This is a genomic window from Pantoea sp. EKM10T, assembly GCF_011800685.1.
GTDB lineage: Bacteria > Pseudomonadota > Gammaproteobacteria > Enterobacterales > Enterobacteriaceae > Pantoea > Pantoea agglomerans.
In genome coordinates this window covers 170,519-228,189 of record NZ_JAALEU010000003.1, presented here as the reverse complement: position 1 = coordinate 228,189, position 57,671 = coordinate 170,519, and the positions used below count along the sequence as shown (strand labels likewise).

Here is a 57,671-nt window from a genome sequence, read left to right as displayed (position 1 = left end):
GCCGACCGGGAAGCCTGCATAGTTTTCCGCTTCCGGAATGCCGGTTTTCTGCAGTAATTTCAGCGCGCCGCCGCCAGCACCAATAAAGACATATTTCGCGTCAACTGCACGCTCGTTGCCGTTTTTGGCATCTTTAATGGTGACGTGCCATGAGTTATCACCGTTACGTTTGAAATCGGTGACTTCAGACGAGGTTTCCAGACGGAAGTTGTCATTCTTCTTCAGGCTGCCGATTAGCTGACGGGTAATTTCACCGTAGTTTACGTCGGTGCCAACTGGCGTCCAGGTTGCGGCCACTTTCTGCTGTGGATCACGACCTTCCATCACCAGCGGTGCCCACTGCTCGATCTGCTTGTGATCGGTAGAGAACTTCATGCCCTGGAACAGCGCGGTTTTCTGTAACGCCGCATAGCGTTTAGTCAGGAAGTCGACGTTGTCGCCCCAGACGAAGCTCATGTGTGGCGTTGAGTTGATGAAAGAGCGCGGATCGTGCATCACGCCCTCTTTGATCTGCGAACTCCAGAACTGGCGTGAAACCATGAAGGCTTCGTTGATTTCCAGCGCTTTCGTCACGTCGATCGAGCCGTCTTTACGCTCAGGCGTATAGTTCAGCTCCATATTGGCAGAGTGACCGGTACCGGCGTTGTTCCAGCCGTTAGAGGATTCCAGTGCCACACCATCCAGCTTCTCAACCATGATCTGTTTCCAGCCAGGCTGCAGCTCTTCCAGCATGGTGCCCATTGAGGCGCTCATGATGCCGCCACCAATTAACAGGACGTCGGTTTTTTCTGGTGAAGTTTCAGCATGCAGTGCTGAAGAAACTAACAAGGCCGCGAGGGAAAGAGTGGGGATAACTTTCTTTGAATTCATCATTTTAATCTACAGCTCAGACGGTACTGGTTAAAAAAAGTCCTTAAAGTTTAAAATAATGTTATTTGTGAGTTAATGTGAAAATAGTTATAAAATTAAAAATAGCAATTTAGCCTTAATTTAATTACAAAAGGCTTACCGAATTGCTCACATATTTTAACCACACATTAAGGGTGTCCTTTGAATTATACAATCCCCTAACACAAATATTGTTCTCCGGCGATTGCCCGCGCGCAGACCGCTAAAACTGTACTGATGCGGTCAGTTAGCGTATGTTTCCGGGCGATCTCCCACCCGTGCTGAACGCCAATGACAAGCCAACCACAGAACCGACATGCCGTGACTAAACGACCCATGAAACTCAGTACCCTGACCACCCTGATGATGACCGCGGTTATCGTCACCGTGCTGCTTGCTGTCCATCTGCTCTATTTTGTGCAGATCGATAACTTTGCTCAGTCGCATCTTAAAGATAAGGCGATGGCGGTGGCACGCACTCTGGCAGACAGCCCTGAATTGCAGCGTGGGTTGCTGTTACCGGATGGCAGCAGCCAGATTCAGCCACTGGCTGAAGCCGCGCGCAAACGCAACGGCCTGCTGTTTGTGGTGGTGACGGATATGCGTGGCATTCGCTTTTCACACCCAAACGCGGCGGTGATTGGCAAACATTTTGTCGGCAACGATATCTATCCGGCACTCAGCGGGCGGGAAAATGTGGCGGTAAATCACGGCGTGCTGGTAGAGGCACTGCGGGTATTTACCCCGGTTTATAACGCAGAGCATCAGCAGATTGGTGTGGTGGCGATCGGCATCGCACTAAATGATGTGGCGGCGCAGATTGCTAAAAGCCGCTGGAACATCGTCTGGACTGTCTTATTTGGCGGCCTGGTGGGTCTGCTGGGGATTCTTATTCTGGTCAGGCGCCTGAAGAGCATTTTGCTCGGGCTGGAGCCGCATGAAATCTCCAGCCTGTTCGAGCAGCGTCAGGCGATCCTCAATTCAATTAAAGAGGGTGTGATTGCGGTCGACGATGAGTCACGCGTCAGCCTGATTAACCACGCGGCGCAGCAGCTGCTGCATGAGACCACCCGCAAGATGCCATTAAGCGGCGATCTGATTGCTGAAGAGAGCGTAATGCACCGCCATCAGCAGGATGCGCTGCATGCGGGCAAAGCCTGGCACGATCAGGAGCTGACGCTGGGTAATCGCATCCTGATCAGCAATACCGTGCCGGTTCGCAGTCGTGACCGCATTATCGGCGCGGTGACCACCTTCAGGGACAAGACCGAGATCAGCCAGCTGATGCAGCGTCTGGACGGCATGGTAAACTATGTAGACGCGTTACGTGAACGTTCCCATGAGTTCATGAACAAGCTGCATGTCATTCTGGGCCTGCTGCATATGAAAAACTATGCGCAGATGGAAGAGTACATCCTGAAAACCGCCAACGCCTATCAGACGGAGATTGGTTCGCTGCTGCAAAAGATCAAATCGCCCATCATTGCGGGTTTCCTGCTCAGCAAAATCAACCGGGTGACCGATGAAGGCCATCAGCTGATTATCGATGAGGCGAGTTTTCTGCCCGACTGCGGCAGCGAGGAGCAGAGCGCGGTACTGATTACGGTGCTGGGCAATTTAATTGAAAATGCGCTTGAGGCGCTGGACCCGGAAACCGAAGGGGAGATCCACCTCATGCTGCATTATCAGAATGGCTGGTTAGCCTGTGAAGTGAGTGATGACGGACCCGGGATCGACGGTACGCAGCTCAGCGCCATTTTTGAGCGTGGCGTCTCGTCAAAAGGCGAAGATCGCGGTGTCGGATTGTTTCTGGTTAAGCAGCAGACCGAAAGCCTGGGCGGCAGTGTCAGTGTCGAGTCGGAACCGGGTGTATTCACCCAATTCTTAGTACAACTTCCGTGGGAGAGAGGAATGATTACCCAATGATCAATGTGTTAGTTGTCGATGATGACGCCATGGTAGCCGAGCTGAATCGCTGTTATATCGGGCAGATCCCAGGCTTTACCTGCTGCGGCACCGCCTCAACCTTACAGCAGGCCAAAGAGCGGCTGGCGCAGGCCGAACCTCAGGTTGATCTGATCCTGCTGGATATCTATATGCAGCAGGAGAACGGTCTCGACCTGTTGCCGGAACTGCGCAGCGCAGGACGTCCGGTTGACGTGATTATTATCTCGTCAGCAGCAGATGCCGCCACCATCAAAACCTCACTCAACTACGGTGTGGTGGATTATCTGATCAAGCCTTTCCAGTTTGCCCGCTTTGAAGAGGCTCTGACTGGCTGGCGACAGAAAAAATCGCTGATGGATAATCATCAGTTCTATCAGCAGTCGGACGTTGATCAGTTGTTGCATGGCAATCCGCCGGGGGCCAGCGAGCAGAAGCGACTGCCGAAAGGATTAACACCGCAGACGCTGCGCACGCTGTGTCTGTGGATCGACGCCCATCCGGGTACCGAGTTCTCCACCGACGAACTGGCAACCGAGGTGAATATCTCTCGCGTCTCCTGCCGCAAGTATCTGATCTGGCTGGCGCAGATTAATATCCTGTTCACCAGCATTCATTATGGGGTCACGGGCCGTCCGGTTTATCGCTATCGCCTGCAGCCGGAGTATCACACTTTACTCAAACAATATTGTCAGTGAACCAGCCGGTAATCGGTGTCCAGTAACTGAAAAGAAAAGTGACGTTGTGACGAGCAGATCACCTGCCTGTCACGGGTCACAAATATCGCTTCAATGCCCGGTTGCTCCGCCAGGCAGGCAATGCCCTGCTCAACGCCAAGGCCGTAAAGCAGCGTGGTGTAGATGTCGCCATCCAGTGAACGGTCAGAGATCACGGTGACGCTCAGCAGGTCGTTATCCAGCGGATAACCGCTACGCGGGTCGAGGATGTGGTGATAACAGACGCCATCCAGCTCGAAATAACGCTCATAGATACCGGATGTCACCACCGAGCGATTATTCACCCCGATCACCCCGATCAGCTCATCGGCCTCACCAAATGGTTTTTTCAGGCCGATTGCCCAGCCCGCCTCTTCTGGCGGCGCACCCACCGTCTGCACATTTCCGCCCAGATTAATCAGCGCACTGCTGACCTGCTGCTGGCGCAAGAATGCCTGCACAACATCGGCGATATAGCCTTTGGCGATGGCGCCCAGGTCAATTTCCATCCCCGGCCGGGCCAGCATGACACTGCGGCTTGCGTTATCAAGAATAACGTCATGCGGATTCGTCAGCGCTATGCGCGCCTGAAGTTCTGTCTCTGATGGAACACGGTGGCCCTGAAAGCCGATTTTCCAGCACTTCACCAGCGGGCCGATTGCCAGATTAAACAGGCTGTCGGGCAGCAGGCTCACCGCATGCGCGCAGGCGATCAGGTCAAACACCGGCTGACTCACGACCACCGGATGCTGCCCTGCCGCGTGATTAATCGCCATCACCTCAGACGCCGCGCGGTTAACCGTGAAGAGATTCTCCTGCTGTTTAATCAGGCGGAAGACCTGTCCGGCCAGGGTCTGATTATCGTTGAAGAGTTTGAGCAGGATGGGTGAACCCATTAAGACAGCGGAGTAAGCATAGACACGCGCATCAGTTAACATAGGCGACTCTGCTTTAAAGAGAAAAGAACGGCATCCGCAGAGCGCGGATGCCGGAGACGACCCTTAACGTCGGGCGTAAGCGGCGGCGTTACCACCGGCCAGAATGCCGAAGATAATGATATCGGCGACTGCGTTACCGCCGATGCGGTTCGCGCCGTGAATGCCGCCAACCACTTCGCCACAGGCCCAGGCGCCGTTAATCACCTGTTTCTGGCTGTCCAGCACCGCGGTGGTGGTGTCGATGGTGACGCCGCCCATGGTGTGGTGTACGCCCGGTGCAACACGAATCGCGTAGAACGGCGCTTCACTCAGAGGATGACGCAGCGCGGTCTGGCGACCGAAGTCTTCATCTTTCTGCATGATAACGAAGTTGTTGTAACGGGCCAGCGTGGCTTCCAGCGTATGATGCTCACTCATGTTGAGCTTCACCGCCAGTTCCGCCACGGTTGGCGCGCTGACCACAAAGCCTTTGGCGATATATTCGTCAGCCGCTTTGTTATTCATCCGCACCTGCTCGTCAAACACAATCCAGGCACTCTTCTCTGGCAAGGCGATAATCTGCGCCGAGACTTTATCGCGGGTTTCCATTTCGTTGTAGAAGCGCTCACCCGCCTGACTGACCAGGATAGCACCGCCGCCACGAATGGATTCGGAGACCAGATAAGAGGTGGTCTGTTCAACCGTTGGATGAATCTGGATTTCGCCCATATCCACGGTACCGGCACCAATTTTTTCCAGCATGGCAATACCGCTGCCGGTGGCGCCTTTGTGGTTGGTGGTGACAAAGCCATCGAGTTCAGGGCGATATTTCACTACCAGTTCACGGTTCGCACTGAATCCGCCGGTCGCCACAATCACGCTTTTCGCGTTCAGGATACGGCTGTCGTTGTACTCATCGACCACTCTCACACCCGCTACTGCGCCTTTCTCATAAAGGATTTCTGAGACTGAGGTTTCAAGCAGGACTTCGATGTTGCGGCTGTTGATGTTTTTAACCAGACCGCTGATCAGGAAGCCACCCACCGCTGAACGATCCGCCGGACGGTGGGTACGATCGATGCTCATCCCGCCGGTAATGGTGATGTCGTTAAGCTCAATGCCGTGATTCGCCAGCCACTCAATCGCCTCCGGCGCCAGCTCTACAAACTCACGCAGCAGCACCGGATTATTTTTAAACTGACCGCCTTTCAGCGTCTCCTCGTAGAACAGCTCTTTGCTGTCTTCGATGCCTTTGAGTTTCTGGAAACGGGTTTCCGCGGCGTTCATGCCCACTGAGGCTTTAATGGTGTTACCGCCGATGGTCGGCATCTTCTCGATGATGACCACGCGCGCCCCTTCATCGTGCGCCTGAATCGCCGCCGCAAGACCGGCGCCGCCGCTGCCCACAATCACCACATCGTAATTCTGCGGTGCGTTAGGGTTGCCGCCCTCTTCAATCACATGCTCTTTGCTGGAGGTGGTCAGCGCGCGTGAAACCGCTTTTTTCAGCGCCTCACTCTGGGTAGTCGCACCGGTAATCGCATCGACGTGCGGGCTGTTAGCCACCAGGATGCGGCTACGCAGGCTTTCAAAGGTGGTGGTGAAGTCCACATCCAGGGTGTCATCCGGCACCAGCGAGATGTCGGTGATACGGTCAGTATCCAGCGTAACGTTGATTTTCAGTTTCAGCGCTTCGGCTTCGACTTTTTCCTGATAGACGCCCGCTTTGTATTTACGGCCCGATTCACTCATGTCGCGGATCATCGCATCGACCAGGGAGAAGCGCCACAGCGGTTCCGGGATCTGCAGCTCTTCGCGTTTGTTGCTGTCGATGTAGAGATCAAGGTGTTCGTTATTGATGATGCGGTCAGCCCAGTTCGGGTAAGCGATGCAGGCTTTACCAATCGCCACCAGATCGTAGCCTTTCTCCAGCGCCAGCTCGGCATCGGCTTTATTGACGACGCCGCCAACACCAATCACCGGTACTTTTGCCAGCACAGGCGAACGCATCGCGACGAATTTCTCAATCAGCGGCGTCGGATCCTGAGTATCGACAATTGACGGACGCAGCAGCTGACCTACCGAGAAATGGACGTAATCGAGTCCACGCGCCGCCAGTTTTTCCAGCAGATAGAGTGTGTCGTCAAAGCGAATGCCGGGCACTTCGATCTCTTCCGGGGAGAAGCGATAGCCGATGATGAAAGAGTTATGGGCGAAGCGCTCAGCCATCTTGTGGGTGATTTCCAGCACTTCCAGCGGGAAGCGTGCGCGGTTATCGCGGCTGCCGCCCCACTTGTCATCGCGCTGGTTAGAGTTCGGCGAATAGAACTGCTGAATCAGGTAGGTGTTAGCACCATGAATTTCGACGCCATCGAAACCGGCCTTGATAGCGCGGTTCACCGCATCACCAAATTTGGTGATCATGGTTTCGACTTCTTCGGCGCTCAGCGCCAGGGGTTTAGTTGCACCTTCACGCGGTGCCGCGATGGCGCTTGGCGCAACCGGCGTTTTGCCACCAATCAGCTCCGGTTCCACCATACGGCCGCCGTGATAGATCTGCAAAATGGCCGTAGAGCCTTCAGATTTAATCGCGTCCGCAATGCGTTTCAGACCAGGGATTTTGTTGTCGCTGTCGATAGCAATGGCACCCGGAAATGCCGGGCCACGGTTGTCAATGAAGCAGCATTCAACGATCACGGTTCCGATGCTGCCTGCACGTGCGCGATAGTACTCGACCAGCTCACTGGTGACCGTACCGTCATAAAAGCCGGTACAGGTGGTCATCGGTGCCATTACCAGTCGGTTTTTCAACACAGCGCCATTAGGCAGGGTCAGTGGATTAAGAATAGGGGTGAGAGATTTCATTGCGATAAACTCCAAGATTTAAAAGTCTGGAAATTTTTTAGCGGACGCAAATTATCGCTTAATTAAGTGGTCCGATGTCATGAGACTAATATACCCTTTTCTTTGCTTTCATAAGCGATAAATTTACTTTTTTAACTTTTAAATGATTTAGAGTTTTTATTTGCCGAATGCATAAAGTGAAGTTATATTAATTGTTAACCATGGGTAACCAAAAATCAACCATTCGTTTACATAAAAAATAAATCGTTTATCATCATGCAGTTAAAGCAAGGCATTCAGTTTGCGTGAGCTGGTGATTTGTCGACCAGCTTCACAGAACTGTCAAAATGTCGATGCCGTAAATATAAATAAAAAATAAATGTTAAAAATGGGGAATAATGAATTAATTTCTTTGATCTGGATCAAAATCTATATTTGCAAAAATCGCATCATATTTACATGGATTTAAAAATGCAGCTCAATAGCTAAGCAGTCGATTAAAAAATCAGTGCATCGCGGTTTATTCACACTATTAAGAATAAGAAAGAAAGTCATCAGTGAAGGTCCGGGGCGCAAATCGCATTCTTCTTAACTTGCAGATAAAATACTATGAAACCACTCTCAGCTGTAACTGAACCCCCAAAAGTCGCACCTGCGGCGCCGGGTAAAAAGAAAGCTATCATGCTTGCTCTGCCGGTGCTCGTTGCCGTGTTGCTGTTGCTGGTGCCCACACCAGCCGGACTCGAACCCTACGCCTGGCACTTCTTCGCCATCTTCGTCGGCGTGATTGTCGGATTGATCTTTGAACCCCTGCCAGGCGCGGTGATCGGCCTGACCGGCGTGGTAGTCATCGCGCTGTTCAGCCAGTTTCTGCTCTTCAGCCCGGCTGAACTGGCTAACCCGAAATTCAAAGTCGCCAGTGAGTCGTTCAAATGGGCGGTAAGTGGGTTCGGCAACTCCACGGTCTGGCTGATCTTCGGTGCCTTTATGTTCGCCGCAGGTTATGACAAAACGCAGTTTGGTCGCCGCCTGGCCCTGATTCTGGTGAAGTATCTGGGTCGCCGCAGTCTGACGCTGGGTTATGCCATTACCTTTGCTGACCTGCTTCTTGCGCCCTTTACGCCGTCAAACACCGCGCGCAGTGGCGGTACCATCTACCCGATTATTGCCAACCTGCCGCCGCTTTACGGCTCTAAACCTAACGACCCGAGCGCCCGTAAAATCGGTTCCTATCTGATGTGGGTGGCGATTACCGCGGCCTGTATTACCAGCTCCATGTTCCTCTCTGCGCTGGCACCCAACCTGCTGGCACTGGCACTGGTAAAAAGCATCGTCGGTTTTGATATCTCATGGGGCATGTGGTTCCTGGCCTTCCTGCCGCTGGGTGTGCTGCTGATTCTGACCATGCCGCTGCTGGCTTACTGGTTCTACCCACCTGAAGTTAAAATCAATGATGAAGTGCCGAAATGGGCCATCGCTGAACTGGAAAAACTGGGCAGACTGACCCGCAATGAAATCCTGCTGCTGGTGTTTGTCGTCTGTGCACTGCTGATGTGGATTTTCGCCACCTCGTGGATCGAACCTGCCATGGCGGCGCTGTTGGTGGTCGTTCTGATGTTGTGGACCGGCGTACTGACCTGGAATGACATCACCAGTAATAAACCGGCCTGGAACACCTTTGCCTGGTTCGCCACCCTGGTGGCACTGGCCGATGGTCTGGCCCGCGTTGGCTTTATTACCTGGTTAGGTAAAGAGGGTGGCATGCTGCTGCAGGGTTATGACCCACAGGTTTCGGCCGTGGTGCTGTTAATCGCCTTCTTCCTGCTGCACTACTTGTTTGCCAGTACCACCGCACACACCACCGCGCTGTTACCGGCCATGCTGACCATTGCAGCCTCCATTCCGGGTATCAATATGCCGGTCTTCTGCCTGATGTTGTGTACCTCTCTGGGTGTGATGGGCATCATCACGCCATACGGCACCGGCCCAAGCCCGATTTACTACGGCAGCGGTTATCTGCCTACCAAAGACTATTGGCGTCTGGGAACCATCTTCGGTGCCATCTTCTTAGGCTCCATGATGCTGATTGCCTATCCGTGGATGGTGTGGTTGTTCTGACGGATACAACATGCAGATCAACGCGTTATAAGATACCATTCCTGCACTTCCCCACCGCACCCGCGGTGGGGAAGCATAATAAACAATTAATTCGCCTATGATGTTGCGCCCCGCAGCCTGTCCGCGGAGGTTCAGCCGGTCATTAAGTGAGAAAAAATGTCGAACAAGCCTTTTGTCTATCAGAACCCTTTCCCGCTGTCCCACGAAGATACCGAATACTATCTGCTGAGTCGTGAGCATGTCTCCGTCTCCGAGTTTGAGGGTCAGGAGATCCTTAAAGTCGATCCTCAGGCGCTGACGTTACTGAGCCAGCAGGCGTTCCACGACGCCTCTTTTATGCTGCGTCCGGCCCACCAGCAGCAGGTCGCCTCCATCCTTGATGACCCGGAAGCCAGCGACAATGATAAATATGTCGCCCTGCAGTTTTTAAGAAACTCTGAAATTGCCGCCAAAGGCGTGCTGCCAACCTGTCAGGATACCGGCACCGCGATCATCATGGGCAAAAAGGGCCAGCGCGTCTGGACCGGCGGCGGTGATGAAGCTGCGCTGTCACAGGGTATCTACAACACCTATATCGAAGATAACCTGCGCTATTCGCAGAATGCCGCTCTGGATATGTATAAAGAGGTGAATACCGGCACTAACCTGCCAGCGCAGATCGACCTCTACAGCGTGGATGGCGATGAGTACAAGTTCCTCTGTATCGCTAAAGGTGGTGGTTCCGCCAATAAAACCTATCTCTATCAGGAAACCAAAGCGCTGCTGAGCCCGGGCAAGCTGAAAAATTACCTGGTAGATAAGATGCGTACCCTCGGCACCGCAGCCTGTCCGCCCTACCATATTGCGTTTGTCATCGGCGGCACCTCGGCAGAAAGCACCCTGAAAACCGTGAAGCTCGCCTCAACTCACTATTACGACGGGCTGCCCACTGAAGGCAACGAGCACGGTCAGGCGTTCCGCGACGTTCAACTGGAGCAGGAACTACTGGAAGCGGCGCAGCAGCTCGGTCTGGGTGCGCAGTTTGGCGGCAAATATTTTGCGCACGATATCCGCGTGGTGCGTCTGCCACGTCACGGCGCCTCCTGCCCGATCGGCATGGGCGTCTCCTGCTCGGCTGACCGTAACATCAAAGCGAAGATTAACCGTGAAGGTATCTGGATTGAGAAACTGGAAGCCAACCCAGGCCGCCTGATCCCGGAAGCACTGCGTCAGCAGGGCGAAGGTGAAGCGTTGCAGGTTGATCTCAACCGCCCAATGGAAGAGATTCTGGCGCAACTGTCTGCTTATCCGGTTTCAACCCGCCTGTCACTGACCGGCACTATTATCGTGGCGCGCGATATTGCACATGCAAAACTCAAAGAGCGCATCGATAACGGCGAAGGATTACCGCAGTACATCAAAGATCATCCGGTCTATTACGCTGGCCCGGCGAAGACGCCTGAAGGTTATGCTTCTGGTTCACTCGGCCCGACCACTGCCGGTCGTATGGATTCCTACGTGGATCTGCTGCAGGCGCACGGCGGAAGTAAGATCATGCTGGCCAAGGGCAATCGCAGCCAGCAGGTGACGGATGCCTGTCATAAACATGGCGGCTTCTATCTCGGCAGCATTGGTGGTCCGGCAGCGGTGCTGGCGCAGCAGAGCATTAAAAGTCTGGAATGCGTGGAGTATCCCGAGCTGGGAATGGAAGCGATCTGGAAAATCGAGGTGGAGAACTTCCCTGCCTTTATCCTGGTTGATGACAAAGGTAACGATTTCTTCCAGCACATTGAGCGCGCGCACTGCGCGAAATGCGTTAAGTAACGAAAAAGACCTTTAATCGAACAGCCTCCGAAAGGCAGGACGCAGGAGATTTTAAAAATTTCCCCGGCTAATCAATTTCAGGTTGGCCGGGGAACTCAACATAAATTCGCAACTCTTTTATCTGACAACTTTTCCCGGGATAGCTAACCCCCCTTCAGAACTCACGGGAAAGTGTCAAATATCCGTTGAATCGGACAGAGCACTCATCGTTATTTAGTATACTGGAGACAATATATACATTTTTTGCGCCTTTCACGTTGGTATAGGTGTATTTAACCGTCAGGTTCATTGCGCCGTTATTGTGGTAAATATCGAAGTAATCTTTGAGCAAGAGACCTTTACCTGTTTTAGCGTCTTTCTGCGCAAACTGATGCGCTAACGCATCGGAAACGAGGGAAAGATTTAGCACTTCAACTGTTGTTTTATCTCGCTCAATCCCATTAACACCTTCTTTGGTTATAGCAGATAAGAGCATCTCCTCGGCATAATGACCCCGAGCGGCGCATTCACTGCCAGATGTATCTGCTGTGTAACCAGCGAACGGTAACAGGGCCAGGGCCAGACTCAGCACATAATGATTAATCACCGCACCACCTCCAGAATTGCGCCGTAATCTTTACTAACCAGTAAGCGTGTTGATGGTCCCATAATTATGCAGCCAGCAGAGGCAAAACCTCTGATGCCGTGGCGTTTGTCTCCGTGCATCCTGAATGTACCCATATCACGCTCATAAGCGTTGACGCTGAGCGGAACCAGGGTAATTGTGAGCGGGCCTTTGCTGGTTCCGGTACTGCCGATTCTCCAGGTTCCTCGCGGGATTGGACCCATACCACGAACCTGCTCGCGATCAGGATTATTTTTGTTTGTAAGAATACCAGAGTAGCCTGTTTCAATTAACTTGCCATCGCGATATAACTCACCCGTACTTTGTTTATAAATCCATTTAGCCATTGTGATTTCCTTATGCTGTTTTCTGCTCTTCCAGGCTATCGGTGTGTTTAATATTGCCGTCAGTATAATGCCAGTCTATTTGTTCATAACGCAGCCCGACATGCTCTACGTGACCGTGCCTTTCAAAATCCGGGTCTTTGGTATCGAACATAACCGTCACGACGTGACAAACCTTCACATTCTCGAGTTTCGTTACGAAATACTCCTCTTCCTGACCGTTGTAATTGATGCGGTAGAAGCTGAACACCGCTTTTGCTAGCGTTTCCCCTGTTGTTAGCGCTTTATACAATTGCGGCGATGCGCTATCAATAGTTTTTTCAAAAGTATAAGCCTCATGTTGCCGCGTGCCTGTCACTGCACCTGTTGTGTCGTCCGTTGGAATAAATAAATTATGCTGCATCCCAGTTACCTCAATGCTTCCTTCGCGTTCAGTGACATCGACAGAGCCTTTTATTAACTTCCCTTCTTCATCGTAAAGCCACAGATATACTGGTATAGCCATTTAACACACTCCTTTGTCATATGAAGAGTGATAGTATCCTCCGCCTGCACTCCCATTATGAAATGCTGAATGATATTTAATTAATGGCAATCAATAAAAACGCATATATTTCTCCCTTTTCGGTCTGCTCACGCATCCTATCTTTGCCCTCAGGACACCCTCTTTTACTGTAATCTGAACTTAACCGGGCTGAAGCTATTGAGACGCAGGCTGATGCGTTCAGAGTTATAGTGGGGATCCCAGTGTCTATGACCTTTCTCTGCACAACTAATTCTATCTGACTCCTCCAGAATGAAGTCCTGGGATTGAAGCGTGACGAAAAATCTTTTAGCTATCGCGTTATTAAAGCAGTTTCACTTACCCTAAGGACTCTGCACCACATCTGCTGCCCGAAGCTTTTAATGATAATTTGTGATCTGGATCTGCAACCGCAGATTGATATGAAGCACGGGTGAATCAGCCGCTGATAGCCGCGTAAATGCCTTGACTGACATTTATTAACTCGCGCCGTGGCGGGATTTTCTGAACGACATTCGGACATGACTTCAGTACTGAAGGGGTAAATTATCGGAGAGAGTTAACGCTTTTCGCCGCAAACATAAAATACAGCAACCTCATTGCCCTCTTTTGATTAACGCTGCCACCGGTGCAGTCACGCTGTAAAATACTTACGACCGGCCATTTTCATGAGCGATATTTTCAGACGGGATAACTACATGGCGTATCATCGGCGTTCAGCCTTCAATTTGGTATTTGGCAGTTTTTCAGATAAATAATTGATGAGTAACGGCGTGGGTTTAACAGGCTAATTAATAATGAGCAGAGATTCGGCGACCAACAACCTTGCGCCAACGCCATAACGGGCAGCAGTTTTACGGTAGCCATCCCTCTTATTCCGGGTAATGTCTGACTACCGTAAACTGTAATACAGGAAAAGAGCCTGGACTCTTCCCTGAACTGCGTCTGATTAAGTTGAGTTTCCAACTTTTTGAGGCGGTTTTTTAGCCCCGCTGCAACCGCTGCAACGCCACATCAATCTGCACATCACCTTTGGTGAGTTCGATGATCTGATACTTAATTGCCGGATTTTCGATCAGGCCGACCAGTGTCGCCGCCACATCTTCGCGCGGGATCTCACCATACGGAATCGCCAGATCGGCATGAACCCGACCGGTACCGGCTTCATCGGTCAGCGTACCCGGTCGCAGGATTACCCACTCCAGCTTACTCGCTACCAGCTCCACATCTGCCAGACGCTTCACCCGCATGTAATTCTCAAATCCCTCTGAGGGTGTTTTACCGCGACCCGCATCCGGGAAAGCGGAAACCAGCATAAAGCGTGATACTCCCGCCTGCTCTGCTGCGGCAATCGCCAGCTTCAGTCCTTCTCCGTCGATGGCATTGGTCAGCTCGATCCCGGCACCGCCCGCACCCGCCGTGAAGACAGCCACATCGTGACCGGTCATCAGATCTGCCAGTGCCGTCACGCTCAGCTGCTGAATATCGCCAGCCACCGGTTTAGCACCAGCGGCCTGCAGCGTCTCTGCCTGCTCCGGTTTGCGGTGCAGCGCCGTCACTGTATGGCCTTTACTGCTCAGCTGACGGGTCAGCTTTTGGCCCACTTTGCCCGCTGCGCCGATAATGAAACATGTCGCCATAGGATCCAATCCTCCATTTACTGATTGAGTGCCAGAGTATAGCTATCAGTCAGAAACAAAACAGGCGCCTGATGCGGCGCCTGCTGGGTTATTGCGGGATCACTTTTTCCGCTTTCAGCTTATCAAACAGCTGAGTAAAGGAGTCGAGCGTGCTGCGATAGCCGATGAAGCCCGCTTTGCGGCTCTTACTCATATCGGTAAAGGCTTCCATCGGACGTCCCAGGTCGGCATCGGTATGCCACCAGGAAGCCAGTCTGGTGACATCCGATTCACGCAACTGATGCTGCTCTGCAATCGTCTGCCATGCACTGGCGGCTTCCTGCATGCGATCTTCCAGCGGCATCATCTGCGCCGGGTATTCTGCTGCTTCAATGCCGAAATAGTCAGCCAGTTTTGGCCACATCCAGTTCCAGCGGAACACATCGCCGTTTACCGCATTGAAATCCTGATTAGCGGCATTAGGTGAGGTCGCCGCCCAGTGCAGCTGCTCAGCCAGCAGGCCCGCATCGGTCATATCAACGACACCGTTCCACTGCTCAGGTGAGCCAGGGAAGATAAACGGCCAGCCTTTCTCTTTACACAGCGTTGCGTAGACCGCCAGTGTCTGCCCCATATTCATCGCATTGCCTACGGCATAACCGATGATGGTGTGTGGGCGATGCACACTCCAGCGGTAGTCATACTTCTCTGCACCAGCAAACACTTCATCTTCCTGCGCGTAGTAGAAGTTATCGACCGGCTGACGGCCCTGCTCTTCACGGAACGGCGTGACTGGCACAGCACCTTTGCCGTAAGCTTCAAACGGACCCAGGTAGTGCTTCAGTCCGGTTACCAGCGCCACGTGCGAACCCTGTAAACGGTCGCCGAGTGCTTCAATCACATTCCGCACCATGCCGCCGTTAACGCGGATATTCTCTTTTTCATTTTCCTGACGCGCCCAGACGCTAAAGAACAGCGCATCCGGTTTCACTGTTTTCAGCGCGTCACGGACGGCATCCGCATCGGTCAGATCGGCCGTCAGGCTGGTGACACCTTCAGGTACCGCGCCACGTCCGCGTGACAGACCGCTGACCTGCCAGCCTTCTTTCTGTAATTTATCTGCCAGTCCGCGACCAATAACGCCACTGATGCCCACAATCAAAGCATGCTTTTTCATTTGATTTCTCCTCGTTTTGCGTAATGCTAAGCCTAATAGAGAATTCAGTTCTTATCTCTGGCATTTATTCACAGCATTCTCAACCTGAGTTCATTAATCGATGCACGATCATCGCCTCAAAGATATTCTGCCGTTTGTTGCCAGCGTAGAGTGTGGCAGTTTTACCGCCGCTGCGGAGCGTCTGCACGTGACCGGATCGGCGATCAGTAAAAGCGTCAGCCGCCTGGAGACACGATTAGGCTCGCGACTGCTGGAGCGCACCACACGGAGCCTGCACCTCACCGACGCGGGCAGCGCCTATTACCAGACCTGCCTGCGTATTCTGGAGGATCTGGCCGAAGCCGAAGCGGTGCTGGCGGCACAGCGAACGATTCCTTCCGGTCGCCTGCGCCTGGCGGTGCCCACCACCTATGGCCGCCTCAATGTGATGCCGCTGCTGATGCCCTTTTGTCAGCAACACCCGGAACTGGCTCTGAGCCTGAGTTTCTCTGACCGCTTTGTTGACCTGTTTGAAGAGGGCGTGGATGTGGCGGTACGGATCGGCGGCGCGCCCGACCTGCCTGCTTCGCTGGGCTGGCGTAATATGGGCCGCGAGCAGATGCAGTTCTGTGCCTCACCCGCTTATCTGGCACGCGAGGGACGACCTGAAGATGAGACGGCGCTGCTGAACCACCGCGCCATCCTTTATGAGCGTGTAGATGGCAGCACCAAACCCTGGCTGTTCACCACCGAAGATGGTCAGCCGCACTGGCGCGAGGTGCCGTACCGGCTGGCACTGGGCGACGTTGATGCCCAGCTGCAGGCTGTCATCGCCGGGCTGGGCGTGGCACAAATGCCCTCGTGGCTGATTCAGCATGCCGTGAAACAGGGCGACCTGGAGATAATTTTGCCGCAGTTGCAGCCCGAGGGGCTGACGCTGAGCGTGGTGTGGCCACGCCGTAAACAGTTCCTGCCTAAGGTCGATGCACTGTTATCGGCGCTCACCGCGCTGGAAATCCGCTAACCCGCCCTGCTATCTGTTTATCGCGGTTGGGATGTTTCATCCTGACTGCGATCATTTAATCTTTCTACACGCTGATTTCCCCCTGTTCTGCCCTGCCTGAACCGCCGGTAACTTATCGATCCCCCCTATAACCCGCTTAAATTTAATGTTTTTATTTTCGCCCTGATGGAATCCCATCAAAATAAAAATGGCGGAAGGGTTGAGCTCACATAATGAAAACTAAGTTTCAAATATAATTTAACCCGAAATAAAAATATCAGTAGGGTGATGTCTTCTTCATGTTCTGACGTTTTGTCTTTGCCGTTATTACCAGGAGTATTCATGGAAAAAGAACTTTATATCTCGTCGAACCCGGCATCCGGTCCAAATAGCACCACCCGCACCGAGCCTTTTGTGAAGATTATTGCGCTGGTCGCCACCCTGGGTGGATTGCTGTTTGGTTATGACACCGGTGTGGTCTCAGGCGCGTTGCTGTTTATGCGCGGCGATCTGCATCTCACCCCATTTACTACCGGGCTGGTCACCAGTTCCCTGCTGTTTGGTGCAGCCTTCGGCGCGCTGGCAGCCGGTCATCTGGCGGATGGCCTCGGCAGACGACGCATTATCATTGCGCTGGCGCTTATCTTCGCTTTTGGCGCTGTCGGCTCGGCGCTGGCGCCTGATGTCACCTGGATGATCGCTTCTCGCCTGTTCCTGGGCTTTGCCGTGGGGGGTGCTGCTGCGACCGTGCCGGTCTACATCGCAGAAATCGCCCCCGCCAACAAACGTGGCCAGCTGGTCACACTGCAGGAGCTGATGATCGTCAGCGGTCAGCTGCTGGCGTACATCTCCAACGCCACCTTTAACGATATCTGGGGCGGCGAAAATACCTGGCGCTGGATGCTGGCGCTGTCGATTGTCCCCGCTGTTCTGCTCTGGATCGGCATGATTTTTATGCCTGAAACCCCGCGCTGGCATGTAATGAAAGGCCGCAGTCAGGCAGCGCGCGAGGTCCTGGAAAAAACCCGTGCCGCCGAAGATGTCGAGTGGGAGCTGGAAGAGATTGAGGAAACCATTGAAGAGAACCGTCAGCGTGGCAAAGGCCGCCTGCGCGATCTCGCCACACCCTGGCTGATGAAAATCTTCCTGCTGGGCGTGGGTATTGCCGCAATCCAGCAGTTGACCGGGGTGAATACCATTATGTATTACGCCCCCACCATGCTGACCGCCGCCGGACTGAGCAACGATGCCGCGCTGTTCGCCACCATCGCCAATGGCGTGATTTCAGTAGTGATGACGCTGGCGGGCATCTGGTTAATCGGCAAAGTGGGACGTCGTCCGCTGGTGTTAATCGGACAGATGGGCTGCACCTGCTGCCTGTTCTTTATCGGGCTGGTCTGCTGGCTGATGCCGGAATACCTCAACGGCACGGTCAACCTGCTGCGGGCTTATCTGGTGCTGGCGGGAATGCTGATGTTTCTCTGCTTCCAGCAGGGCGCATTGTCACCCGTTACCTGGCTGCTGCTGTCAGAAATATTCCCCGCCCGGATGCGTGGCATCTGTATGGGTGGCGCTGTCTTCTCACTGTGGATCGCCAATTTCGCCATCTCCATGGCCTTTCCGCTGTTATTAGCCGCATTTGGTCTGGCCGGAGCCTTCTTTATATTCGCGGCTATCGGCATCGGCGGTTCTGTTTTTGTTGTGAAGTTTATTCCCGAGACCCGGGGAAGAAGTCTTGAGCAGGTCGAGCACTATTTCTATGCGCTTTATAACGGCAACGGCAAAAAATAGTGCCTGAAACGTCCGTATTGAATAACTCACGGCCCGCAGCATTACGCTGACTACCCGATTGCTATTAACACTGTACCCCTACATTCAAGGAAATTGTTATGAGCCTGAATATTCCCAACGCGCGCTTTTGCATCAACCGTAAAATTGCGCCCAGCCTCACCCTTCCGCAGTTTTTTAAACTGGTCAGCCAGCTCGGTATCCATAATGTCGAACTGCGTAATGATATGCCCAGTGGCCGCGTCACCGACGATCTCAGCGGCGACGAGGTAAAAGCCCTGGCGCGTGAGTCAGGCATCCGGATTGTGACCATCAATGCGCTTTATCCCTTTAATCAGCTGAATGAAGAGGTGCTGCAACGCACCCGCCAGCTGTTAAGTGATGCGCAGGCGGTCGGCGCTGAATCGCTGGTGCTCTGCCCGCTTAATGACGGCACGCCGATTAGCGCTGAAGACACCGTAAGCGCGCTGAAAACCCTGGCCCCGCTGTTCGCTGAGGCAGGTATTCAGGGGCTGGTGGAACCGCTGGGCTTTCCGCAAAGCTCGCTGCGTTCGGCGACTCAGGCTCAGACGCTGATCCATGAAGCGGGTGTGCCATTCAGCTTGCTGATCGATACCTTCCATCATCATCTGTTTGAAGATGCGGAACAGACCTTCGAACAGGAGATCGATATTCAGCAGATCGGTCTGGTTCACCTTTCCGGCGTCACCGACCCGCGCCCGGTTAATCAGCTTACCGATGAAGAACGCATCATGCTCAGCGCGGAAGACCGCTTGCGCAGTAAGCAGCAGGTCGAGCGACTGGAGAAGATGGGTTACACCGGCCTTTACGCCTTTGAGCCGTTCTCCTCAGTGATGAACAGCTGGCAGGAAGCGGACATTGCCCGCGAAATCCGCGACAGCATCCAGCTGTTAAACCACTCAGCTTAAGGAATTATCATGACTATTAATATTGGCGTCATCGGCACCGGCGCAATCGGTCGCGAACACATCCGCCGTTGCAGCACCGTGTTACAGAATGCGCGCGTGGTGGCGCTTAACGATATCAACCGTGAAAACTGCCAGCAAATCGTTAACGAGCTGACGCCGGAAGCGCGTATTTATGACAATGCTATCGATCTGATTAACGATCCGCAGGTCAATGCGGTGCTGGTCACCTCCTGGGGGCCGACGCATGAAGCCTTTGTGCTGGCCTGCATTGAGGCGGGTAAAGCGGTGTTCTGCGAAAAACCGCTGGCGGTTACCGCGCAGGGCTGCATGAACATTGTGGAAGCAGAAATTAAGGCAGGACGTCAGCTGGTGCAGGTCGGGTTTATGCGCCCTTATGACAGCGGCTATCGCGCACTAAAAGCGGTGATCGACAGCGGCGAAATTGGTGAGCCTTTGATGCTGCACTGCGCACACCGCAACCCGGAAGTGGGCGACAGCTACACCACCGACATGGCGATCACCGACACGCTGATCCACGAACTCGATGTGCTGCGCTGGCTGCTGGATGATGACTATGCCAGCGTGCAGGTAATCTTCCCGCGTAAAACCCGTAAGGCGTCGTCACATCTGCGCGATCCGCAAATCGTGCTGCTTGAGACCACCAAAGGGGCGCGCATTGATGTCGAAATCTTCGTGAACTGTGAATATGGTTACGATATTCAGTGTGAAGTGGTGGGTGAAAGCGGCATTGCTCGTCTGCCGGAGCCGGTCTCTGTGCAGCTACGCAGCGCGGCTAAGCTCTCCACCACCATTCTGACTGACTGGAAAAAGCGTTTTATCGATGCGTATGACGTGGAGTTGCAGGCATTTATCAACAACGTCATCAACGGTGAGATGACCGGTCCCTCCGCCTGGGATGGTTACGCCGCCGCGGTGGCCGCTGATGCCTGCGTCGCGGCCCAGACTTCCGGTGAAATTGTGCCGGTCTCTATGCCAGCAAGACCGGCGTTTTATCGCTGATAGCAACGCTGCACGGCGGGTTCCGCCGTGCATTTTCCCCTCCGTTTCATCTTTTCCAGCGGCTCTTCACGCATCATCGGTAACCGGATAAGCCGCCAGGCAGGACATTGAGTCATACCGGCCTGAGCGCGCAGCACTGCTCACTGTTAACTCATTATCACGGCGCAGTAATCACAATTGCCACACGCCGATTTTGCGCGCGTCCCTGCGCGCTAATGTTGCTGGTAACGGGTGCACTCATGCCTAATCCACGTGTGATAATATTTTCGCGCGGTACAGCAGCCCCTTCCGCCCACTGTGCCGCGACTGCGTTAGCTCTTTTTAGCGACAGCTGTTGGTTATAATCTGGTTTGCCGTAATTATCGGTGTGCCCGTCAATTCGCACATGCTTAATACCGGTCGACGCCAGGTTTTTTGCCATCCCCTGAATATTTCTTTTGCTGGAGGGTGTAAGTTCTGATTCGTTTACACCAAACAGGATCTTATCTGATAAGCCCAATCCCCAGCCTTCCCTATTTTGAGTGAATCCCGCACGCTTCATCGCTGCGATCTGCGCCTCATTAAAACGTTCTTTAGACTGACAACCGACCAGCGCCAAAATAAGCAGCATCAGGGAAATATTTTTTTTCATCTTTAAGCCTTATTTGTTCGCTTATTTTTGTACATATTCATGTCAGCGCGTTCGAGAATAGACTCAACCGTATCGCCGTGTTGTGACCAGGCGTAGCCAATGGTAACCGAGGTATTTATCTGCGTACCTTCTGCAAGGATGATTTTTTCCATGATGAGGTCATGGATGTCCTGCATGAGTTGCTGTAATTGCTCCTCACTGACCTGACTGCTCACCAGCATGGCAAATTCATCCCCACCTAAACGGGAGACTAAATCCTGTTCAGATGCCAGTGATAGCAGGCGTGCTGCTATCGCTTTTAATACCTCATCCCCGGCGGCATGGCCCCAGTTATCATTGATACTTTTAAAGCGATCGCCATCAAGAAACAGTAAGGCAAAACGCTCCTCAGCATATTGCTGGTCGAGAAGCCGGGAAAGGTGAGCAGCAAACGCGCTGCGGTTTGCAAGACCGGTTAACGGGTCCTCCAGCGCTTTGGCTGCCAGCGAGCGATTATCTCGGATAAGCGAAGCCTTTAGCGATTGCATTTCCCTCAGCAACGAATTGAGATCATCTGAAAATAGCTGAAACTCACTCGTCGTGCTCTCCGGTATACGCAAGGAAAAATCACCGGAATGAATCACATAGTGAATCGAGCTGGTAATGTTGCGCAGTGTAGCGAGCATACCCCGATGCAGAAATTCACTCAGCAAAAGGGAGATAATCAGTACACATAGCATACCGCTGGTCAGAATCATGAAGGAGTATCGAATGAAACTCACCGCGCCGGTCACGGTGCCTTCCAGCGTTAATGTACCGACAGCAACGTCAGAGTGAATGATACTGACGTTAAGCGGTTTAAGATAAATCCACTCACGTAATAACCGCGAATACCAGCCCGTCTGCTCCTGCTGAGCATGCCAGTTGACCAGAACAATTTGATCTTTAGTGACCAGTTTCGCAGACGCGTACATCCCTTCATTGCCGAGCCGTGCAATTTTATTGTGCGCATCGTAACTGTCGGAAAAAACGGTCGCAGCGGTTAGCGTGGTGCTGAGGGTTGCGCCGATTAATTCAAGGTTTCGCTTCTCGTAATTTTTAATGAATAGCAGCGACGTCGAAGAGAGCAACAGCCAGCACAACAGTAATATCACCGCAGCGTTGATGGTGCTTATTTTTCGCAGTTTATTGCGTATCGATGATTTGTCATTTCTTAATTTATCGAATTTCATTTTATTCGCTTCTCTCGCGGGACAGCAAAAGCACGTCCGGACTCACCCTGACACCGCTTCTGGCAAGCGAATCAAGGTTAACGGAAAAAAGCGTGTGGCCCGGATGAAAAATCAGGCAAAACGCGGCGCCCCGCGTGCAATCCGCATTGTTCTCCGCGAGGGTAAGGACGGCTCTGCCCTTAAACTGCTGAATCAGGTCCACCTGCTGTTGTGACGTCTGATCGCCGAAATAGACGGCGTCGCATCTGTGCGACGGCAGGTCGCCTGCGCTGGCAAGATAAACAACGGTGAATGTGGCTGCCGCAGAGGAGGCATTGTCCGGCAAGGAGAGATGCCGGGCTGAAGAAAAAATACATAATTGAGGCGGTTGTTTTAAGCCCGTCCACTGGGTGAAGCTGATAATACCACTGACGATATCATTGGCTTTGTCATCTTTTATTTCGGCACTGGCAATATGAGGAATAAGCAGCAGCAAAATAAGTCCCGTATAAACGAGTTTGCAGATGTGGCGTATGAAAAGCAGCACATCGACGTCATGATGAATTTGATATTTATCGATCATACTGCGTTCCCAAAAATTCTACGCATGGCAGGACGCCTTAATAAGCGCGGAAATATTAGCATAGCGGTGATTAAATTTGTACTTCTGGTTTGGTTCGCCACATACCCTGTTGGTGTACTTTTATCTGGCGTAAGAATCACTGTGCTATCTGTCAAAATAAGGTTTTAAAATTTCTTCTGTCCAGTGCATAAAGGCTCTGACACGCCGCGACAGATTTCGTCGGTGTGCGACAACAAAAGAGGCACTGAGCGGCTCAGGACACAGATCGGTAAGGACTTCAACCAGCGCACCGCGCTCAATATAGGGCGCCAGCGTGGAGTAACCGCCCTGAATCAAGCCCAGCCCGGCCAGTCCCGCCTCATGATAGGCCGGTACGCTGTTGACCCTTATGGCGCCGGGTAACATCAGCAATTGATAGCCGCCATCCACCGGATACTCCCAGCCATCTGGCTTCGAACCAAAGCTCCGCTGGTAATGGACCATCTGGTGGCCATAATTGAGCAAATCATCAATCGTCTGCGGTACTCCGAAGCGCGCCAGATAGCCCGGACTGGCTGCATTGATCATGCGCAGCTGCCCCAGCGGGCGAGCAATAAGCGTGTCATCAACGATTGGCCCCAGACGGATAACACAATCAAACCATTCATGAACTAAATCAACGCGCCGATCGGTACTTGAAAGCTCGATCTCCAGTTCAGGGTGTGCCTCCAGCAACTGAGGCAGCGCGGGGATTACCACGCATTGTGCCAGCACGGCAGGCATATCAACGCGTATTCTGCCCCGCAGTGACAACCCCTCGTGAGAGAACATGGACTGTAATTCTTCGGCTTCCGATAACAGATCGCGGGCGCGTGAGTAAAAAGCCCGTCCATCTTCCGTTAACTGCACTGTTCGCGTGGTGCGATGCAGAAGTGTCGCGCCTGTCTCCCTTTCGAGTTCGCGCACCACTAGTGAGGCGCGTCCTTTCTGAATACCCAGGCTTTCAGCTGCCTGAGTAAAACTCTTCATTTCCGCCACGCGTGCAAAAATAATCAGCGCCTCAAGGTTTTTCATTCATTGTTCTCCTTCAGAGTAACAGTGCGTTATTTCTTACGTTATTTATCACCATATTAATGGGTAATAGACTGCTTTCACACCGCGGATATTACAGAACGCGATCTGAACGTTATGAGGGTGAACCGTCTTTCTGAAAGGCTCAACGCCGTTGCGAACTGCCATGCAGGTTTGTGTACATAAGCACTGGTTCAGATCCCCGCATCATTCAGAGCACTGTTGGTTCGCGGCAAACATTGCTCAGGGTATCGGGAAGCACTCAGTGAAAAGGTTGTTACTCACCACTCAATCCGTTGACCCGAAGGAAGATTTGAAAACTTAGCCCCCATTCCGGATTTGGTTAACGCCAGTCGCGCTGCCTTACGCTGGATTTCACCCCCCTGTCAGGAAGGAAAAGAGAAATGAACAAAGGTTATTTAATCGCTCACGTGACCGTATCGGACCCTGTCGCATACGCTGACTATGCCAGAGCTGCAGGCGAAGCCATGCAGGCGTTTAATCCGAAGATCGTTGCCTGGTCAGGGCAGTATGAAAATCTGGAGGGAGAGGCGCATGAACGGCATGTGGTATTTGAGTTCGAATCTTTTGCCGAAGCCAAAGATTTTTATGAAAGCCCTGCGTATCAGGCTGCCAGGCTGTTGCGTGCAGGGGCTGCGCACGGGACGTTTGTGCTGGTTGAAGGGGCCAGCCTTTAAACACTTCTCCGTCATGTGCCGATGCAGACTCCAGCGAACCTGGGGCCCGCAGGATGTCACCAGTATGCTCAGTGGTGCCGGGATTTACCCGAGAAAGTGACAAGGGATATTCTGGTAATTGACGCTACCTGACCACCGTGCCGGTTAGGTAGCGTGTAACTGGCAAGGGGGTGGCTGTGTCTGACTTTATGACTTCCGCAGATCGCTTCCATCCCCTTCTGCTTTCATTAAAGCAGCACGGATGAGGTTTTTCTTACAGACGCTCACTTTCGGGGCAGGCGCAGGCCAAAGATAGTGTGCCCGTTCTCATGCCGGTAGTAAGCACTTCCGCCATGTAAAGCGGCGATTGCGCGCACCAGCGACAGTCCCAGCCCGCTTCCGGCCGTATGACGGACGTTATCGCCCCGCCAGAAGCGTTCAAATAATTTTTCAGGCTCCTCCAGCGCTTCGCCCGCGTTCGACACTTCAATCTCTACGTAGTCAGCGTGATGACACGTGCTGACCTGAATCGTCCCTTTTTCTGGCGAATAACGAATGGCGTTGATCAACAGGTTACTCATCGCACGCTGGAATAGCATTTTATCCGCGGTGAGGCTGCCTTCGGCGCTCAGCGCAATGACCTTCTCCTGCTCTTCCGCAACCGGTTCAAGAAAGTCGATCAGCGATTCCAGCGCGTCCTGCAGCAGGAAGTCCTGTTTATTGAGTCTGATATTGTGGTGCGTGGCGCGAGCCAGGAAGAGAATGTTTTCAGTGAGACGCGACAGACTCTCAAGCTCTTCAATGTTGCCTTCGAGCAGCGTCTGATATTCAGCGGCTGAGCGTTCATGACCCAGCGCGACCTGATTCTGGCCCAGTAACACATTAATGGGCGTGCGGATTTCGTGGGCCAGATCGTCGGCAAACTGGGTCAGACGGATAAAGTCCGTGGATAAGCGCTGACGCATAGCGTTAAGCGCATTGCCAATCGGTAGCAGCTCCTGCGGGATAGCCTGAAGCGGCACGGGCTGATTTAACCGGTCACTGGCCGTTTCTGCCACGATCTTGCTTAACCGGCCGATCGCCCTTAGCCCTCTGCGAATCAACAGCGGACTGACTGCGGCGCACAGCAATATAGCCGCCAGTGAAACCAGAATGCTTTGCTGGCGATAACGCTCCAGCATCAGTGCTCGCTCCCGCGCGACCCGGGCAAGCGTAATAGTTACCGGCCCGAGCGAGGAGTTTGCCTGCAGGCTTAACGCCGACGCTTCCGTCTTATCCGCATTGATCCAGCGGTGCAGCTGTTTCTCACTGGGTGGCGTACTGACCGGCGTGGGCGAGATCGCGGGCAACGTTATCCCGGTATGATTAATACTGACGTTTTGCTCATGCTGCGAGCGGATGCTGAGAATGTCCTGATGGATATCGACCATCCGATTGAAGTAGAGCGGCAGCGAGCTGGGATGGGCACCATCTTCAAGCAGTTGTCTTAACTGCGCCGCCCGATTAATCAGCGTTTGATCGTCCCGCCAGACCAGTTCACTGCGTAACGCTTTATACAGAATCAGGCTGATGCCGCCACAGGCCATCGCCATGATCAGCGTAAAAATTGCCGTCAGCCGCAGCGTCAGAGAAGGGCTAGTCACCCTCGCCTCCTTTTTCTGACAGGCAATATCCCATGCCCCTTACCGTAGTAATGAGCTTTTTAGGAAAGGGGTCGTCGACTTTACGGCGCAGGCGGCGGATAGCAACATCGACGATATTGGTTTCACTGTCGAAATTAACGCCCCATATTTCGCTGGCCAGCAGCGTCCGCGGCAGAATCTCACCGTGACGGCTGGCGAGCAGCCATAACAGCATGAACTCTTTGCGCGTCAGTGCAAGAGTGACACCGTCACGCAGAACCTGAAAGCGCGCTGAGTCCAGCACCAGATCGCCCACCCGTAGTACGCTACTGTGCGGCTGCTGCTGCCGGAGCTGATTTCTTACCCGAGCCAGCAACTCCGCAAAAGAGAACGGCTTAACCAGGTAATCATTGGCCCCCAGTTCCAGCCCTTTCACCCGATCATCCACCGAGTCTCTGGCAGTCAGGCAAATTACCGGAATCTGACTGGCGGTACGCAGGGTTTTCAGCACCTGCCACCCATCCATCCCCGGCAGCATAATATCCAGTATCACCAGGCTGTAGGGATGTGACAGCCCCAGATGCAGGCCATCCCGGCCGTCTGCGGCGTAATCCACGATATAGCCCGCTTCTTCCAGCCCCTTACGCACCCAGGCGCTCGCCTTCTGGTTATCTTCAATCAGTAATAGTTTCATCGGCGCAGTTTGCCATGAAATTTATGACCGCCACAGTGTTTCAGCGACAGATGACAATATGGTCATCTTTCTGACAGGCAGAACGAACAACCGTACAGGTATAACAGCGGGGTGATTAACACCGGAGTATTAAAAAATGAAAAAGAGTCTCACTGCCCTGGCCCTCACTACGCTGCTTGCCGTTCCCGCGGTCACCTTCGCGGCCAGTAAAAATCCGCTGAGCGTTCACGTGCTGAACCAGCAGACCGGGCTGCCGGCCTCAGAGGTTGAGGTAATGCTTGAGCAGAAACAGGGAGAAAGCTGGAAAGTACTGAATACCGCCAATACTAATCAGCAGGGTCGGATTGATGCCCTTTGGCCAGCAAAGCCCTTTGAGGCGGGAGACTATCGGGTGATTTTTAAAACCGGTCACTATTTTGCGGCACATCAACAGCAGAGTTTCTTCCCCGAAATCCCGGTGGAGTTCCATATCACCAATACCACGACCACCTATCACATTCCGTTGCTGCTGAGCCAGTACGGATATTCCACCTATCGCGGGAGCTGAAATAAATGAAACGTTTACTGCTGGCATTGATGCTGACTACCGGACCTGCCGTGGCGCTCGCTGCTGAGCCAGCCTCCGTCTATGACATGACGCAGGCGCTGAGTAATCAACTGGCAACGGAGGCCTTGTCCGCCTGCCATAATATGAATCGTCAAGGCGTAGTCGCCGTGGTGGATCGGGGTGGAAATCTGGTCACGCTGATGCGGGATGACAACGTGGGGCCGCACAACACTCAGGCGGCATGGCGTAAAGCGTTTACTGCGCTCTCCACCAAAACGCCAACCAGACAACTGACCATAAAGGCGCAATCCTCACCGGAAAGCGTCAACCTGAATACGGTTAATGAGCTATTGCTGCTTGGCGGCGGCGTGCCGGTGCAATATCGCGGCCAGTGGATCGGCGCTATCGGCATGGCGGGCACCGGCGGCGCGGAATCCGACGATCAATGTGGGACCGAAGCGATTAACAAAGTGCTGGGTAACAGCAAGCAACCGTAATCATGATGAACGCGCGGCGGGTATATTCCTGCCATACATGGGGAATAAACTGTTCCCCATGTTGTTTAGATAAGTCGCCGCCAGAACGGCTGCTTTGTGCCAGAAGCGGACATTGTATATTTGAATACTGCGATAAATTTTTGATAATTATGCATATGCATTAAAAAGACAATTATCGGAGTGGCCTGTTAACAGTTCTTATGCAGATTACGATAGCCTCCTGGCGTTCTTCCGGTATGACGTTTGAAGGCCAGAGAAAAAGAGGGAACAGATTTATATCCGGTTAATCTGGCTATCTCAGTAATACTTAAGTGATGCTTTCTGAGTTCAGCGCATGCCAGCTCCATTCGCCATGACGTCAGATAATTCCCGGGCGTTGAACCGGTAAGCTGATGAAACCTACTGGCGAACGCACTGCGGGACATAGCCGATTTTGCAGACAGACTTGCCAGCGTCCAGTCTGCAGATGGAGAAGAATGTATCAGTGTCAGTGCGGGTCCTATTTTCCTGTCACCGAGGGCATTCAGCCAGGATGTCCCTTTCTGATTAATCTCTAAGTATTCCCTCAGCATCTGCACCAGAACAAGTATTGCCATGCTACTGGCCACAATGTCGTGTCCGGGACGAAGCGCTGATGTTTCATGCGAAAGCAAAGTGATAAGGGCGGTGAGTGCAGGAGAAGAACTTTCCTCTCGTCGTGAAACCAGCACCTGAGGCAGATGTTTTAAAAGCAGCGGGCTGGAAGCCTCCTCAAATACGAATCTCCCCCCAATCCCCTCACTGATAAGTTCTCCCTGTCCGTAGCGGACCACACCATCCGCTTCACGGTGAGAAGAGAATATCTGCCGTCCGTCACTTACCATCAATGCCGGACTTGAGCCACAGCAGTAAGCGTCACCCGAAGTCAGAAGATAGAAGTCCCCTTTTTCAAGCAGCAGAGGCTGCATTCCGTCCATCCAAAGCCAGAATTTCCCCTCAAGCACAGTGCCGAACTTAATGTGTTTATAAGAGGGAAACCGCATTGCCCAGGGGCCACGTGCTTCCATACGGGCCGTAAGGATGGCCTCTGCCTTCAGAAGTGAAAGAATATCAGACAACGGATCCATAACTTCCTGGACGAATGAATAATAAAAAAGGGATTTCTATAATAAAAGAAAGCGTTTGTCTGCGTCATTATCATTTGAAGCTTAACGGAGAAAACAAAATGAAATACGCAGAACTGGGTAAAACTGGGATTTATGTTTCACGCATTTGTCTCGGGACGATGACATTTGGCGGGGCAGATAATGCCGCCGGTAATGCCATCGGCCGCCTGACGGGCAAAGAGGCGGACATTATCGTTGGTGAGGCGCTGGACGCCGGCATCAATTTTATTGATACCGCGGATATCTACGGTATGGGGGGCTCTGAAAGCGTGCTGGGCGAAGTGCTGGCACAGCGACGCAGTCAGGTTTTTCTTGCAACAAAAGCGCACAGCAGAATGAATGCGGGCGCAAACGATGCAGGGCAGTCGCGCTATCACCTTATGCAGGCGCTGGAAGCCAGCCTTATAAGGCTTAAGACCGATCACATTGACCTTTATCAGGTCCACAATTTTGATACCGTAACACCGATTGAAGAGGTTCTGCGGACACTGGACGACATGGTGCGTCAGGGCAAGGTTCGCTATATAGGCTGTTCGAATTATGCCGGCTGGCAGATTGCCAAAGCTTTGGGTATTTCAGGTGAACATAAGCTGGAGAAATTTGCCAGCGTACAGTCTTTTTATTCACTGGCCTGCCGCGACATTGAACATGAACTCCTTCCGGCAATTAAGGATAGCCAAACCGGACTGTTATGCTGGAGCCCTCTTGCAGGAGGCCTGCTTTCAGGCAAATTTGACCGCAGTGGTAGTCATGAGGCCTCTGCAAGACGCGCAAAAATTGAATTTCCACCCGTTGATAAAAGCCTGGCATGGGACATCGTGGATGTTCTCAAAACAATTTCTGAAAAACACCGCACTACTCCTGCCAGCATCGCAATAGCCTGGCTGCTGTCTTCTAAGCAGGTGACGAGCGTCATAGCGGGTGTGCGCAATGTGCATCAGCTCAGAGATAACCTTAGCGCGCTGTCTGTTAATCTCAGCGAGGAGGAAAAAGAAATGCTGGACAAGGTCAGTCATCCGGGTACACGTTATCCCGGATGGATTCAGTCATATAATGCCGCGAGCCGCTATCCGGCAGGCTTTCCTGATACCGGGCCTAACTGGATATTAGGTGAATCCCCTGTTTAACACGGGCTCAGAGCTATAAAAATAACTAAGCTTTTAATAACTTTGCTGAGTCCGGGTTCCTGACGGGCTCTGCTGACTCAGGCAGTGAACATTATGGTTAGCATCTATTGCTGTTAACATCTTCAATTTAACTCACTCATGCTGTTAGTTCCTTACGCCGGCTGAAAACTTTCGAAGAGAGTAAAATTTTATCCTATCAAATTATTATTAAGTATAATCTAATATAAAAGCTGATTGACATGGTAAGGCTGAATATTAATGTTTTTCATATGCATCTATTTGTTGCATGAAAAAAGGGTCTATATTTAAATCGCGTCAAAAATCCAGAGTAAATAATACTTTAAATATTGCCATTATTTATTGTGGCAAATAATTCTACTCATTGTTTAATGATATGATTCTGTTAAAAATTAAATGCCATTTTGGTCAAACTTAGAGTCGGCTGATTTGTTCGTAAGGAATGCGATGTCTCGCAGCGTTGCTTTTGAAAAAGTTCTATAAGTTCAAGTTAATTTTTATGCGAGTAAGTTTTATGTATTTCTTAAAGTAGAGTTTTGTTAGAGTGTTACTCTTAATTTTAAGTGAAATTTATTTGTCTTTTATGTGAAAAGAATATAAATTGAAGTTAAGATTGTAACGCTGGCAGTGTTGTAGATTACTTACTATAGTTTGATAGTGACGAAACCTGTTAAAGTAAATACGATAAAATATGAAAAAATTAACTATTACTGAGTTTGCAAAGAAAATAGGTGTAGGTGTTGCAACAGTTGATCGGGTGCTTAATGATCGGGGTGGAGTATCGCCGGCCATGGAGAATCTAATACTCAAGGCCGCCCGTGATGCGGGACTTAAGCGTATTCTGCCGGAAAAGCATAGACCCTCCTGGCAGCTTGAGGTCCTGTTGAGCAGTAATAAATCTTTTTTTTTCGAACAGCTTGCTAAAGATTTTTCCATGCTGGCTGATAACTTAGGCTATCGCAGAATAACACTTCATAAAACTTTATTCTCTGAAGCTTCTCCGGAAAAAATGGCAAAACACATTGAAGCCAGCAGTAAAAAAATGGACGCTTTGATTATATTTGCACATGAGAGCCCACTTATTTATGAAATGCTGACCCTGTGTAAATCTCGCGGTGTCCCGGTAATAACCCTTGTGGCAGATTTACCAGGATCTGATAGATTGTGCCACGTAGGAATTGATCAATATAGCGCAGGCCGTACATCAGGCTTTGTACTTGGTGGTATGCTACCATCACATGGGGACGTGGTGATAATTAGCGGCCGTACGCAATACGCAGTCCATCGTCAGCGTGTCGATGGCTTTATTTCAGTAATGCAGAAATTTTATCCTAAAATCAATGTGCGCGAACCTATTTACAGTCAGGATGAACGGGAGCTTATCAGTCTTTTATTAAACCGAACCCTTGCATCTGATAAAGATATTGTCGGAATTTATAATACAGGCATGGGTAACACTCAGGTTAGTGAGATTTTGAACGATTATAATCTTAGAGGTAAAGTAGTTTACGTCACTCATGAACTTTACAATACAACACGGCAATTACTCGAACAACGAGTGCTGACATTGACCATAGATCAAAATACGTTGAGGCATGCTCAGCTGGCAATAACACTGGCGCTACATTATCTTGAAATGGGTGAGCAGCCTGATGAATATAAGTCAGGAAAGGTTGATTTTATGCTGTACACTCCTGAAAATTATAGGTGATATAAAATTGGTTACGATTGATTCAGAATAATGGCCCCCTCATTAGTACTCTTAATCTTCCGCTGGTTGGTAAAACCCCTATAACTCTGAATGTCGGACCGCAACGAGCTGTCGCAGATACAATATGTTGTAGTTTTCTAAGCTACTATCGATACTACACATAGTAGATTCAAGATAAGCGGCAAGCCAACACCAGGCCAGGGATTCAGGAGTTTTCAGCCACTGCACGTCTTCGGCCCCCTGCGGTTTTTTTTTGCCTAAAGCGGGTTATTTATCCTGCAGATACCGTGGGATCCGTCCGGAACGCGGCCCGAGATACGCTTGCTATCTTGCCGATGCCTTTTATCATTAAGCTCAAACGGCGGCTGCTCCGACCGGCCACGATAAGAGCAAAAGCCACTGAATACCTCTTTGAACCGCCTGCACGGCGGTTTTTTTATTCTTCTCTCGGCGTTACGTGATCGGCAGCACATGGTTTGTGCCGTTCGCTTTTTTTTAGCAAGGCTTACAGGTGACAGCGTTCGCTGAACGCCGGATTTTCCGGGATGCATAACCTTTTCTCCCCGGCTGCTTCCGCAGCTGACCCACTCAGATGGCGGTTTTTTGCCTGTCGCCTGCATGTGCGATAGGTATGTTATGTCTATTTTGGCAAAACTACACTGTCATCGTACATTTGACGGCCGCTTTTCGCTCAAAGCGGACCTTGCAGCACGTATGTCCGCTTTGTGCCAAAGTTACGTAAGGAAGGAATTAAGCCATCCCGTAGGATGGCTTATGAGATACTGTTACTGAGATGACAGACCTCAGAAATGCGCCGACAGCACGCCGTTTACAGACATATAAAAGAAGCACTTAACGGAAATTTTAACCAGCGTTTGTGCGGAACACGCTAACAGCGTCCCTCAGATTAGCGGCTCGACTTGCAAGTTCATCAGCAGACGATGCTGACTCTTCAACGAGCACGGCATTCTGCTGTGTGACCTGATCCATCTGAGTAACGGCAATATTTATCTGCGATACCCCTGCACTTTGCTCTTCTGAAGAAGATGAAATTTCTCTCACCAGCTGTGCTGTCTGTTCAATCGCATCCATACTCTCCTTCACTTTTTCACCTGCATCCCGGGCCATCGAAATGCCCTGCTCAGCATTCTCCACAGACTTTTCGATCAGTCCTTTAATTTCTTTCGCCGCGCCAGCCGAGCGCTGTGCCAGCGACCTGACTTCCGCCGCAACAACGGCAAAGCCTTTACCGTGCTCACCGGCCCGGGCAGCTTCAACAGCCGCGTTTAACGCGAGAATATTCGTCTGAAACGCAATCCCATCAATGACAGAAATGATTTCCTTAATCTGCCCTGCACTGCTGCTGATTTTCTCCATGGAACCCAGCACTGATTCCATTGCCTGACCGCCACGCAATGCCGCGCTGGTAGCCGAGCTGGCCATTTCTGCAGCATGGCGGGTGTTTTCAGCATTGTTGCCGATGATCGAAGAGAGCTGTTCCATACTGGCGGCTGTTTCAGCCAGTGATGCAGCCTGTTCTTCCGTCCTCGCAGAAAGATCGCCGTTACCGCGGGCAATCTCCTCAGATGAGGTGGCAATGGTGACGGCATTAGATTTAATGTTTTCTACCGTCACCGTCAGGCGCTGACTCATCTGCAGTAATGCCTTAAGCAGACCGGCTGTTTCATTGCGTCCTGTCACGGAAAAAGATGCTGTCAGATCGCCTTCTGCTACTTCAAGCGCAAGCTTTGACGCGGCACCGATAGGTCGTGTAACAGAACGGATAATGATCAATGCGAAAAAGACAGAAAGCAGGACCATAAAGAGAAGAACGCTCAGCAAACCATACTGTGCATTCCGGTGGTCCGTAATCTGCTGGTTCAGCATGTCATTCAGTTCATTACCGCCCGCAATCGCGTAGGTGCTGAATCTGTTAATCGCGCTGGTAAAAATTGCGGCATAGTCCTGAGGATTCTGATTCGTCATACTGCGGCTAATAAATAACGCCCCTGCAGTTTTCAGGGCATTTTGGGCTTCCTGCACGGCCGCGTCTGCATCGGCACTGAATTTCTGCTTCAGCCCTGTATCAGACGAAAAAAGCTTCTCTGAGTCCTGAGCAAACATATCCAGATTATAGGCACCCGTGCTGATTAATGATTCCATACGGACAGAGTCAGCCTCACTAACGGCTTCTTTCCTGGCAAGCAGTGAAGTCCCGAACGCACGAATTTTACCCAGACTTTCGGTAAGCTCAGGCAATGATGAGAAATTGCTGATAATCAGGCGGTACGTACTGATATCTGAATCAAGCGACAAACCGTAAAAATCCAGCACGTCGCGGTTTGTGTTAAGAAGTTTGCGGATGAGTTGCGCATGTGCGTCAAGACTGGTCGTTTGATTCAGTTTCGAAGCATCAATGTCCTGCTGCAGCGCGTCCCACTGTGCACGCACCCCATTGATTTTTTCGATTAAACCCGCACTGCCTTCTGTCTGCGCCATCTCTTTCTTGATGGCATCGGTGATAGTAACAATGTCATCTCTAACACTTAGACGCGATGAGGTGGCAGGATTTTTTTGCGCAATAGCGAGGGCTGTTTCAGCGCGATGGCGCTGTATCAGATTCAACAGGGCAAGGATTTTGTTTTCAGCAGGCACTCCTGTTACTTCTTTCTGCTTGTCCTGAATATATTTATTACCTTCTGACACAAAAAGCACGGTAGGAACTGAAAAAAGAACAAGGCAAAACAAGCCCAGAATTGCAAACTTAGCGGTAAGATTAATATTGTTAAGAATATTACTCATTTTTACACCCTGCTGAATTAATTTTTATAAGAACACAAATAATGCAGATTAAAAGCATCTTAATCATCATTATCGGTTAACTATTCATTAACTTTATAGCAGGCGTAAGAAAGAGAATATTTAGGTTGAATCGCAACAAGGTCTAACCTGTTACCCAGTAATTAGACAATACTGATGTTAACAATTACCTCATAAGAGGTAGGAAAGATTGTTAATATCAACTTCTCTCTTAACGAATTTTATACATGATTCATGTCCACTTTGTGCCAGGAGCGGACGTTCATGATTTTGAGATAAGCATAAAAGTGCATACGATTTCAGAAAGCATTAACTGCCTGGTACAGATTACAGAGACAGGCCGGACTCACCAATAAAATCGACAAAGCAGCGTATTCTCGGTGAAAGATACCGGCTAGCCGGCCAGAGTGCCGAGAAAACCCCCTGCCTGGTACAGCTACCTGGCAATACCTCTTTCAGTTGCCCCGTGTTCAAAGATTCGCGAACGACAAAACCGGGCACATAGCAAATCCCCATACCTGACAGGCTCAGGCGAACAGAAGCCTCTATATTATTTACGGTCAGAACAGAGGCTGTCCTCAAGTCAGTACCCGGGCACATACCGCGCAGTTCCCAGGGCTGGAGCAGCCCAGTTGAAGGAAAACGAAAAGAAATGCACCTGTGCATCGTTAAATCCGCTGGCGAGCCGGGTACGCCATACTCATTCAAATAGTCAGGGCTGGCGCAGAGCACAAAACGAAAATCACCAACCTTTTTAGATTTCAGTCGGGAGTCCGTCAGTTCACCGCTTCGTATGGCTACATCAAATCCTTCATCAATGATGTTTACCAGCCGGTCGCTGAAATCGAGATCGAGTTCTACATGAGGATAACGGCGGGAAAAGTCCGGCAGAAGAGGAAGGATCAACCTGTAGCCAATGACAGGCAGTGAAACCCTGAGCTTCCCGGCAGGCTGCGCTAAGCTGCTCGTCAGTTCTGACTCCGCCTCCTGTAATTGCTCAAGAATATGCTGGCAGCGGATTAATAAAGCAGCCCCCTCCGCTGTCAGACTCACGTTTCTTGTACTGCGGTTTAAGAGACGTACGCCCAGTTTATGCTCAAGTCTGGCGACATTCTTCCCGACCGCTGAGGCAGAAATCCCAAGCAGCCTTGCGGCCTGTACAAAACTCAGCGTCTCCGCTGTCCGGACAAACGAAGTAAGAGAGGTCAGACTGTCCATTAATTATAAACTTAATGTCCGTTAAGAAGAGATTTTCAGTGTATTTATTCACTCTGATGTCTGCAATAACATTACTGAAGTTTGTTAACCCATCCGCTTTTCGGAAACATAAGGTCACCCAATGGCAACTTCAGCCAGAACACCCAGTCCAATGGCCAGGAATATGGCAGCCTTTTCTGTCTATCTGGCGGCTATATTGCTGCCGTTAAGCTTTACCGGTGGTGTAATCTCCACGCCGGCAATACAACAGGCTCTTGGCGGCTCGCCTGCCGCGCTGTCATGGCTGACGAATGGATTTATGCTGAATTTCGGCAGTTTTTTGTTGTCAGCCGGTGTTGCTGCGGATGTTACTGGCAGAAAGCGCATTTTTACCGCAGGCTCAGCCCTGTTTTGCCTGAGCAGCGTTATGATCTGCCTGACACAGGATATCTTTATGGCTGGGTTGTTCAGGTCACTGCAGGGTCTTGCTGCGGCCTTGATATTGGCCAGCGGCAGCGCCGCACTGGCCCGTCTCTATGAAGGTCCGGACAGGACCCGGGCCTTCAGCGTACTTGGCACTATGTTTGGCGTGGGCCTGGCGTTCGGCCCTGTGTTGATGGGTTTCATTACGGATGCTTTGGGCTGGAGATGGTTGTATGCCATGTTAGCTCTGCTTTCAGGCATTGTAATTTTGACCGGTGCTGCGTTTCTGCCAGCATCAGAAGAGAGCGGACATCAGAAACCAGACGGCACAGGATTAATCATGTTTACTGCATCCCTGATGTTATTTACATCAGCGGTGATGCTTATACCTGCCTTTGGGTTTTTATCGTTTCCCACATTCACCCTTTTCATTTGCGCCATGCTGCTTTTCAGCGGGTTCGTAGTGCGTTGCCTGGGGGTTGAAAATCCTGTTCTGGATATCTCTCTGCTGCTGCGCCCGCGCTTTGCCGGCGTTCTGCTACTGCCGATAGCAACATGCTATTGCTATGTTGTGCTGCTGATTATTATTCCGCTGCATTTTATGGGCGGTGACGGGATGAGTGAGTCCCGGAGCGCTTTTTATCTTATGGCGCTGACGTCTCCAATGCTGGTTTTCCCTTCCATTGCCGCACTGCTGACAAGGTGGTTTTCTCCAGGAACCGTTTCAGCTGCAGGACTTATTATTGCATCAGTCGGGCTGCTTTTCCTCGGATACGCACTACCGCGTAACAGCAGTAATTTTCTTGTGCTTTCACTGATTATGACGGGTACCGGCGCTGCGCTTCCATGGGGACTGATGGATGGTCTGGCACTTTCAGCTGTATCTGTGGAGAAAGCGGGCATGGCCGCAGGCCTCTTTAATACCGTTCGCGTTGCCGGAGAAGGGATCGCTCTGGCGATGGCGTCAGCATTTTTAACAGAAATGAATGATTTGAATCTGAAAAACACCGTTCACGGGTATGCGCCAGAGGTCATTCACCAGGCTGCCGCATGGCTGGGTGGCGGCAGTACTGAGCAGGCCGCTGCGATGTTACCCGGTATTTCACGATTATTGCTTCAGGACAGTTATGACACTGCGTATACGTTTCTTTTTAGAGTTCTGGCTGCTGTCACGCTGATTTGCGCGCTAATGGTCTGGATCACCCTGGGTCGGCAGAGGCAGGGCTGTGCTGCAGGCAATACGCTGGCCAGAGATGTGTGAAAAATCCTGATCGAATAAGGTCGTAAGCGTTCATTTCATCGCATCCGCTTTTCGCTCATAGCGCGCATTATCCGATGTCAGACTGCTCTATGCCAGGAGCGGCCCCTTACAAAGCTGATTCTTTTCACGGGACAAACTTAGTCAAAATCACCCATGAGGTAACGGTTAAACCCGTTGTGATTAAGAGGCCGTTCTTTTCTCAGCGGGTTATGGAGAATAATGCAGTGTGTCGTAAAAAATATTTCCTCAAATGTGTATTATGAGGCGCTGCACGGCGGGGTCTTTAAAAAAGATATTCTCTTTGGCTACTGGTAAGAACGCTTTATTAAATTATTTATTTTAAATTTTGAGACATATTGATGCCGGTAATATGAAAGCCATTCTTCTGATACAGTGCTTTGGCTGAGGCATTATTCGGAGCTACCCTAAGTCCGACTTCATCGATGTTCATTATTTTTAGCAATCTTTTCATTTCGCATAAGGCCAGACCACCGAATCCACGGCCGCGCCAGTCAGGATAAATGTAGAAATCACTTATCCAGGCTGATGACCCGGTGATCGACAGCCAGAGGATGCCAATAACGTCCTCTGGTTCATCAGGCTGTTGGATACACCACAGCTGATTAGCCGGGGTCACAACTCCCTTTGTTAACACTGTATCAATAGATTCTATGGCTTTGATTCGTGCTTTTTCGGAAAGATATCCGCGATTGTTTTGCAGATCCTGCGAATATTCATGGATGAAAAGAGAACGATAATTTACGAATTCTTCTTCATTCATATTCCTGAGAGTAATCACACTGTCTTCCTGATGAGGTAGTTATGTGTTGAAGATATCACCTGGAAACTGTTTTTCAAGCGTCTCTGTTAAGGAATGTTTTCTCTGCACGTTTGAATCACCACTGAGAATGGTGATATTTCAGAATAGCGAGTAAACGGCACTTACTGATTATTGCTAAGCTCCGCTCCTCGCTCAAAACGCATTTAACCAGCTTCAGCAGTTAACCCGCCCCTTTGCCAACAGACTCAGCCAGCAGGCCCGGAACGCTGTGCGGTCCGGGGATGTTAAGCTGTTCGATTGAGGTGTCCCAACATATTAAAATGCCACTGAAATTATATGCTTTGCGTTCCTTCAGCTGATGGCGAGACCCTGACCCGGAATGCAATAACCAGCGCGGCAGTAAGCATGATACAGGCAGCTGTAATGAATACCCCCGTCACCCCGTTGAGGCCATATATCAGACCACCTATTGCTGCACCCGCGGCAATGGAGGATTGAACGGCGGCGACCACCATACCCCCTGCGCTCTCGGCCTCATCGGGAAGAGTCCGGGCGACCCAACCTGACCATGCCACCGGTATGCCACCAAATGCCAGCCCCCACAGCATGACCAGCGCCGTAAGCCCGGCGATTGATAACGGCAGAGTGATCATACCCAGTGCCGCAGCTCCCACCAGAGCAGGCATAATAATCAGCGTAAAACGCAGGCTGCGTTCCATCAGCCACCCTGCCGACAGTGTCCCGATAAAGTTAGCAACGCCAAACACCAGAAGTATTAACGCCAGCCCTTTTGCATCTATGTGTGCGAGTCCTTCCAGCGCAGGCCGTATATAGGTAAACAGCGCATACTGGCCGGTGTGTGCAAGCACGCACCCCAGCATGCCCACGCTCACGCCCGGCCTCTGGAGCAGAGAAAATACGGATGCCGTCCTGGTCCTGACTACCGGCGGCATTCCGGGCAGCGTCAGCCACTGAAAAATGAAAGAGAGTGCGCCAACCGCAGCAGCGGCAATAAACGCGCTACGCCAGCCAGACATCTCGCCCAGATAACTTCCCAGCGGTACGGCAACAACAGTACCTACCGCGATTCCACTAAAAATGATCGACAGCGCCCGCGGTACCAGCCTCTCCGGCACTAGCCTCATCGCAACCGCCGCTGCCATACTCCAGAATCCACCCAACGCGATACCCAGCAGGATGCGCATTGCCAGCAGCATGACAATACCTGAAGAGAGCGCCACGAGCAGATTTGAGAAGATCATAAGGGCAGTAAAGCTCAACAACACGATGCGCCGGTCCAGCGCACGCGTTAATCGCGGTATCAGTAATCCGGCAAATAACGCAATCACCGCCGTCACTGTTACGGCCTGTCCTGCAAGAGACTCTGACACACCCAAATCCCGGGCAATAGGCGTTAATAAGCTGGCAGGCAGGTACTCTGCGGTGAGCAGGCCAAAAACACCCATGGTTAAAGAAAAAACCGCAAGCCAGGCTGGCTGGATTTTCTCATCTCTTTGCACTCTTTCTTTGTGAACCCTGATAGAAGTTTCATCCGTCATTTCTAAGTCTCCTGGAAAGTCGTTTCAGGAGAAGAAGTCTATTCAGGCGCAGCTGGATGATCTATGCTCTAAAACCCTCACTTTTTTACCCAAAACCCGGAAAGGCATATGACTTCATCCTTCGCTCTGTCATCAGAACTCATCAGCGAGTTGCTTTCCGGCCTGCGGCTATACGGCGTGCGATATCAGCGTATCCAGACGGGAGATACGTTTGGCCTGAACTTCGCAAGCAGGCCCGGTCATGCTTATCTGCACTACGTCGCTGTGGGGGAGATGGTGCTCCATAGTGCAAACGGCGAAGTTCTTACGCTTTCAGCCGGAGAGGCTGTATTTCTTCCCCACGGCGAACGGCATCAGCTTTTGTCGGCAACAGCCGCCGACGTGCTGGATATCGACAATATTGAAACGGCACCACTGGATGAAAAAGTGAGTGGCATTGATACCTGCCCGAGTACTCAGGAAACGCCAGGCGCTGTGCTGTTTTTTGGTTGCATGAAAATCGATCTGGGAAGCATGCAGCGGCTGGCGGATGTGCTGCCTGAAATTATGCATGCCGATGCAAAGGGGATTCAGTGGCCGGGACTCATGCATATACTTGATGCGATGAAGCGTGAGATATGCTCCGGACGCGTGGGCTATGCAGGTATTCTCGCCAGGCTTGCCGATGTGGCTGGAGCGATGTTTATCAGAGGATGGGTGGAAGATGGTTGCGGCAATAGCCCTGGCCTGGCTGCAGCACTGCGCGATCCGCGTCTGGCTCAGGCCATCCTGGCGATTCATCGCGAACCGGGCCGTGACTGGAGCGTGGCAGAACTCGCTGCCGAATCGCATATATCCCGCTCCGCATTCGCCGAAAGGTTTCAGACCACCATCGGCGTCCCACCGCTACGGTATGCAACAGAAGTAAAGATGCATCTCGCTGTCCGCTGGCTGTCGTCAGAAAACATCACCGTCGACACCGCATCGCAACGGTTGGGATACTCCTCTCAGGCTGCTTTCAGCCGGGCTTTTAAGCGTGTAACGGGTAAGTCTCCAGGCGCGGTTCGTTTGCTTAGCTAATGGGTTTTATCCTTAGCGGGGCTAGCAATAATCGCTACGTAGTTTTACTTCCTTTGTGCTCCAGGAAGTGCAGAACAAAATGAATCACATTAAAAACAGTGTCCGCTACTGGCATATAGCGGTCATCAGCCCGATGACAGTCCACTTTGTGACAGGAGCAGACGTCAGTTCCAATTAATATAGTCAGCGCAATGCCTTTGAGAAACAGATAGCTTCTGTCCTGCCTATATATGGGCCGTAATTCTCAATAGGGACATAACCATTTTTCATGTAGAAATTTACAGCACGATAGTTGATGTGGCGGGTTTCCAGCCTAACTTCGATATATCCCATCTCTTTTGCTGATTTTTCAAGGAAAGTGAGTAAAGCACCACCAATCCCTGACTCACTTCGGTCTGAAAACATTCTTTTAAGCTCGGCTATATTTTGGGTAAATGGCCGTATAGCACCGCATCCCACAGCTTTGCCTTGAGAATTCTTTGCTAATGCCCATAAAGCTTTGTCATCACCCATTGCTTGGGTGGTGAAATTGCTTTTGCCGTTATCACCAGTAATAGCGGCAAGTTCTGCTGATAGCATTTCGATTAAACGATAGGATTCTGAAGAGAATGGATCTGATTTTTCTACTTTTATCATGGTTATACCCTGCAGGATGAGTGTGACCAACATAAAGCATCCTGCTAAGAAAAGCATCAGCTCAAAACGGGTAAAGGGATATCACTTATTTAAACCATCCCTGGGGTCATGGCTGCTCCTCACTCATAGCGGACATAAATCTGAACTTAGTCTGGCCCGCCTCATTGCAGTTGCCAGAAATTAATACAAAGGTAATACAGCTTGAACGTTAAACTGGAAGGCATACGGACATGATAGCAGTTTAAATTGCTCATCGGCCGAATAGGTGACAGCAATTTGTCGAAGCATTTTAATCATAACATGGCTGCAAAGATATGAGGTTCACAATCAAGATAATATAGTAAACAGGGACTTTTAAAACACAATTAATTTAAAAGCCATCCTATACTAATGCTTAAAGCATCAGCGGAAAAAATATTAGTTTTTTTTGCAGTTTCTCATTTTATAAAAGAAGCCGGAATGCGCATTTTCGATGATAAAACGATCATCGTAATTAGGACGTCTTACGAAGGTTATTCCGTTAACAGTAGCCTGCTGTTTAATACCACCCATGACACTTTCAAGCGCTGGGGATGCTACCTCATTACCCAGCATTTTCACTTTGTAGTTACTTCCATTGTCTTCAACGACAGCAGCTTTTGGCAAAAGCTGCGTCTCTGTATGAGAGCTGGTTATCCGGACATCACATAAATATGTCCCCAAGCCTAAATCTTCAGCTGCGGAACATAAACCGGAAAAAAACAAAGCAATCATACAATAAACAAATTTATTCATATCTGTCTTCCAGGACTTTGGATCGTTAAAAAATCGTTATCGGCAAAATATTTTGTGACTTGAGGAGTTGGTGATGTCATACGTGTATAGAGCTGATTTATGGATATTAATTTTTGTTGTGGGTAAGGTTGGATGAGCCGGGTGCTATGTTGGATGCAATGGTAACAGTCAGTCATTAAGAACGGAACGTCCGCTCCTTGCTCATAGCGGACACTCACCACATGTATCTTCTTTTTATGTTGCGATCCTTAATATCCTGGCCTGATAAGAACGGCTTTCAGATCTAATGCAACATAACATCCGTGACCAGCATGCCGCGATTCAACCCGTTCCCCTGCAGAAGAGGCTGGGGTTATGTCACAGGAGTCGGCAGAGGCCGGGCGGGAACTGGATGGTTGGGTGGTGCCGGATAAGCTGCCATCACTCAGGCTGACACTATGCGATATCTTTTAAGGAAGATCGGGATTTACTGGTGCCGGTAAAAACGACTGATATGACTTCACCGGCTTTGCAGTTCAGGCCTGGCAACCCGGTGTCTCCGCATTGCCTTGCTGTCTGCTTAGTCTGTGTTTATGAGGTCGCCGGGGTCATCAACCTCCGGCAAACCACGTTAACTGCATAGGGATAACTATTTAGCTCCACTCATCCCGGGAGAACCATCATGTCCTCCCTCATTCCCGCCACTGCCACCCTGCCCGCCGACGCCGCCAGGACCCGCATCGCCTCCGTTTCCGCCATTACCTGATCCGTCACCATTACCGCCGTTCCCTCCATTTCCTCCGTTTTCACCACCATTACCGCCGTCGCCGCCATTTCCGTTGCTGCCAGAACCAGCATTCCCTCCGTCTCCCCCGTTTCCGTCACCGCCACCGTCACCACCGTCGCCACCGTCGCCGTCTGCCCATGCCGCAGTGCTGAATATTCCGGCCGCCAGAGAAGAGGTTACCGTGAGTACGACCATGAAAGGTCTCAGTAATGCTGAGGTGAGAATAATGAGATATACAGCTTTCATGAGAAGGTTTTTCATATCATCCTCTGCGCTATGACTTATATGCCGCCGCCGCTATCACCGCTATCACCGTCATCACCACCATCACCACCATCACCACCATCACCACCATCACCACCATCACCACCGGATGAGTTGTTCCCGCTTCCTCCGTTGCCACCATCCCCTCCATCGGCTCCGTTAGTGCCGCCATTTCCGCCATCTCCGCCATTTGAGTTGGAGCCTGTACCAGCATTACCGCCGTTACCGCCATCCCCTCCGTTTTCGCCCGGACCACCGTCCCCGCCGTTTCCACCATCAGAAATCAGTGATAAGGAATCAGGAAAAGGAATCGGGGAGGCCGGAGAGGCATAACCGTAGTGTGTAAAAATCACCAGTATCAGAGTGGAGCACCTTAGTAGGGTACGGTATCGTTTACAGATGTTCTGACTGGTCATTGTTACCTCCATCACCGCCAGAACCTCCGGGCGCATTATCAGTTGAACCACCATCACCCCCGTTGCCACCATTGGCGCTACCCTGTCCATTTTTATGATGTTTGTGGTGTTTATGGTAGGGTTCAGTCGCGGCGCCTGCCCCATTTCCCCCATTTCCGCCGTTACCACCTGTAGCAGAACCGTTACCGCCGTTACCTCCGTTCAGACAGCCTGTACCGGGCACGCCGTCTTTACCACTTTCTCCATCAGGCGAACTGCCGTTCCCATCTTGTCCGTTCAGGCTCTCACAGGCAGACAGCTGAATAGTGTCCTGCGGGAGTGTCTGACTGAATACCGGCAGGGAAAGGAGCAGCCCTGCAGATAGTGGAAAAAAAATCAGCGTGTTGTGTAGCTTTGACATAGAAGTTTCATCCTTTAATTAATGGCCGCCTTCATGAGGCGACCATTTTTAGTTAGATTCTGCAGCCTGATTACGCACCGCCGCCATCACCACCACCACCATCGCCACCGCTATCACCACCATCACCGCCGCCGTCACCGTCTCCGGAACCATTACCGTTAGCGGAGCCGTTGCCAGTGCCGTTATCATTACCGCTGCCATTCCCGTTACCGCTGGCGCTGTTATTTCCTCCATCGCCGCCAGGGCCACCAGGAGAATTAGAACCAGAACCCCCGCTGCCGCCGTCACCTCCATTAGCATCGCCGACAAGTAAGAAGGTCTGTGGGGAGTGATTCGTAAACGGTTGGTTATGTAACGGTGCAGCGACTGCAAGTCGCGCTGCAGAGAGAACAAAAACAGCCAAAGCAAGCGTTAATTTTTTATGTCTCATAATCCATCCTTAAAGATAATAAATACATGAGATAATCGCTGGCCCACCCCATAGCTAATGAGCTATTTCATTAAAAGTAAATTATCTAAAAAATAAAAACTATGGAGTGTAATGAAACGTTTTTCGTTGTTTTAGAATGTTTTCGTTTAATTTTAAAAAAAATTTTCGGGGATGCTATTTTTTAACTAACTAGTTAATAGCTAATGACATTAAAGGCTAATAATTACCCTACTAACAATTTACTCTTTTCATGAAATAATACATATTGCATTTTTATTAAGGCACTTTTTTCATAAGCAGGGAATGACAATCCTGAACTCAAAAAAAAGCAAAAGCATATATCATTTTCTATAATTCATCTGACTTTTAAGAGGTATGGTAAGGGGACACTGTTTAACCACTCAGAATTAATTTTCCTGAACCTCAGAAATCCGTAATTTCAGGAAGCACTACCCTAACTGCTGCAGGCGGGACCTCGCGGGGCTGAATAAAGGTGAAACCCGTAACGCGCAGATGCATGCGATATTTATGCACCGGCTGGAAGAAATCAGGGCCCGAAATCCGGCAAATCAGAGCTGCATGTTGCGCAGTAAAGTAACTGCCCCGCTTCCCATTGATAAAGACCGCCTGTTTCGATGGTGTGCTGACATGCGGCAGAGCGGGCTGAAGCCCGCCCCTGTAAACGCCTGTCGTCAGACATATCCCATCATTTTCAGCAGCGACTGCACCTGATTCATCGCTTCGCTGCGATGGGTGACGCCCAGCTTCTGATAGAGATTGCGGATATGGGTTTTGATGGTGGTGGAGGCCACCGCCAGCTCACCGGCGATTTGATCGTTGCTGTAGCCAGAATAGATTAATCCCAGCACCTGCCATTCACGCTGCGTCAGCGGACTGGTTCGGATCAGCTCCGGCACGTCAGGATGGTTAAGCAACCGGCTGACAAAGCCTTCATCGAAATGGGCGAATTTGTGACGGTGATATTTGTTGATCTCCAGCAGGATGCGCCGGGCACGGTGGCTGTCCAGTTCATTCAGGGTATTCAGCTGAATCAATTGCCGCAACTGCTGCGCCATCATCTCGCCTTCAATCACAAAATGGCTGATAAAACCGGTGCTGCGCGCCAGTTTCAGCGCCTCAATCAGGACACGCTGCGCCTCCGCTTTGCGGTCGGTCTGCCAGTAGATCTGATTCAGCAGCAACAGATTGCGGTTTAAATCGCTCATCAGGCGCAGGGCACGGGCATTCTCATTCAGCTCCTCCAGCACCACTTCCGCCTGGCTGACATCACCCAGCAGGATTTGCGCGCGGGCGATGTTCCGCCATTGTCCCTGCAGAAAATGGTTATTGGCGAAGGCGGGTTTAGGCGTCTGCCGCATCCAGTCACGGGCGTTCTGGCTGTCGCCGGTCAACTGCCAGTAAATGACCCGGACTTTGTCGGCATTGGCTATCCAGTCGCTGTGCCAGTTGCCATTGTTCAGCAGGTTTTCCAGCCGGTTCAGGTAGCTGCGGGCGTTATCCAGATTGCCACGTGCCAGTGAGCACTGCACCAGCAATCCCAGACACTGAATCTGCTGCTGCGGCTGGAAACCGTTCAGTACCTTGATGCCTTCCCGGGCCGCTTGCTCCGCCTCTTCCAGTCGTCCCCAGGCCCACAGCAACTGAGCGCGAATGCGCAGCAGAAACTCATGCAGCGGGAACTGCGCCAGGTGCTGCTCGTCGACCAGCACAAAGGCGCGGCTCTGGATCTCATAGGCTGCCTGCAAAAAGCCCTGAGCAAACAGAATCTCGCTCTGCTGAATCAGGCTCCAGAGGGCGTAGTGCCACACTTCATCGCGCCGCGCCATCTGTTCGGTCTGCCGCATCAGCTTGAGTGAATCATCCAGCTCGCCTTTGCAGTGCATCACTTCACCATGCACTGAGGTTGCCACAATGCGGCTGTAGTGACGGCTCGCTGGCAGGGTGTCGAGCGCCACTTTCGCCAGCCGCTCCGCTTCATCGGTATTGCCATCGTTAATCGCCACCTGGGCGCGCAACGCATTAAATTCACCGCGCAGTGCTGCGTCGATCTCGCAGCGGCTGGCCTGTTCAAAACGCGCCAGCAGACTGTCGACTTCGGAGAAGCGATGCTGACTCTGCATCAGCCACGCCTGCAGCAGTACCAGCATTGGATTTTCCAGCATCATCTCCCACGGCAGTGCTTTCAGGGAGTTCTCCAGCAGTGGCAGCTCGCTCTGATTAAACAGCGTCCAGGCGTGCTTCAGCAGCACGTCCCGCAGCATAGTGGCGTCGCCAGAGGCGAGTGCATGATGAATCGCCTCGCCGGGAAAACCCTGCGCCATCCAGCTCTCTGCCGCAGCCCGATGTAGCGCAGGCAGTTCCGCCGCCAGTTCCCACTGGCAGCGCTGACGCAGGAAGTTACCAAACAGCGGATGGTAGCTGAACCAGCAGCCGGAATCGTCCATGCGCTGCAGAAACAGACCCTGACGCTCAATCTCTTCCAGCCGCATCTGGCCGTTCTCTTCGCGAGTGACACAGGCGATCAGTTCATCGTTCATTGAACGCAGCAGCGCGGTTTTCAGTAAGAAATGGCGGGTAGGCAGATCGACGTTATCCAGAACTTCCTCAACCAGATAATCGGAGAGGTGGCTGGCATTAATGCCAGAGAGACGCCGGGCAGAATGCTGAGCCGAACTGGCACCCTGTCGCGCCGACAGTACGATCAATTGCAGCGCCGTAGCCCAGCCCGCTACATCATCACAGAGTCGGCTGCTCTCTTCGCTTTCCAGCGGGGCCGCCAGTCGGCAGTCAAAAAACTGTCGCGCCTCCTGGTGGGTAAAAGCCAGCTGCTGGCTGCCCAGCTCAATCAGTTGCTCACGCACCCGCAGGTTGGCGATACCGAGCTGCGGCAGATTACGTGACATCAGAATCAGCGTCAGATTTTCAGGCTGATGGCGCAGGAAAAAGCGCATCGCGTCGTGGATCACCGGATTGGTAATCAGATGGTAGTCATCAACAATCAGCCATAGCGGCTGATGCCACTCCACCAGCTCGATAAAGAGTTGAGAAAACAGCGCATTGAGATTCACATACTGCCGCTTCTGCGCCAGCAGTTCACTGCGCGGACAGCCACCGTGAGTGGCCTGTTGCAGTGCAGCAATAAGGTAGTCGGCAAAGCGCTCCGGCTGATTATCGCCCTCATCTAAAGAAACCCACCCCAGATCGCTTTTCCCTGCCGCCCACTGCGACACCAGTGTGGTTTTACCATAGCCCGCCGGACTGGTGACCAGCACCAGCCGATAGTTACCGGCAGCGGTGAGCTTTTGCAGCAATCTCTCCCGAATCACAGTGCCTTCAAGACGCACCGGGCGGCTGAGTTTAGCGGGTATTAACATGGGCGCGCGTTTCTCCATTTGTCGAGCGCATCATTATTTTACGCTTCGTAATTATTCCTTACACAGGTTCAGCATTTCGTCAGATGAATGCAAGCAAACCCATTAATTAAACTTTACAAAAGCGTGCGCTATCACACTCCTTCAACGATTTCGGATTAGCCTCATCCTCTCCACCCTCCCCATCCTCCTCCGCTAATTCTTTGCAGGAGGATGAGCGAGGGTTTCCGCGCGGGCAGACTGTCGCCACATTGATCCATTTTCCGTTTTCACAGGACATCAACCATGACACAGCCCGATTTCAACCCGATTCAGTTCAATGCTGCCCTGACCCGTCAGTGGCAGCGTTTTGGCCTGCGCGATGCGCAGGAGATGACCACGACACAGTGGTGGCAGGCACTCAGCGGTGCGCTGGCCGATATGCTGGTCGCGCAGCCTGCTCCCCCGGCCCCGACAGAACTGCGCCATGTTAACTATCTGTCGATGGAGTTTTTGATCGGTCGCCTGACCGGCAACAACCTGCTGAACCTGGGCTGGTATGACGCGGTCAACGAGGCCCTGGCCGCCTGGGATATCTCACTCACTGACGTACTGGAAACCGAAACAGATCCGGCGCTGGGTAATGGCGGCCTGGGTCGCCTGGCAGCCTGTTTCCTGGATTCCATGGCGAATGTGGGTCAGCCCGCTACGGGCTACGGTCTGAACTATCAGTACGGTCTGTTCCGGCAGCGCTTCGAACAGGGCGCGCAGATTGAAAGCCCCGATGACTGGCAGCGCGACCGCTATCCGTGGTTTAACCACAACGCCGCGCTTAACGTGCGGGTCGGACTGGGCGGTAAAGTGGTGACGGTTGCGGGTCAGCCACAGTGGCAACCGGCGTTTGAACTGCTCGGCGAAGCCTGGGATCTGCCGGTGGTCGGTTATCAAAATGGTATCAGCCAGCCACTGCGTCTATGGCAGGCGAAACATGCCCAGCCGTTTAACCTTGATCGCTTCAACGACGGCGACTTTCTGCGCGCTGAACAACAGGGTATTGATGCTGAAAAACTGACTAAAGTGCTCTACCCCAATGACAATCATCAGAACGGTAAAAAACTGCGTCTGATGCAGCAATATTTTCAGTGCGCCTGCGCGCTGGCTGACATTCTGCGTCGCCATCATCGGGCCGGACGCAGCATCGAAACCCTGGCCGATCATGAAGTGATCCAGCTTAATGACACCCATCCGACGCTGGCCATCCCGGAGCTGATGCGTCTGCTGCTGGATGAGCATCAGCTGAGCTGGGATCGCGCCTGGCAGATCACACAGCACACTTTTGCCTACACCAATCACACCCTGATGCCGGAAGCGCTGGAGTGCTGGGATGTGCGTCTGGTGCGCAGCCTGCTGCCGCGCCATATGATGATCATCAATACCCTGAACGCGCAGCTAAAAACGGCTGTCACCGCGCGCTGGCCGGACGATGAAGCGAAGTGGGCCAGACTGGCGCTGGTGCATAATAACCAGCTGCGGATGGCGAACCTCTGCGTGACCAGCGGGTTCGCGGTCAACGGTGTGGCGGCGCTGCACTCGAAACTGGTGGTGCAGGATCTCTTCCCGGAATATCACCAGATGTGGCCAGAGAAATTTCACAACGTGACCAACGGCATTACGCCGCGCCGCTGGATCAATCAGTGCAACCCGGCGCTGAGTGCCCTGATCACCCGGACATTGCAAAAACCCTGGCTGAACGATCTCGATGCCTTGCAGGGGCTGGAAGCCTTTGCGGATGACGCCGCCTTCTGCGCGGAATATCGCGCCATCAAGCAGCAGAACAAAGTCGCGCTGGCGCACTGGGTGAAACAGCGGACCGGCATTGAGATTGACCCCACGGCGCTGTTTGACGTACAGATCAAACGACTGCATGAGTACAAACGCCAGCATCTGAGCCTGCTGCACATCATTGCGCTGTGGCAGACGCTGGTCACCGATCCGCAGGCTAACCGGACGCCGCGCGTGGTGCTGTTTGGTGCCAAAGCCGCGCCCGGCTATGCACTGGCGAAAAACATCATCTATGCCATCAACAAAGTGGCCGAGGTGATCAATCAGGATCCCCGTATCGGTGACCGGCTGAAAGTCGTGTTTATTCCCGATTACAACGTCTCCGTCGCCGAGCGGCTGATTCCCGCCGCCGACCTTTCTGAGCAGATCTCAACCGCCGGTAAAGAAGCGTCCGGCACCGGAAATATGAAACTGGCGCTGAATGGCGCACTGACCATCGGCACACTGGATGGAGCGAACGTCGAGATCGCTGAGCAGGTTGGCAGCGAGAACATCTTTATCTTCGGGCATACCGTGGAACAGGTGGTGGCGTTAAAAGCAGACGGTTATGCCCCGGCGCAGTGGCGCAAGAAAGATTCGCAGCTCAATCAGGTCTTACTGGCGCTGGAAGATGGCACCTTCAGCCAGGGCGACTGCCACGCCTTTGATGCGATGTTGCAGAGTCTCGGCCCGGAAGGCGGTGATCCCTATCTGGTACTGGCTGACTTCCAGCCCTACCTTGACGCACAGGCGCAGGTAGAAGCGCTGTGGAGCGATCAGGAGGCCTGGACACGTGCCACCATCCTCAATACCGCACGCTGTGGCATGTTCAGCTCCGATCGCGCTATCCGCGATTACCAGCAGCGCATCTGGCAAGCGAAACGCTAAGGAACGCCATGAAAACAGATCCGGTTATGGACGATTTCTCCCGGGCGGGCATCGCCGCTGAGTATATCAATGCTCACGGCAAGCCACAGGCGATCCCGACCCTGACCCGCCAGCGTTTGCTGGCGGTGATGCAGCCTTCCCATCCGCTGAGCACGCCGCTGCCACCGGTGGTGATTTTTCGCAGCGGCGATCTTCTGAGCCTGTCACCACAGCTCGCTGACGATGCCCACTGGCATCTCACCAGTGAAGCGGGTGAAATCAGCTCAGGTCGCTGCCAGCCCGCTCAGCCGCTGCATCTGCCGCCGCTGCCTGAAGGCTATCATGAGCTGACGCTGCAACAGGGTGCGCAGCAGTGGTCGTGCCGGATAATAATTGCCCCGGCCCGCTGTTATGAACCCCCGGCCCTGCTGGCAGGTGAGTCAATATGGGGCGCCTGCGTGCAGCTCTATACCCTGCGCTCGGCGGAGAACTGGGGAATCGGCGACTTTGGCGATCTGCGCCGGATGCTGCCGGAGGTAGCCGCACGCGGCGGCGCGTTTATCGGTCTTAACCCTATCCATGCGCTGTTTCCCTCCAGCCCGGAGAGTGCCAGCCCTTACAGCCCCTCGTCCCGGCGCTGGCTTAATGTGCTCTACATCGATGTGGGCGCAGTCGCTGACTTCCGGCAGAGCGCTGCCGCTCAGGCCTGGTGGCAACGTCCGGAAACAGAACAGGCGCTGGAACAGGCTCGCGCAGCAGATTGGGTGGATTATGCGGCGGTGACCCGGCTGAAAATTGCCGCGCTGAGACTGGCGTGGCCGCAGTTTACTCAGCGTGACGCCAGCGATCCCGAGGTGCAGGCGTTTAATGGATTTATACGTGAAGGAGGCGAGAGTCTTCAGCATCAGGCGCTGTTTGATGCGCTGCACGCCGATCAGATAGCACAGGATAGTGATCGCTGGGGCTGGCCGGTGTGGCCGGAGGCGTTGCAGGACCCCGGCAGTCCGGCCGTGCAGGCCTTCCTGCAACAGCACGCCGATCAGGTGCGCTTCTGGCTCTGGCTGCAGTGGCTGGCCGCGAAGCAGTTTGCCGACTGCTGGGACATCTGCCAGCAGCAGCAGATGACGATTGGACTTTACCGCGATCTGGCGGTGGGTGTTGCGCAGGGTGGCGCAGAGACCTGGAGCGAGCGCGATCTCTACTGCATGGAGGCCAGCATCGGTGCGCCGCCCGATATTCTCGGCCCGCGCGGCCAGGACTGGGGATTGCCGCCCATGGATCCGCAGGTGATGCGTCAGCGCGCCTGGGAGCCATGGATCGCCCTGCTGCGCGCCAACATGCGCCACTGCGGCGCACTGCGCATTGACCATGTGATGGCGCTAATGCGGCTGTGGTGGATTCCGGCCGGTGATAGCGCGATGCACGGTGCCTACGTGCACTATCCCATCGACGATCTGCTGGCGATTCTGGCGCTGGAAAGTCAGCGTCATCGCTGCATGGTAATTGGCGAAGATCTCGGTACGGTGCCGGAAGCGATTGTCGATAAGCTGCGCGATGGCGGGGTCTACTCCTATAAGGTGCTCTATTTTGAGCAGGAGTCAGCCCACAGTTTTCGTCCGCCCGCAGAATGGCCACGACAGGCAATGGCGGTCGCGACCACTCACGATCTTCCGACGCTGCGTGGCTGGTGGCAGAGCGATGATTTGACCACCGGCGCACAACTCGGCCTCTATCCCGACAAAGTGGTGCTGGCCGGGCTATATCAGGATCGGCTGCGGGCGAAGCAGGCGCTGCTGCAGAGTCTGCATCGGGTTGGTGCCCTGCCGAAACGTGCCGGACGCGATGCACGTCGCACCGGCATGAGCAAGGCATTAAACCGGGCGATGCAGCGCTATCTGGCTGATAGCCACAGCGCCCTGCTGGGACTGCAACCGGAGGACTGGCTGGATATGGCGACGCCGGTCAATATTCCAGGCACCAGCGATGAATATCCGAACTGGCGACGCAAGCTCAGCGCCACGCTGGAAACGCTATTCAGCGATCCTGCCACTGACACGCTGCTGCGTGATCTGACGGCACGCAGGAAGCGACTACTGCGCGACTGAAGGTTAACACGCGACTCAGACTCGTGTCTGACGCAGCCTGTTTACATCATTTTCAGTTATTACAGCGTGCGGGACGGCAACGGCTCGCACGCTGCTACTGTAATCAGCGCCTCTCAACAGTGATAAGATCACCCTGAGTAAGAGCGTCTGAAAAACAAACCGGATTCTGTTCAGGATTTAATGAACTTAAGAATTTATCTTCGCCCATTCCTGAGATTGCTTTAACAGCAATGCCCAGCCGTCAGGTGGATAGCCGTTATGCAACATTCCTGAAAATACTTTATAGGCGTCACGCTTACTGCCATAAGCACGTTTGGTCTCAGCGTCATTCATCCATGCAAGAATGATGGTTTTATGTTGCTCGCTGAATCTGAAGAACAAACGATACTGCATCAAAAACTTTGCACGCAACCAATGCTTATTTTGTTCTCCCAGCGTATCGCCCTGGCGAAACTTTGCCTGATGTGGATCGGCGCAAATCTCACTATTGATAACTTTAAACACAGCGGCTAAAAGCTTAGTCGTCGCTTTTCGCTGGTAACTTTCAGGATATTTAGCCCTGAGTAACTCCACTTCATTGGTCAGCGCAATCAGCTGCGATTCAAAACAGGGATGAACATAAACGTGCCATCCATTTATAACCGTGCTGTCTTCCATACTTAATTACTCATCGTCCATGAGTGGAGCATCCAAATCAACGTCCATACCTTCGGTCAACGATGTAATGCGAGTTAATAATCCTCGATCCAGCGTTTTAATATTTGCAGGTGTGTTGCGTATGTCAGCAGCAAGAAAACTCAGAAAGCTCGCCATCACTGGATCATCATCAGTCACCGTTTCCTGACGGGTAATAAGGACTTTGCCGCCCGGCAGAACAGCGTATTCGATATTCTCACCAGGTTGCAGATTCATCGCATCACGAACTGCGGCAGGGATAGTGGTCTGGCTGCGCGCTGTCAGTTTTGATGAAGCACGCAGAGAGATGTTTGCATGAGTCAGAGTTCCCATTGCGGATTCTCACTAGAAAAAAACAAGATAGCGCAACAGTAATGCAAGTGCATTGGCAATGCAAATGCATTGATCGCGATAAGAGCGAATGTTTTGTTACTAAGTCTTCATTAAAAGTTTCTGATTACGCTTTTCCGTATCGACTGAAAAATTGGCACCCTGTTTTATTTCCTGCCAGACATCAAACTCTTCGCGACTGATAAGCACAGCAGCAGAGCCGCCCCGGCGGGTGATAATCACAGGCTCACCCGCCATCACGATATCCATGATTTCAGCAAGATATTTTCGGGCCTGTGTTGTCGTGTAACTTCGCATATAGCCTCCAGAAAAGTCATCCCTGAAACAGCTTAGTTAGCCTATATTCATCAAACGCTATTGCCCACAGCATGACTTACGCAATGCGTAAAACCACGCAAAAAAATCATGCAATCAGGATCTCTGCAACAAAAAAAGGTGCGCCGCAGCGCACCAGATGGAACAACATCAGTATTGTCGGGGCAGCTTCACCCCTTGCCTTTAACACTACTGATAAAGGTCTGCCGGGCAGAGGTGGAACCCAGCCGCTCGGCTTCATCCAGCAGTTTCAGCGCCTTATCGATATTACCGCTGTTCACCGCCTGTCTGATCTTCTGGTTAAAGTAACTCTCGGTGTCGCTCATGATCGGTTCCGCACGGGCTTTTGGCGCGGGCGCTGCGGCGGGTGCAGGCGCCGGTGCTGCGCTGTACGCTGCCGCAGGTGCGGTATTGCCGACGGTCACCGCGCTCGGGCCGGATGAACCAAACAGCGGCCCGACCAGAATGGATGAGCCGGAACTGGTCTGCATCTTCAGCTTGATTGTCCCTTCCCGGCTGTGGCGGGCGACGGGATCGGGAATATCCGGTACCGCATGACCGGTGCCCTGGGCGTAGGCCTTGGCCGGGTCAAGCAGCGTGGTGGTTTGTGTCAGATCGCTGTCGGTGGTGAACACCAGCAGGTAGATTTTTTGCTGACCCAGCGCCGGGGTTAATTTCATCACCCCTTCCAGTCGATCTGCCGCCATCACGCCCGGCTTCTGATAGGTAAAGTAGCGGCTGGGGAACCAGGCCGCGGGGCGCAGGTTTTCATCCAGCACCAGCACGTTCGGCGCGAAAACCTGACCGTTCGCCACTTCACTGCTCAGCGTCAGCGTCAGTTCGCCGATATTGGCGGGCAGACTATAGGCCGCGACCGGACCGGCAATGTGTGGCGCATTCAGCGTCTGTCCGCTGTCAGCGAGTTTTGTGGTCTGTGTCTGAGAAGCAGCCAGCGGTTGCCAGCTCAGGCGTTGCAGTGTTTCGGGTGCCACGACCGGTGCGGACGAGAGATCCTGCGGCACCAGATTGACATCCGCCAGGGCGGGAAGCACGTGTCCTGTCAGTAACGCCGCACTCAGGCAGAGTGCAGCCAGTTTTTTCATTTTCATTATGTCTACCTTATTGCAGGTCGCGGCGTGAACCAGGCAATGGCACACCGCGACCAAAGAGATCCATCAGGCGCAGGCGCGCCTGTCAGAAAAGGTGCTGGCTTACCACCAGATTTCCATCTGCGCGCCGAAGGTCACTTCATCGTCTTTACCACGGCTGTTAGTCAGGATGCCGTTGCCGCTGGTGTCCGCAGAGGCGAAGGTAGTGAGATCGCCTGAGTTATCTTTGTTGTAACCCCACTTTTCATCCCATTTGGCGTAGGTCGCGAACAGACGCAGAGCCGGACGTGACCAGATGCTGTCGCCCGCCTGCCACTGCTGCGCCAGCGTCACTTTGTACTGGCCGTTGCGCTCGTTAGCCTGCTGTGATTTGACGTTGTCGTAGCCCAGTTCCAGCAACGTGCTCATAATCGGCGTCCATTTGTACATCGGGCGCACACCCACGGTGTACCACTCGGTGCCGCGGTTGTTGTCCAGATCGATGTTCTGGTACATAGCGACGTACATCAGATCCCAGCGTTCGGCCAGCGAGATCGCACCGTGGTCGAGGATGCGGTACATGTCACCATTGTTATTGAGGCTGGTGCCCTGCGGCACGCCTTTGCCCTGAGAGGTCAGCGCATCGGTGGCATACTGCAGTACGAATTTGTTATAGCCCTTCAGCATGCTCTGGGTATGTTCAGCAGTGAACATCCAGCCATCTTTAGAAGCCCCCTCTTCCAGACGGTAGTCGTCACGGGCATTAGCGCGACCGTAGTCGACACCCAGCTCCAGCACGCCGTTGGTGTTGGTTTCCAGACCGGCCAGACGCACATCAAACACGTCGTTGGCAGTACTGGTGGCGAAGTCACGGATACGATCGCTGGAGAAGGTGTAAGAGCCGCCCGCTTCAGATGAACGGGTTGCGGCGAAAGAGAGTTTACCGAAGCCGAGATCGACATCTTCCAGACCGGCACCCGGACCGGAAATATCCCAGTAGTAGAAGTCGATCATATGGACGTCATGACGCTGATAGAAACGCTTACCGGCCCAGATGGTAGAGCCTGGCAGCGCGTCGATCAGGTTTTTACCTTTTACGTTGGCTTCACGGAAGGCGGGCGATGTGGCTTCCCAGTCATTCTGCTGTGCCACGGAGTAAGCCACGTTGGTGTCGAAATAGAAGCTTTTGTCGCCCTCTTTCCACACTTCCTGGCCTAATTTCAGTTCGGCGTAGGTTTCACATTCGTTGCCCAGACGGTATTTACTTTGGGCACCGGTGGCCTGGAAACATTGCTGTTCACCACCGCTGCCGGTCCAGCCAATGCCGGAACGGGCGTAACCGGTAAAATCAACCGCCATCGTCGGGGCGGAGAGGGTTCCCACCGCGACGGCAACGGCGATGGGAAGTTTGCGCAGAGTTAACATTTTCTATCTCCTGAGGTCATTGCTTTTATTGTTTTTGGCAGGGCTATACACCCGGCTCCTGATACAGCCTGCGGCACGCGCTCCCGTCCTCGCGGAACAGGTGACAACGCTCGGGCGGCAGGCCAATACCGAGGATGGCGCCCTCTTTTACCAGCACGACGTCCTCCTGGCGGTAAACCAGGTTCTGACGGATAGCGGGAATCTCGATGTGGATCTGTGTTTCATGCCCCAACTGTTCCACCACCTGCACTTCCCCTTCCAGGGTGACGTCGGCGATATCGCTGGAGAGCAGATGTTCCGGGCGAATACCCAGTGACATGTTGCTGCCGACCTGCACACCGGCGCTGTCAACCGGCAGCCAGACCAGCTGCTGATTCGGCAGCCGCACCTGAACCTGATCGATGGCGGTGGCGGTCACTTTGACCGGCAGGAAATTCATTTTTGGTGAGCCGATAAATCCGGCGACAAAGCGGTTGGCGGGATAGTGGTAGAGCTCAAGCGGCTTGCCGACCTGCGCAATGCGTCCGGCATCCAGCACCACGATTTTGTCGGCCAGCGTCATCGCTTCGATCTGATCGTGGGTCACGTAAATCATGGTGCGCTTCAGGCGCTTATGCAGACGGGAGATCTCAATGCGCATCTGAACGCGCAGCGCGGCGTCAAGGTTCGACAGTGGTTCATCCAGCAGGAAGACGCGCGGTTCCGCCACCAGCGTGCGGCCAATCGCCACGCGCTGACGCTGCCCGCCAGAGAGGGCTTTAGGACGGCGATCGAGCAGATGCGCCAGTTGCAGAATCTCCGCCACCTGATTAACCCGCTGCTGGATCTCCGCTTTTTTCACCCCGGCCAGTTTGAGGCCAAAAGACATGTTCTCCGCCACCGACAGATGGGGATAGAGCGCATAGGACTGAAACACCATGCCGATGCCGCGTTCGGCGGGTGGCACTTCATTCATGCGCCGGTCGCCGATTAACAGCTCGCCGCTGGTGATGGTCTCCAGTCCGGCAATCATGCGCAGCAGCGTCGATTTGCCACAGCCTGATGGGCCGACGAAAACAACAAATTCCCCTTCACGAATAGTGAGATCGATATCTTTCGACACCACCGTATCGCCCCAGGCTTTCGTGACATTGCGTAACACAACGCTCGCCATGATCCC

The 57,671-nt window shown here is 52.4% G+C and carries 49 protein-coding genes (1 of these 49 cut by a window edge); 17 read left to right on the top strand and 32 right to left on the bottom strand.

Annotation, left to right across the window (positions count from 1 at the left end):
* On the bottom strand, positions 1–873 hold the 5' portion of the coding sequence (gene mqo / locus HFD95_RS07560) for a malate dehydrogenase (quinone) (RefSeq protein WP_029519609.1). It extends 777 nt beyond the left edge of the window; the window shows 873 of its 1,650 coding nt (coding positions 1–873); its start codon is at positions 871–873; the stop codon falls past the left edge of the window.
* A gap of 351 nt (positions 874–1,224) precedes the next feature.
* Here mqo and dcuS point away from each other — a divergent pair, with 351 nt between their 5' ends.
* Together dcuS and dcuR are read left to right on the top strand one after the other, a co-directional pair.
* Positions 1,225–2,814: a DcuS/MalK family sensor histidine kinase gene (gene dcuS, locus HFD95_RS07555; protein ID WP_207713350.1), complete on the top strand. Its 1,590-nt coding sequence runs from the start codon at positions 1,225–1,227 to the stop codon at positions 2,812–2,814.
* Positions 2,811–3,530 (top strand): two-component system response regulator DcuR, encoded by a 720-nt coding sequence (gene dcuR / locus HFD95_RS07550; protein WP_009093030.1) that lies wholly within the window; start codon positions 2,811–2,813, stop codon positions 3,528–3,530. Before dcuS ends, dcuR begins: the two co-directional genes overlap by 4 nt.
* Here dcuR and HFD95_RS07545 read toward each other — a convergent pair.
* The gene (locus tag HFD95_RS07545; protein WP_132499017.1) at positions 3,524–4,486 is read right to left on the bottom strand and encodes an FAD:protein FMN transferase; all 963 of its coding nucleotides are present in this window, start codon (positions 4,484–4,486) and stop codon (positions 3,524–3,526) included. The two genes, dcuR and HFD95_RS07545, sit on opposite strands and share 7 nt — an antisense overlap.
* A 63-nt stretch (positions 4,487–4,549) precedes the next feature.
* Positions 4,550–7,330 carry a flavocytochrome c gene (locus HFD95_RS07540; protein WP_167430043.1) on the bottom strand — a complete coding sequence of 927 codons (2,781 nt, stop codon included), beginning with the start codon at positions 7,328–7,330 and terminating at the stop codon, positions 4,550–4,552.
* A 588-nt stretch (positions 7,331–7,918) separates the two neighbouring features.
* On the opposite strand from HFD95_RS07540, the gene HFD95_RS07535 reads away from it, so the two are divergent.
* Both HFD95_RS07535 and fumA read left to right on the top strand, forming a co-directional pair.
* A complete protein-coding gene (locus HFD95_RS07535) occupies positions 7,919–9,427 on the top strand; it encodes an anion permease (protein ID WP_010247273.1) in 1,509 nt (502 codons plus the stop codon).
* Between the two features lie 156 nt (positions 9,428–9,583).
* Positions 9,584–11,230: a class I fumarate hydratase FumA gene (fumA, locus tag HFD95_RS07530; RefSeq protein ID WP_022624760.1), complete on the top strand. Its 1,647-nt coding sequence runs from the start codon at positions 9,584–9,586 to the stop codon at positions 11,228–11,230.
* A gap of 154 nt (positions 11,231–11,384) precedes the next feature.
* On the opposite strand, the gene HFD95_RS07525 is transcribed toward fumA, so the two are convergent.
* From HFD95_RS07525 to HFD95_RS07505, 5 genes are all read right to left on the bottom strand, one after another.
* Positions 11,385–11,816, bottom strand: a complete 432-nt coding sequence (locus tag HFD95_RS07525; RefSeq protein WP_228312680.1) for a Shiga toxin A subunit — start codon at positions 11,814–11,816, stop codon at positions 11,385–11,387.
* A complete protein-coding gene (locus tag HFD95_RS07520; RefSeq protein ID WP_062759225.1) occupies positions 11,813–12,181 on the bottom strand; it encodes a DUF2778 domain-containing protein in 369 nt (122 codons plus the stop codon). The genes HFD95_RS07525 and HFD95_RS07520 overlap by 4 nt, the downstream gene beginning before the upstream one ends.
* 10 nt (positions 12,182–12,191) lie before the next feature.
* Positions 12,192–12,683, bottom strand: coding sequence for a type VI secretion system tube protein TssD (locus HFD95_RS07515; protein ID WP_064690754.1), 492 nt, complete (start codon positions 12,681–12,683; stop codon positions 12,192–12,194).
* Between the two features lie 1,001 nt (positions 12,684–13,684).
* Positions 13,685–14,341 carry an SDR family oxidoreductase gene (locus HFD95_RS07510; RefSeq protein ID WP_167430042.1) on the bottom strand — a complete coding sequence of 219 codons (657 nt, stop codon included), beginning with the start codon at positions 14,339–14,341 and terminating at the stop codon, positions 13,685–13,687.
* An 88-nt stretch (positions 14,342–14,429) separates the two neighbouring features.
* Positions 14,430–15,497, bottom strand: a complete 1,068-nt coding sequence (locus HFD95_RS07505) for an SDR family oxidoreductase (RefSeq protein WP_167430041.1) — start codon at positions 15,495–15,497, stop codon at positions 14,430–14,432.
* A 100-nt stretch (positions 15,498–15,597) separates the two neighbouring features.
* On the opposite strand from HFD95_RS07505, the gene HFD95_RS07500 reads away from it, so the two are divergent.
* The 4 genes from HFD95_RS07500 (at position 15,598) to HFD95_RS07485 (ending at position 20,216) form a co-directional block, all read left to right on the top strand.
* Positions 15,598–16,500 carry a LysR family transcriptional regulator gene (locus HFD95_RS07500; protein ID WP_167430040.1) on the top strand — a complete coding sequence of 301 codons (903 nt, stop codon included), beginning with the start codon at positions 15,598–15,600 and terminating at the stop codon, positions 16,498–16,500.
* Between the two features lie 321 nt (positions 16,501–16,821).
* The gene (locus HFD95_RS07495) at positions 16,822–18,270 is read left to right on the top strand and encodes a sugar porter family MFS transporter (RefSeq protein ID WP_010670306.1); all 1,449 of its coding nucleotides are present in this window, start codon (positions 16,822–16,824) and stop codon (positions 18,268–18,270) included.
* Between the two features lie 98 nt (positions 18,271–18,368).
* On the top strand, positions 18,369–19,196 hold the full coding sequence (locus tag HFD95_RS07490) for a TIM barrel protein (RefSeq protein ID WP_305848884.1): 828 nt from the start codon (positions 18,369–18,371) through the stop codon (positions 19,194–19,196).
* Between the two features lie 9 nt (positions 19,197–19,205).
* Positions 19,206–20,216, top strand: coding sequence for a Gfo/Idh/MocA family protein (locus HFD95_RS07485; protein WP_167430039.1), 1,011 nt, complete (start codon positions 19,206–19,208; stop codon positions 20,214–20,216).
* Between the two features lie 157 nt (positions 20,217–20,373).
* Here HFD95_RS07485 and HFD95_RS07480 read toward each other — a convergent pair whose 3' ends face one another.
* The 4 genes from HFD95_RS07480 to HFD95_RS07465 form a co-directional block, all read right to left on the bottom strand.
* A complete protein-coding gene (locus HFD95_RS07480) occupies positions 20,374–20,847 on the bottom strand; it encodes an OmpA family protein (RefSeq protein WP_052271592.1) in 474 nt (157 codons plus the stop codon).
* A gap of 2 nt (positions 20,848–20,849) precedes the next feature.
* Positions 20,850–22,058 carry a diguanylate cyclase domain-containing protein gene (locus HFD95_RS07475; RefSeq protein WP_167430038.1) on the bottom strand — a complete coding sequence of 403 codons (1,209 nt, stop codon included), beginning with the start codon at positions 22,056–22,058 and terminating at the stop codon, positions 20,850–20,852.
* A gap of 1 nt (position 22,059) precedes the next feature.
* Entirely contained in the window at positions 22,060–22,620 is a 561-nt protein-coding gene (locus HFD95_RS07470; RefSeq protein WP_167430037.1) for a YfiR family protein, read from the bottom strand.
* 144 nt (positions 22,621–22,764) lie between these two features.
* Positions 22,765–23,673, bottom strand: coding sequence for a LysR family transcriptional regulator (locus tag HFD95_RS07465; RefSeq protein ID WP_167430036.1), 909 nt, complete (start codon positions 23,671–23,673; stop codon positions 22,765–22,767).
* A 401-nt stretch (positions 23,674–24,074) separates the two neighbouring features.
* Here HFD95_RS07465 and HFD95_RS07460 point away from each other — a divergent pair, with 401 nt between their 5' ends.
* Positions 24,075–24,368: a DUF1330 domain-containing protein gene (locus HFD95_RS07460; protein ID WP_167430035.1), complete on the top strand. Its 294-nt coding sequence runs from the start codon at positions 24,075–24,077 to the stop codon at positions 24,366–24,368.
* 263 nt (positions 24,369–24,631) lie between these two features.
* Here the strand turns inward: HFD95_RS07460 and HFD95_RS07455 are convergent, their stop codons facing one another.
* Both HFD95_RS07455 and hprR read right to left on the bottom strand, forming a co-directional pair.
* A complete protein-coding gene (locus HFD95_RS07455) occupies positions 24,632–25,990 on the bottom strand; it encodes a heavy metal sensor histidine kinase (RefSeq protein ID WP_167430034.1) in 1,359 nt (452 codons plus the stop codon).
* Positions 25,983–26,663: a response regulator transcription factor HprR gene (gene hprR / locus HFD95_RS07450; RefSeq protein ID WP_022624753.1), complete on the bottom strand. Its 681-nt coding sequence runs from the start codon at positions 26,661–26,663 to the stop codon at positions 25,983–25,985. Before hprR ends, HFD95_RS07455 begins: the two co-directional genes overlap by 8 nt.
* Before the next feature lie 136 nt (positions 26,664–26,799).
* Between hprR and uraH the strand changes: the two genes are divergently transcribed.
* A complete protein-coding gene (gene uraH, locus HFD95_RS07445) occupies positions 26,800–27,210 on the top strand; it encodes a hydroxyisourate hydrolase (RefSeq protein ID WP_010247303.1) in 411 nt (136 codons plus the stop codon).
* 5 nt (positions 27,211–27,215) lie between these two features.
* On the top strand, positions 27,216–27,707 hold the full coding sequence (locus tag HFD95_RS07440; protein WP_010247306.1) for a heme-binding protein: 492 nt from the start codon (positions 27,216–27,218) through the stop codon (positions 27,705–27,707).
* 188 nt (positions 27,708–27,895) lie between these two features.
* Here the strand turns inward: HFD95_RS07440 and HFD95_RS07435 are convergent, their stop codons facing one another.
* Complete coding sequence (locus tag HFD95_RS07435) at positions 27,896–28,813, bottom strand: AraC family transcriptional regulator (RefSeq protein WP_010670295.1); 918 nt, start codon at positions 28,811–28,813, stop codon at positions 27,896–27,898.
* Positions 28,814–28,911: 98 nt separating this feature from the next.
* On the opposite strand from HFD95_RS07435, the gene HFD95_RS07430 reads away from it, so the two are divergent.
* Both HFD95_RS07430 and HFD95_RS07425 read left to right on the top strand, forming a co-directional pair.
* On the top strand, positions 28,912–29,979 hold the full coding sequence (locus HFD95_RS07430; RefSeq protein WP_167430148.1) for an aldo/keto reductase: 1,068 nt from the start codon (positions 28,912–28,914) through the stop codon (positions 29,977–29,979).
* Between the two features lie 709 nt (positions 29,980–30,688).
* Positions 30,689–31,708 carry a LacI family DNA-binding transcriptional regulator gene (locus tag HFD95_RS07425; protein ID WP_033760284.1) on the top strand — a complete coding sequence of 340 codons (1,020 nt, stop codon included), beginning with the start codon at positions 30,689–30,691 and terminating at the stop codon, positions 31,706–31,708.
* An 864-nt stretch (positions 31,709–32,572) separates the two neighbouring features.
* Here HFD95_RS07425 and HFD95_RS07420 read toward each other — a convergent pair.
* Together HFD95_RS07420 and HFD95_RS07415 are read right to left on the bottom strand one after the other, a co-directional pair.
* On the bottom strand, positions 32,573–34,510 hold the full coding sequence (locus HFD95_RS07420) for a methyl-accepting chemotaxis protein (protein ID WP_033760282.1): 1,938 nt from the start codon (positions 34,508–34,510) through the stop codon (positions 32,573–32,575).
* Positions 34,511–34,855: 345 nt separating this feature from the next.
* Positions 34,856–35,746, bottom strand: coding sequence for a LysR family transcriptional regulator (locus HFD95_RS07415; protein WP_124890541.1), 891 nt, complete (start codon positions 35,744–35,746; stop codon positions 34,856–34,858).
* Between the two features lie 121 nt (positions 35,747–35,867).
* On the opposite strand from HFD95_RS07415, the gene HFD95_RS07410 reads away from it, so the two are divergent.
* A complete protein-coding gene (locus HFD95_RS07410; RefSeq protein ID WP_167430033.1) occupies positions 35,868–37,409 on the top strand; it encodes an MFS transporter in 1,542 nt (513 codons plus the stop codon).
* 334 nt (positions 37,410–37,743) lie between these two features.
* On the opposite strand, the gene HFD95_RS07405 is transcribed toward HFD95_RS07410, so the two are convergent.
* Together HFD95_RS07405 and HFD95_RS07400 are read right to left on the bottom strand one after the other, a co-directional pair.
* The gene (locus HFD95_RS07405) at positions 37,744–38,190 is read right to left on the bottom strand and encodes a GNAT family N-acetyltransferase (protein ID WP_157353375.1); all 447 of its coding nucleotides are present in this window, start codon (positions 38,188–38,190) and stop codon (positions 37,744–37,746) included.
* Between the two features lie 332 nt (positions 38,191–38,522).
* Entirely contained in the window at positions 38,523–39,749 is a 1,227-nt protein-coding gene (locus HFD95_RS07400) for an MFS transporter (RefSeq protein WP_158149930.1), read from the bottom strand.
* A gap of 108 nt (positions 39,750–39,857) precedes the next feature.
* On the opposite strand from HFD95_RS07400, the gene HFD95_RS07395 reads away from it, so the two are divergent.
* Positions 39,858–40,808 carry an AraC family transcriptional regulator gene (locus HFD95_RS07395; RefSeq protein ID WP_031592446.1) on the top strand — a complete coding sequence of 317 codons (951 nt, stop codon included), beginning with the start codon at positions 39,858–39,860 and terminating at the stop codon, positions 40,806–40,808.
* A gap of 183 nt (positions 40,809–40,991) precedes the next feature.
* On the opposite strand, the gene HFD95_RS07390 is transcribed toward HFD95_RS07395, so the two are convergent.
* The 7 genes from HFD95_RS07390 to malT form a co-directional block, all read right to left on the bottom strand.
* Complete coding sequence (locus HFD95_RS07390) at positions 40,992–41,477, bottom strand: GNAT family N-acetyltransferase (protein ID WP_167430032.1); 486 nt, start codon at positions 41,475–41,477, stop codon at positions 40,992–40,994.
* A 384-nt stretch (positions 41,478–41,861) separates the two neighbouring features.
* A complete protein-coding gene (locus tag HFD95_RS07385) occupies positions 41,862–42,218 on the bottom strand; it encodes a hypothetical protein (RefSeq protein ID WP_060679078.1) in 357 nt (118 codons plus the stop codon).
* A 642-nt stretch (positions 42,219–42,860) separates the two neighbouring features.
* The gene (locus HFD95_RS07380) at positions 42,861–43,106 is read right to left on the bottom strand and encodes a hypothetical protein (protein ID WP_022624743.1); all 246 of its coding nucleotides are present in this window, start codon (positions 43,104–43,106) and stop codon (positions 42,861–42,863) included.
* 152 nt (positions 43,107–43,258) lie between these two features.
* Positions 43,259–43,525 (bottom strand): hypothetical protein, encoded by a 267-nt coding sequence (locus HFD95_RS07375; RefSeq protein ID WP_167430031.1) that lies wholly within the window; start codon positions 43,523–43,525, stop codon positions 43,259–43,261.
* A gap of 116 nt (positions 43,526–43,641) precedes the next feature.
* Positions 43,642–44,064 (bottom strand): hypothetical protein, encoded by a 423-nt coding sequence (locus HFD95_RS07370; protein ID WP_132498997.1) that lies wholly within the window; start codon positions 44,062–44,064, stop codon positions 43,642–43,644.
* Positions 44,065–44,112: 48 nt separating this feature from the next.
* Positions 44,113–44,265, bottom strand: a complete 153-nt coding sequence (locus tag HFD95_RS22075) for a hypothetical protein (RefSeq protein WP_232526453.1) — start codon at positions 44,263–44,265, stop codon at positions 44,113–44,115.
* A 921-nt stretch (positions 44,266–45,186) separates the two neighbouring features.
* Positions 45,187–47,889, bottom strand: a complete 2,703-nt coding sequence (malT, locus tag HFD95_RS07360; RefSeq protein ID WP_167430030.1) for an HTH-type transcriptional regulator MalT — start codon at positions 47,887–47,889, stop codon at positions 45,187–45,189.
* A 282-nt stretch (positions 47,890–48,171) separates the two neighbouring features.
* Between malT and malP the strand changes: the two genes are divergently transcribed.
* Positions 48,172–50,574, top strand: coding sequence for a maltodextrin phosphorylase (gene malP / locus HFD95_RS07355; protein WP_167430029.1), 2,403 nt, complete (start codon positions 48,172–48,174; stop codon positions 50,572–50,574).
* A gap of 8 nt (positions 50,575–50,582) precedes the next feature.
* Entirely contained in the window at positions 50,583–52,658 is a 2,076-nt protein-coding gene (malQ, locus tag HFD95_RS07350) for a 4-alpha-glucanotransferase (RefSeq protein ID WP_167430028.1), read from the top strand.
* 186 nt (positions 52,659–52,844) lie between these two features.
* Here the strand turns inward: malQ and HFD95_RS07345 are convergent, their stop codons facing one another.
* From HFD95_RS07345 to malK, 6 genes are all read right to left on the bottom strand, one after another.
* Positions 52,845–53,315 carry a type II toxin-antitoxin system YhaV family toxin gene (locus tag HFD95_RS07345; RefSeq protein WP_167430027.1) on the bottom strand — a complete coding sequence of 157 codons (471 nt, stop codon included), beginning with the start codon at positions 53,313–53,315 and terminating at the stop codon, positions 52,845–52,847.
* A gap of 6 nt (positions 53,316–53,321) precedes the next feature.
* Positions 53,322–53,666 carry a type II toxin-antitoxin system PrlF family antitoxin gene (locus tag HFD95_RS07340; protein ID WP_033773852.1) on the bottom strand — a complete coding sequence of 115 codons (345 nt, stop codon included), beginning with the start codon at positions 53,664–53,666 and terminating at the stop codon, positions 53,322–53,324.
* Between the two features lie 99 nt (positions 53,667–53,765).
* Positions 53,766–53,981 carry a type II toxin-antitoxin system Phd/YefM family antitoxin gene (locus HFD95_RS07335; protein WP_033773851.1) on the bottom strand — a complete coding sequence of 72 codons (216 nt, stop codon included), beginning with the start codon at positions 53,979–53,981 and terminating at the stop codon, positions 53,766–53,768.
* Between the two features lie 188 nt (positions 53,982–54,169).
* Positions 54,170–55,108 carry a maltose operon protein MalM gene (gene malM, locus HFD95_RS07330; protein ID WP_167430026.1) on the bottom strand — a complete coding sequence of 313 codons (939 nt, stop codon included), beginning with the start codon at positions 55,106–55,108 and terminating at the stop codon, positions 54,170–54,172.
* Between the two features lie 102 nt (positions 55,109–55,210).
* The gene (locus HFD95_RS07325; protein WP_033760237.1) at positions 55,211–56,512 is read right to left on the bottom strand and encodes a maltoporin; all 1,302 of its coding nucleotides are present in this window, start codon (positions 56,510–56,512) and stop codon (positions 55,211–55,213) included.
* 43 nt (positions 56,513–56,555) lie between these two features.
* Positions 56,556–57,665 (bottom strand): maltose/maltodextrin ABC transporter ATP-binding protein MalK, encoded by a 1,110-nt coding sequence (gene malK / locus HFD95_RS07320; protein ID WP_010247360.1) that lies wholly within the window; start codon positions 57,663–57,665, stop codon positions 56,556–56,558.
* Positions 57,666–57,671 lie beyond the last annotated feature (6 nt).

What these genes read in the sequence shown, in the direction of transcription:
- dcuS (WP_207713350.1), top strand. Translation starts at nt 1,225, where the DNA reads ATGAAACTCAGTACCCTGACCACCCTGATGATGACCGCGGTTATCGTC.
- dcuR (WP_009093030.1), top strand. Translation starts at nt 2,811, where the DNA reads ATGATCAATGTGTTAGTTGTCGATGATGACGCCATGGTAGCCGAGCTG.
- HFD95_RS07545 (WP_132499017.1), bottom strand. Translation starts at nt 4,486, where the DNA reads ATGTTAACTGATGCGCGTGTCTATGCTTACTCCGCTGTCTTAATGGGT.
- HFD95_RS07540 (WP_167430043.1), bottom strand. Translation starts at nt 7,330, where the DNA reads ATGAAATCTCTCACCCCTATTCTTAATCCACTGACCCTGCCTAATGGC.
- HFD95_RS07535 (WP_010247273.1), top strand. Translation starts at nt 7,919, where the DNA reads ATGAAACCACTCTCAGCTGTAACTGAACCCCCAAAAGTCGCACCTGCG.
- fumA (WP_022624760.1), top strand. Translation starts at nt 9,584, where the DNA reads ATGTCGAACAAGCCTTTTGTCTATCAGAACCCTTTCCCGCTGTCCCAC.
- HFD95_RS07520 (WP_062759225.1), bottom strand. Translation starts at nt 12,181, where the DNA reads ATGGCTAAATGGATTTATAAACAAAGTACGGGTGAGTTATATCGCGAT.
- HFD95_RS07515 (WP_064690754.1), bottom strand. Translation starts at nt 12,683, where the DNA reads ATGGCTATACCAGTATATCTGTGGCTTTACGATGAAGAAGGGAAGTTA.
- HFD95_RS07510 (WP_167430042.1), bottom strand. Translation starts at nt 14,341, where the DNA reads ATGGCGACATGTTTCATTATCGGCGCAGCGGGCAAAGTGGGCCAAAAG.
- HFD95_RS07505 (WP_167430041.1), bottom strand. Translation starts at nt 15,497, where the DNA reads ATGAAAAAGCATGCTTTGATTGTGGGCATCAGTGGCGTTATTGGTCGC.
- HFD95_RS07500 (WP_167430040.1), top strand. Translation starts at nt 15,598, where the DNA reads ATGCACGATCATCGCCTCAAAGATATTCTGCCGTTTGTTGCCAGCGTA.
- HFD95_RS07495 (WP_010670306.1), top strand. Translation starts at nt 16,822, where the DNA reads ATGGAAAAAGAACTTTATATCTCGTCGAACCCGGCATCCGGTCCAAAT.
- HFD95_RS07490 (WP_305848884.1), top strand. Translation starts at nt 18,369, where the DNA reads ATGAGCCTGAATATTCCCAACGCGCGCTTTTGCATCAACCGTAAAATT.
- HFD95_RS07485 (WP_167430039.1), top strand. Translation starts at nt 19,206, where the DNA reads ATGACTATTAATATTGGCGTCATCGGCACCGGCGCAATCGGTCGCGAA.
- HFD95_RS07480 (WP_052271592.1), bottom strand. Translation starts at nt 20,847, where the DNA reads ATGAAAAAAAATATTTCCCTGATGCTGCTTATTTTGGCGCTGGTCGGT.
- HFD95_RS07475 (WP_167430038.1), bottom strand. Translation starts at nt 22,058, where the DNA reads ATGAAATTCGATAAATTAAGAAATGACAAATCATCGATACGCAATAAA.
- HFD95_RS07470 (WP_167430037.1), bottom strand. Translation starts at nt 22,620, where the DNA reads ATGATCGATAAATATCAAATTCATCATGACGTCGATGTGCTGCTTTTC.
- HFD95_RS07465 (WP_167430036.1), bottom strand. Translation starts at nt 23,673, where the DNA reads ATGAAAAACCTTGAGGCGCTGATTATTTTTGCACGCGTGGCGGAAATG.
- HFD95_RS07460 (WP_167430035.1), top strand. Translation starts at nt 24,075, where the DNA reads ATGAACAAAGGTTATTTAATCGCTCACGTGACCGTATCGGACCCTGTC.
- hprR (WP_022624753.1), bottom strand. Translation starts at nt 26,663, where the DNA reads ATGAAACTATTACTGATTGAAGATAACCAGAAGGCGAGCGCCTGGGTG.
- uraH (WP_010247303.1), top strand. Translation starts at nt 26,800, where the DNA reads ATGAAAAAGAGTCTCACTGCCCTGGCCCTCACTACGCTGCTTGCCGTT.
- HFD95_RS07440 (WP_010247306.1), top strand. Translation starts at nt 27,216, where the DNA reads ATGAAACGTTTACTGCTGGCATTGATGCTGACTACCGGACCTGCCGTG.
- HFD95_RS07435 (WP_010670295.1), bottom strand. Translation starts at nt 28,813, where the DNA reads ATGGATCCGTTGTCTGATATTCTTTCACTTCTGAAGGCAGAGGCCATC.
- HFD95_RS07430 (WP_167430148.1), top strand. Translation starts at nt 28,912, where the DNA reads ATGAAATACGCAGAACTGGGTAAAACTGGGATTTATGTTTCACGCATT.
- HFD95_RS07425 (WP_033760284.1), top strand. Translation starts at nt 30,689, where the DNA reads ATGAAAAAATTAACTATTACTGAGTTTGCAAAGAAAATAGGTGTAGGT.
- HFD95_RS07420 (WP_033760282.1), bottom strand. Translation starts at nt 34,510, where the DNA reads ATGAGTAATATTCTTAACAATATTAATCTTACCGCTAAGTTTGCAATT.
- HFD95_RS07415 (WP_124890541.1), bottom strand. Translation starts at nt 35,746, where the DNA reads ATGGACAGTCTGACCTCTCTTACTTCGTTTGTCCGGACAGCGGAGACG.
- HFD95_RS07410 (WP_167430033.1), top strand. Translation starts at nt 35,868, where the DNA reads ATGGCAACTTCAGCCAGAACACCCAGTCCAATGGCCAGGAATATGGCA.
- HFD95_RS07405 (WP_157353375.1), bottom strand. Translation starts at nt 38,190, where the DNA reads ATGAATGAAGAAGAATTCGTAAATTATCGTTCTCTTTTCATCCATGAA.
- HFD95_RS07400 (WP_158149930.1), bottom strand. Translation starts at nt 39,749, where the DNA reads ATGACGGATGAAACTTCTATCAGGGTTCACAAAGAAAGAGTGCAAAGA.
- HFD95_RS07395 (WP_031592446.1), top strand. Translation starts at nt 39,858, where the DNA reads ATGACTTCATCCTTCGCTCTGTCATCAGAACTCATCAGCGAGTTGCTT.
- HFD95_RS07390 (WP_167430032.1), bottom strand. Translation starts at nt 41,477, where the DNA reads ATGTTGGTCACACTCATCCTGCAGGGTATAACCATGATAAAAGTAGAA.
- HFD95_RS07385 (WP_060679078.1), bottom strand. Translation starts at nt 42,218, where the DNA reads ATGAATAAATTTGTTTATTGTATGATTGCTTTGTTTTTTTCCGGTTTA.
- HFD95_RS07375 (WP_167430031.1), bottom strand. Translation starts at nt 43,525, where the DNA reads ATGGTGGAAACGGCGGGGACGGTGGTCCGGGCGAAAACGGAGGGGATG.
- HFD95_RS07370 (WP_132498997.1), bottom strand. Translation starts at nt 44,064, where the DNA reads ATGTCAAAGCTACACAACACGCTGATTTTTTTTCCACTATCTGCAGGG.
- HFD95_RS22075 (WP_232526453.1), bottom strand. Translation starts at nt 44,265, where the DNA reads ATGGCAGCGGTAATGATAACGGCACTGGCAACGGCTCCGCTAACGGTA.
- malT (WP_167430030.1), bottom strand. Translation starts at nt 47,889, where the DNA reads ATGTTAATACCCGCTAAACTCAGCCGCCCGGTGCGTCTTGAAGGCACT.
- malP (WP_167430029.1), top strand. Translation starts at nt 48,172, where the DNA reads ATGACACAGCCCGATTTCAACCCGATTCAGTTCAATGCTGCCCTGACC.
- malQ (WP_167430028.1), top strand. Translation starts at nt 50,583, where the DNA reads ATGAAAACAGATCCGGTTATGGACGATTTCTCCCGGGCGGGCATCGCC.
- HFD95_RS07345 (WP_167430027.1), bottom strand. Translation starts at nt 53,315, where the DNA reads ATGGAAGACAGCACGGTTATAAATGGATGGCACGTTTATGTTCATCCC.
- HFD95_RS07340 (WP_033773852.1), bottom strand. Translation starts at nt 53,666, where the DNA reads ATGGGAACTCTGACTCATGCAAACATCTCTCTGCGTGCTTCATCAAAA.
- HFD95_RS07335 (WP_033773851.1), bottom strand. Translation starts at nt 53,981, where the DNA reads ATGCGAAGTTACACGACAACACAGGCCCGAAAATATCTTGCTGAAATC.
- malM (WP_167430026.1), bottom strand. Translation starts at nt 55,108, where the DNA reads ATGAAAATGAAAAAACTGGCTGCACTCTGCCTGAGTGCGGCGTTACTG.
- HFD95_RS07325 (WP_033760237.1), bottom strand. Translation starts at nt 56,512, where the DNA reads ATGTTAACTCTGCGCAAACTTCCCATCGCCGTTGCCGTCGCGGTGGGA.
- malK (WP_010247360.1), bottom strand. Translation starts at nt 57,665, where the DNA reads ATGGCGAGCGTTGTGTTACGCAATGTCACGAAAGCCTGGGGCGATACG.